Origin of the sequence: Bilifractor sp. LCP21S3_A7, from assembly GCF_052118825.1 — a bacterium.
Taxonomy (GTDB): domain Bacteria; phylum Bacillota; class Clostridia; order Lachnospirales; family Lachnospiraceae; genus Bilifractor.
Genome location: NZ_JBQKGL010000009.1, coordinates 1 through 57,671, shown reverse-complemented (window position 1 = coordinate 57,671; position 57,671 = coordinate 1). Strand labels below are relative to the sequence as shown.

General features: G+C 48.6%; 44 protein-coding genes and 1 tRNA gene (1 of these 45 running past the window's edge). 13 read left to right on the top strand and 32 right to left on the bottom strand.

What is annotated here, in order from left to right; all coding sequences use genetic code 11:
- From ACTQ1O_RS09460 to ACTQ1O_RS09440, 5 genes are all read right to left on the bottom strand, one after another.
- Window positions 1–796: the 5' portion of a hypothetical protein gene (locus ACTQ1O_RS09460; RefSeq protein WP_441487056.1), read on the bottom strand. It extends 62 nt beyond the left edge of the window; 796 of the gene's 858 nt are visible here — the first part of the coding sequence; its start codon is at window positions 794–796; the stop codon falls past the left edge of the window.
- Window positions 768–1,541, bottom strand: coding sequence for a hypothetical protein (locus ACTQ1O_RS09455; RefSeq protein ID WP_441487055.1), 774 nt, complete (start codon window positions 1,539–1,541; stop codon window positions 768–770). Before ACTQ1O_RS09455 ends, ACTQ1O_RS09460 begins: the two co-directional genes overlap by 29 nt.
- A gap of 21 nt (window positions 1,542–1,562) precedes the next feature.
- On the bottom strand, window positions 1,563–2,396 hold the full coding sequence (locus ACTQ1O_RS09450) for a hypothetical protein (protein WP_441101254.1): 834 nt from the start codon (window positions 2,394–2,396) through the stop codon (window positions 1,563–1,565).
- A 74-nt stretch (window positions 2,397–2,470) separates the two neighbouring features.
- The gene (locus ACTQ1O_RS09445) at window positions 2,471–3,361 is read right to left on the bottom strand and encodes a hypothetical protein (protein ID WP_279199013.1); all 891 of its coding nucleotides are present in this window, start codon (window positions 3,359–3,361) and stop codon (window positions 2,471–2,473) included.
- 9 nt (window positions 3,362–3,370) lie between these two features.
- A complete protein-coding gene (locus ACTQ1O_RS09440) occupies window positions 3,371–3,715 on the bottom strand; it encodes a DUF2712 domain-containing protein (RefSeq protein WP_441487054.1) in 345 nt (114 codons plus the stop codon).
- A gap of 564 nt (window positions 3,716–4,279) precedes the next feature.
- On the opposite strand from ACTQ1O_RS09440, the gene ACTQ1O_RS09435 reads away from it, so the two are divergent.
- Window positions 4,280–5,482 (top strand): hypothetical protein, encoded by a 1,203-nt coding sequence (locus tag ACTQ1O_RS09435; protein WP_330684135.1) that lies wholly within the window; start codon window positions 4,280–4,282, stop codon window positions 5,480–5,482.
- A complete protein-coding gene (locus ACTQ1O_RS09430; RefSeq protein ID WP_441487127.1) occupies window positions 5,398–5,946 on the top strand; it encodes an IS66 family transposase in 549 nt (182 codons plus the stop codon). The genes ACTQ1O_RS09435 and ACTQ1O_RS09430 overlap by 85 nt, the downstream gene beginning before the upstream one ends.
- A gap of 196 nt (window positions 5,947–6,142) precedes the next feature.
- Here the strand turns inward: ACTQ1O_RS09430 and ACTQ1O_RS09425 are convergent, their stop codons facing one another.
- The 3 genes from ACTQ1O_RS09425 to ACTQ1O_RS09415 all read right to left on the bottom strand — a co-directional run bounded on the left by ACTQ1O_RS09425 (window position 6,143) and on the right by ACTQ1O_RS09415 (window position 7,868).
- Window positions 6,143–6,577 carry a hypothetical protein gene (locus tag ACTQ1O_RS09425; RefSeq protein ID WP_279199012.1) on the bottom strand — a complete coding sequence of 145 codons (435 nt, stop codon included), beginning with the start codon at window positions 6,575–6,577 and terminating at the stop codon, window positions 6,143–6,145.
- Window positions 6,578–6,610: 33 nt separating this feature from the next.
- Window positions 6,611–7,246 carry a hypothetical protein gene (locus ACTQ1O_RS09420; RefSeq protein ID WP_441487053.1) on the bottom strand — a complete coding sequence of 212 codons (636 nt, stop codon included), beginning with the start codon at window positions 7,244–7,246 and terminating at the stop codon, window positions 6,611–6,613.
- A 406-nt stretch (window positions 7,247–7,652) separates the two neighbouring features.
- Window positions 7,653–7,868, bottom strand: a complete 216-nt coding sequence (locus ACTQ1O_RS09415) for a transposase (protein WP_441475034.1) — start codon at window positions 7,866–7,868, stop codon at window positions 7,653–7,655.
- A gap of 1,042 nt (window positions 7,869–8,910) precedes the next feature.
- Here ACTQ1O_RS09415 and ACTQ1O_RS09410 point away from each other — a divergent pair.
- From ACTQ1O_RS09410 to ACTQ1O_RS09380, 7 genes are all read left to right on the top strand, one after another.
- Window positions 8,911–9,228, top strand: a complete 318-nt coding sequence (locus ACTQ1O_RS09410) for a DUF3847 domain-containing protein (protein WP_279199010.1) — start codon at window positions 8,911–8,913, stop codon at window positions 9,226–9,228.
- A gap of 341 nt (window positions 9,229–9,569) precedes the next feature.
- The gene (locus tag ACTQ1O_RS09405; RefSeq protein ID WP_279199009.1) at window positions 9,570–9,935 is read left to right on the top strand and encodes a hypothetical protein; all 366 of its coding nucleotides are present in this window, start codon (window positions 9,570–9,572) and stop codon (window positions 9,933–9,935) included.
- Window positions 9,932–11,572: a MobQ family relaxase gene (gene mobQ / locus ACTQ1O_RS09400; RefSeq protein WP_279199008.1), complete on the top strand. Its 1,641-nt coding sequence runs from the start codon at window positions 9,932–9,934 to the stop codon at window positions 11,570–11,572. The genes ACTQ1O_RS09405 and mobQ overlap by 4 nt, the downstream gene beginning before the upstream one ends.
- A 167-nt stretch (window positions 11,573–11,739) precedes the next feature.
- Window positions 11,740–12,456 (top strand): CHC2 zinc finger domain-containing protein, encoded by a 717-nt coding sequence (locus tag ACTQ1O_RS09395; protein ID WP_441487052.1) that lies wholly within the window; start codon window positions 11,740–11,742, stop codon window positions 12,454–12,456.
- Window positions 12,389–13,735 (top strand): virulence-associated E family protein, encoded by a 1,347-nt coding sequence (locus ACTQ1O_RS09390; RefSeq protein WP_279199019.1) that lies wholly within the window; start codon window positions 12,389–12,391, stop codon window positions 13,733–13,735. The genes ACTQ1O_RS09395 and ACTQ1O_RS09390 overlap by 68 nt, the downstream gene beginning before the upstream one ends.
- Before the next feature lie 309 nt (window positions 13,736–14,044).
- Entirely contained in the window at window positions 14,045–14,323 is a 279-nt protein-coding gene (locus tag ACTQ1O_RS09385; protein ID WP_279199006.1) for a helix-turn-helix domain-containing protein, read from the top strand.
- Between the two features lie 42 nt (window positions 14,324–14,365).
- Window positions 14,366–15,625 carry a site-specific integrase gene (locus tag ACTQ1O_RS09380; RefSeq protein ID WP_441487051.1) on the top strand — a complete coding sequence of 420 codons (1,260 nt, stop codon included), beginning with the start codon at window positions 14,366–14,368 and terminating at the stop codon, window positions 15,623–15,625.
- A 135-nt stretch (window positions 15,626–15,760) separates the two neighbouring features.
- On the opposite strand, the gene ACTQ1O_RS09375 is transcribed toward ACTQ1O_RS09380, so the two are convergent.
- The 7 genes from ACTQ1O_RS09375 to ACTQ1O_RS09345 form a co-directional block, all read right to left on the bottom strand.
- Window positions 15,761–15,834 (bottom strand) — tRNA-Pro (locus ACTQ1O_RS09375).
- Between the two features lie 205 nt (window positions 15,835–16,039).
- Entirely contained in the window at window positions 16,040–17,587 is a 1,548-nt protein-coding gene (locus tag ACTQ1O_RS09370; RefSeq protein WP_441487050.1) for a nitrite/sulfite reductase, read from the bottom strand.
- A gap of 186 nt (window positions 17,588–17,773) precedes the next feature.
- Window positions 17,774–18,415: a hypothetical protein gene (locus tag ACTQ1O_RS09365; protein WP_441487049.1), complete on the bottom strand. Its 642-nt coding sequence runs from the start codon at window positions 18,413–18,415 to the stop codon at window positions 17,774–17,776.
- A gap of 61 nt (window positions 18,416–18,476) precedes the next feature.
- Window positions 18,477–19,136, bottom strand: a complete 660-nt coding sequence (locus ACTQ1O_RS09360) for an ABC transporter ATP-binding protein (protein ID WP_441487048.1) — start codon at window positions 19,134–19,136, stop codon at window positions 18,477–18,479.
- A gap of 200 nt (window positions 19,137–19,336) precedes the next feature.
- Entirely contained in the window at window positions 19,337–20,179 is an 843-nt protein-coding gene (locus tag ACTQ1O_RS09355) for a hypothetical protein (RefSeq protein ID WP_441487047.1), read from the bottom strand.
- The gene (locus ACTQ1O_RS09350; protein ID WP_441487046.1) at window positions 20,176–20,904 is read right to left on the bottom strand and encodes a hypothetical protein; all 729 of its coding nucleotides are present in this window, start codon (window positions 20,902–20,904) and stop codon (window positions 20,176–20,178) included. Before ACTQ1O_RS09350 ends, ACTQ1O_RS09355 begins: the two co-directional genes overlap by 4 nt.
- The gene (locus ACTQ1O_RS09345) at window positions 20,901–21,734 is read right to left on the bottom strand and encodes a hypothetical protein (protein WP_441487045.1); all 834 of its coding nucleotides are present in this window, start codon (window positions 21,732–21,734) and stop codon (window positions 20,901–20,903) included. The genes ACTQ1O_RS09350 and ACTQ1O_RS09345 overlap by 4 nt, the downstream gene beginning before the upstream one ends.
- A 355-nt stretch (window positions 21,735–22,089) precedes the next feature.
- Between ACTQ1O_RS09345 and ACTQ1O_RS09340 the strand changes: the two genes are divergently transcribed.
- Entirely contained in the window at window positions 22,090–22,461 is a 372-nt protein-coding gene (locus tag ACTQ1O_RS09340) for a BlaI/MecI/CopY family transcriptional regulator (RefSeq protein WP_441487126.1), read from the top strand.
- A gap of 443 nt (window positions 22,462–22,904) precedes the next feature.
- Here ACTQ1O_RS09340 and ACTQ1O_RS09335 read toward each other — a convergent pair whose 3' ends face one another.
- Window positions 22,905–24,743, bottom strand: coding sequence for an L-fucose isomerase (locus ACTQ1O_RS09335; RefSeq protein WP_441101354.1), 1,839 nt, complete (start codon window positions 24,741–24,743; stop codon window positions 22,905–22,907).
- 286 nt (window positions 24,744–25,029) lie between these two features.
- On the opposite strand from ACTQ1O_RS09335, the gene ACTQ1O_RS09330 reads away from it, so the two are divergent.
- Complete coding sequence (locus ACTQ1O_RS09330) at window positions 25,030–25,881, top strand: AraC family transcriptional regulator (RefSeq protein ID WP_441487044.1); 852 nt, start codon at window positions 25,030–25,032, stop codon at window positions 25,879–25,881.
- A gap of 28 nt (window positions 25,882–25,909) precedes the next feature.
- On the opposite strand, the gene ACTQ1O_RS09325 is transcribed toward ACTQ1O_RS09330, so the two are convergent.
- The 7 genes from ACTQ1O_RS09325 to ACTQ1O_RS09295 form a co-directional block, all read right to left on the bottom strand.
- Window positions 25,910–27,508, bottom strand: coding sequence for an AI-2E family transporter (locus ACTQ1O_RS09325; RefSeq protein ID WP_441487043.1), 1,599 nt, complete (start codon window positions 27,506–27,508; stop codon window positions 25,910–25,912).
- A 184-nt stretch (window positions 27,509–27,692) separates the two neighbouring features.
- Complete coding sequence (gene asnS, locus ACTQ1O_RS09320; protein ID WP_441487042.1) at window positions 27,693–29,087, bottom strand: asparagine--tRNA ligase; 1,395 nt, start codon at window positions 29,085–29,087, stop codon at window positions 27,693–27,695.
- A 153-nt stretch (window positions 29,088–29,240) separates the two neighbouring features.
- Entirely contained in the window at window positions 29,241–29,561 is a 321-nt protein-coding gene (locus tag ACTQ1O_RS09315; protein ID WP_441487041.1) for an ArsR/SmtB family transcription factor, read from the bottom strand.
- Between the two features lie 172 nt (window positions 29,562–29,733).
- The gene (locus ACTQ1O_RS09310) at window positions 29,734–31,623 is read right to left on the bottom strand and encodes a heavy metal translocating P-type ATPase (protein WP_441487125.1); all 1,890 of its coding nucleotides are present in this window, start codon (window positions 31,621–31,623) and stop codon (window positions 29,734–29,736) included.
- 704 nt (window positions 31,624–32,327) lie between these two features.
- The gene (locus ACTQ1O_RS09305) at window positions 32,328–34,139 is read right to left on the bottom strand and encodes an alpha-amylase family glycosyl hydrolase (RefSeq protein ID WP_441487040.1); all 1,812 of its coding nucleotides are present in this window, start codon (window positions 34,137–34,139) and stop codon (window positions 32,328–32,330) included.
- A gap of 444 nt (window positions 34,140–34,583) precedes the next feature.
- The gene (locus tag ACTQ1O_RS09300) at window positions 34,584–34,733 is read right to left on the bottom strand and encodes a hypothetical protein (protein ID WP_441474902.1); all 150 of its coding nucleotides are present in this window, start codon (window positions 34,731–34,733) and stop codon (window positions 34,584–34,586) included.
- Window positions 34,733–34,918, bottom strand: a complete 186-nt coding sequence (locus ACTQ1O_RS09295; RefSeq protein ID WP_441474901.1) for a hypothetical protein — start codon at window positions 34,916–34,918, stop codon at window positions 34,733–34,735. The genes ACTQ1O_RS09300 and ACTQ1O_RS09295 overlap by 1 nt, the downstream gene beginning before the upstream one ends.
- Window positions 34,919–35,191: 273 nt before the next feature.
- Between ACTQ1O_RS09295 and ACTQ1O_RS09290 the strand changes: the two genes are divergently transcribed.
- The gene (locus tag ACTQ1O_RS09290; protein ID WP_441474900.1) at window positions 35,192–36,265 is read left to right on the top strand and encodes an AraC family transcriptional regulator; all 1,074 of its coding nucleotides are present in this window, start codon (window positions 35,192–35,194) and stop codon (window positions 36,263–36,265) included.
- Window positions 36,266–36,498: 233 nt separating this feature from the next.
- On the opposite strand, the gene ACTQ1O_RS09285 is transcribed toward ACTQ1O_RS09290, so the two are convergent.
- The 9 genes from ACTQ1O_RS09285 to ACTQ1O_RS09245 form a co-directional block, all read right to left on the bottom strand.
- The gene (locus ACTQ1O_RS09285; protein WP_441474899.1) at window positions 36,499–38,199 is read right to left on the bottom strand and encodes a [FeFe] hydrogenase, group A; all 1,701 of its coding nucleotides are present in this window, start codon (window positions 38,197–38,199) and stop codon (window positions 36,499–36,501) included.
- 10 nt (window positions 38,200–38,209) lie between these two features.
- On the bottom strand, window positions 38,210–40,090 hold the full coding sequence (locus ACTQ1O_RS09280) for an NADH-ubiquinone oxidoreductase-F iron-sulfur binding region domain-containing protein (protein WP_441487039.1): 1,881 nt from the start codon (window positions 40,088–40,090) through the stop codon (window positions 38,210–38,212).
- Window positions 40,083–40,565, bottom strand: a complete 483-nt coding sequence (locus tag ACTQ1O_RS09275) for a complex I 24 kDa subunit family protein (protein WP_441101439.1) — start codon at window positions 40,563–40,565, stop codon at window positions 40,083–40,085. The genes ACTQ1O_RS09280 and ACTQ1O_RS09275 overlap by 8 nt, the downstream gene beginning before the upstream one ends.
- Window positions 40,566–41,062: 497 nt before the next feature.
- Window positions 41,063–42,853 (bottom strand): peptide ABC transporter substrate-binding protein, encoded by a 1,791-nt coding sequence (locus ACTQ1O_RS09270; protein WP_441487038.1) that lies wholly within the window; start codon window positions 42,851–42,853, stop codon window positions 41,063–41,065.
- 220 nt (window positions 42,854–43,073) lie between these two features.
- Window positions 43,074–44,120 (bottom strand): ABC transporter ATP-binding protein, encoded by a 1,047-nt coding sequence (locus ACTQ1O_RS09265; protein WP_441487037.1) that lies wholly within the window; start codon window positions 44,118–44,120, stop codon window positions 43,074–43,076.
- Window positions 44,117–45,124 carry an ABC transporter ATP-binding protein gene (locus tag ACTQ1O_RS09260; protein WP_441101436.1) on the bottom strand — a complete coding sequence of 336 codons (1,008 nt, stop codon included), beginning with the start codon at window positions 45,122–45,124 and terminating at the stop codon, window positions 44,117–44,119. The genes ACTQ1O_RS09265 and ACTQ1O_RS09260 overlap by 4 nt, the downstream gene beginning before the upstream one ends.
- 252 nt (window positions 45,125–45,376) lie before the next feature.
- Window positions 45,377–46,468 carry an ABC transporter permease gene (locus ACTQ1O_RS09255; RefSeq protein ID WP_441101435.1) on the bottom strand — a complete coding sequence of 364 codons (1,092 nt, stop codon included), beginning with the start codon at window positions 46,466–46,468 and terminating at the stop codon, window positions 45,377–45,379.
- Between the two features lie 21 nt (window positions 46,469–46,489).
- A complete protein-coding gene (locus tag ACTQ1O_RS09250) occupies window positions 46,490–47,398 on the bottom strand; it encodes an ABC transporter permease (protein ID WP_441101434.1) in 909 nt (302 codons plus the stop codon).
- Window positions 47,399–47,770: 372 nt separating this feature from the next.
- Complete coding sequence (locus ACTQ1O_RS09245) at window positions 47,771–55,660, bottom strand: MBG domain-containing protein (RefSeq protein ID WP_441487036.1); 7,890 nt, start codon at window positions 55,658–55,660, stop codon at window positions 47,771–47,773.
- Between the two features lie 735 nt (window positions 55,661–56,395).
- Here ACTQ1O_RS09245 and ACTQ1O_RS09240 point away from each other — a divergent pair.
- Window positions 56,396–57,208: a LytTR family transcriptional regulator DNA-binding domain-containing protein gene (locus ACTQ1O_RS09240; RefSeq protein WP_441487035.1), complete on the top strand. Its 813-nt coding sequence runs from the start codon at window positions 56,396–56,398 to the stop codon at window positions 57,206–57,208.
- Window positions 57,209–57,671 lie beyond the last annotated feature (463 nt).

The following is a 57,671-nucleotide window of genomic DNA, read 5'->3' as shown; positions in this document are numbered from 1 at the left end:
AGGCAGCTGCGGAAGCAGCAATACCTGATATCCCCAGACGCACGTGTCCGTCAAGTCCTGGCTGTAAACGTGTCCACATCGTGGCGTTCAGGAAAAGGACGTCATTCATCCAGGCAACAGTCAAGACCAATAAGATAACCAGACTGATGAAACCATACAGGCATCCGGAAATTTCAGAAACCAGGAACTGGATCATGCCGGCTGCAATCAGAGAAATAAGAAGCATCCAGCAAAACCCGGGAAAACAGCTGCGGAAAATCTGCTGCGAAATATCTGTCTGTGTCAGGGCACCCTGTACTTCCTCATGGACCTGTAATCCGGCGTTTCCCGAACCGGCACAGCCTGCCAGATATAAAGCCAGTATTGCAGCTATCGCATAAACAAACGCATCCAGCAGTATCCAGCAGATGATCCTTCCACTCCACGCCAGCCTGGAAGGATACCGGATGATTCTGCCCTTCATAGCCAGTCTGAATTCCTCCGATAAGCGAAGGCATAAAATCAGGACAAACCCAAGGTAATATGCGAACCAGAATATCGGTACATTAAAGGGCGGGCCGTCCTGCACAAGATATGACGGCAGGTTTCCCTTGAAGAAAAACAGCATCAGGTCTCCTGCCGACCAGGCGATCCGGCTCTGTCTGTACTGTTCTATGTTCGAAAGATTTGTCCGGAACAGAAGGAAAGCAAACAGGACAAGCCCGAAAGCTGTCAGCAGCAGACACAGCTCATGCTTCGTCCACGTTACAACCCTGATATGCTTTTTCCTATTTCTGGAAATAATCCCTGTGTTCAAAGAAAGACCTTCCTGCCTGTATCATGATAAAGGCACCAATAGAGCATAACGCCACTGTCAGAAGATACCATTGTGCATTCTTAACAAAACCATACCGGATATTGATCAGGTCAAAAAATACAGGAACCTGGCATCTGGATTCGACCACCCCGATACCTATAAATAAAAGCATGCACCAGACACTGCCAAGCCTGTTCCACGAACAGATATCCTGCAGGATGAAAATCAGCAGGTATTTCATGAACAGACAATAGCATGCAAAAAGGAAAACCCACCCGGTTTCAATATGCACTACGGAAAATGTCTCCGCATAAAAAAAGCTGGAATCCGAAAACCAGTTATTTGCCGGAATTGAAAAAATCCCCGCTATAAGAAACGTTCCTGCAATCTGGATCACAGCCAGGTAGACCGCAAACAAGGCAGAGGACTTCATCATATTATCAAAAATCTCTTTCCTTGTTCTCAAACGGACAATGGACTGCGCATGATATGTCTTTACATGAATCGCCCAGTTGGCAAGTGCAGCCGCAGGAACGATAACAATGCCCATGGAAACACTGTCCTGGAATTTACGCATAAGGTCCAGAAAACATATATCAAGCCGGTAAAAATCACACAACCTCCGAAACACAAGAAAAACACCCAAAATTGCGATCAGAATCCAGATGGCAGGCAGTCCAAGGACCAGAATGCCTCTGCAACATTTCTTATGTTTATAGGCATCGCTTTTTCCCATATCAGACATTCACTTCTATCCTCAGAACAATTACTGTACGTCCTCTTTCATGCCCTTCTTTATGAAAATGAAAAAAAACAAAACAAGAGCCGCTGCTATGGCCAGTCCGGCATAAAGAGGGTGTACCGTTGATCCATACCCCGCCATGGAAAAATAAATTGGTGAAAAATCATACATACCCGTCACACTGCAAAGGATATGCCAGATCAGCTGTAAAAAGAACGGAATAATAATCACTACAACCAGATAATCTGAAAGAAAACAGCACAGCAGTGCTATTCCGGCATAAAATCCGCCAATCAATCCATCAAACAGAATAAATAGCAATAAGTAAACGGTCGGATGAGAGAAATACAGCTGATAACCCGGGGTTGTTATTGAGATGCCATTTCCAAATATTGAACTCGGCAATAAATTTGGAAGCAGGACAAGTGAAAACAGGTAATTCATCAATAATGGCAGCATCGTAATAATTGCCCCGGCTATGATACTGCCGCAAAATTTGGTTTGAAGATATTTTCTTCTGTCAACCCTGACCAGTATTGATTTGAGGTACCCTGCATGCAGATCCTCAAAAAAAGTGATCGCATAGGGCATGGAAGCAATAATCGGTAATAACATAAAGAACAAAAACGCTTCTACCGAAGTGCCACTTCCGATCATGCACTTTACCGATGCTGTGTTGGGCTGCAGAGAACGCAATTTTTCATAAAAAAGCGTATGATTCGCAAGAGATGCAGGGACCTGCTCCCTGAAAATCTGCGTCAACGCAATGCAGGCGCCAGTCAGAAGGCCTACCCAAGTCCCGCTGTTCTTCATACTTCTTTTTATACCGATAAGAAATAAACTTTCTGACTGGTACACCCTGCACGCTCCTCTCTCATAAAGGCATTTTCATATAGCACGCTTATCATTCGTTCAGAACTGATGATAAATACTCAGTTTAAAACAACATAGCCATTTAAATCACGACTGCCTCCCACAGTACCGGAAGGATTAATTTCCAGCCAGAGCAGATGGTTATTCACACACTCATCCGGAGGAAGGAATACAATCTTCTTTTCAATCGTTTCTCCTGAAGGGATACTTTCCTGAAAGTATGATTTTGAAAAACCTCTGTCATCCGATACTGCAATCACTTCACCTGTGTAATTCGAACTCATTCCAACTCTAAGCCACAAATCCCCCCAGAGAAGGCCATCGTAATCTTTCTTGGAATCATTGGTCACACTGATATCGACGATAAGACATGAATATCCATTTAAGATATTTCCCTGATCATCTACTTCTGCAATACCATAATTTGCAATTTTTTCACGTGCATTTGCTGAAAGTGTGTCCGGCAGTTTTTTCTGGACCTCAAACGCGGGATTAACATTAAAAGTCAGGGGTTCAGAATAAGCATTATAGTAATCCTCTTCCGTATTCACTGCTATGGTATCAGCAAAATCGAACTTTACAGTTATATCTTCTCCTGCGCTTACACAACTATTCGGATTGATCTTTCTTCCCCTTGCATGCAGATAATTAATCAGGCCTTCCTTTCCCGTATATATCTCGGTACTGGAAGATATCTCCCCATCAGATGAGGATTTCTGATCCGGATTCTCAGCACTCGCAGAGGCTCCTGAAGAGGATACCTGATCACTATTCTGATCGTTTTCATCAACCGACACACTTACGGATGTTTGATTTTCTGCAGCATATGGGTCTGCATCAGCTCCATTGCCGCTATAAACAGGACGGCTCAAATTAAAATACCGGAAAACCAGAAGTCCTGAAATAATGGCAATGGCGGCGATAATAACAGATAACAGTTTGTGTTTCATACTTGATCCTCAGACACTATCAGGACTCCATTTTCCTGAAACAGTAGCAGACGGCACTGAAGTAATGTATAGATAGCAATCTCGTTTTCCACTTTCATAAACATAATTCGGCAAGTATCTGCTGGTTCCAGGGGCAACATAATAAGAGCTCCCATTTGCAGTATAGTTAATGCCCTGACTTCGCACCTGAACATTCACCCCCACAGGGCCATAGTGATAAATGTATGCAGACGTTGCGTCTGTTTTATCCCGTGTATGAGTTGCAAAACCATAAGATCCAGTATATCCACTATAATCCCTGTCCTCGCAGTTATTTGCAAAAACAGTCTTACCGCATAAAACAACAAACAACATTGTTAAAACAATACAAACAATTATTTTTGATCATTTTGATAATTTGAAAATCTGTTCGCTTCTCATATAGTTCTCCTTAAAAAAATACCGGTTACATGGGGTAAGTAGAGAGATAACATGTTTTCAAAGATATCAAAACCAACGGATTCACCTCCTTCCGTTCTGATAATAGCCGCATCAAACCGTTGTATTGATTTAATCCTTTGCTTTTAATATACTATTTATTTTTATTATGGTATATGACACACTTCTTTGTAATATATTTCTATTGACCAACAATATTGTTACTGTTCACGTTACTGTTCACACTCTATTATTTTTCATTGTGAAATGTGCTGAAATTTATTTTTTTAATTGTTGATAACTTCCAAGAGCAGAAGAGGTAATGTTGATAACTTCTCTGCTCTATTTTTATCCGTGTCTTTTATCCCCTATATCAGCTGTTTTTCCTTGAAAAACTCTTCCTGCGGAACATCTGAAATTGTTTTTTTCGCACTTTTCCACACTTCCGGACAGTTATCAACATGGCATTTTGACAGTACACTCACCACCCCAGAGCGTTTGATGATAGACGCATCTTTTGATCACAACTTCTCTCTTAAGCTTCAGCTGATAGCTGCCAGGAAGCGTATCGCTGCACTTGAATCAGGCGATATGTTCCGGAGGATGGTTGAATCTTATGAAAAACAGCTGTATCTGCATAGAAAGCTGATTAAAAAGCTGCGTAAAGAGCTGACTGATGCCCACCTGGAAACCATTCGTGTCCGTAATATCTGGTGGGACGCCCTGATCGAAGCGCAGAAAGGCTATGAAAAAAGTCTTTCTGATATAGAAAAAAAAGAAGAAAGTCAGAAATGGGATGCTCTTCGTGAAAGAGATAAGGCCCTTGAGGGTGAGAAGGAATGGCGGCGGAAATTCTATGAGGCAGCCTCAGAGCTGGAAGAAGAAAAGGGGAAAAACCTCAAGCTCCGAGCACAGATCAACAGGGATTACAATTCCTCTATCCCGTCTTCAAAATCAAAGAACCACAAAAAGATCTCCAACGGTCGTGAGCATACTGGAAGAAAACCAGGTGCACAGCCTGGACATCCAGGCCATAAACGCAAGAAGCAGACCCCGACGCAGGCAAGAATCGTCCTTCCTCCACCAGAGCAGGTAATGCAGAACCCAGACTTCAAGAAAACCAGACGTTCAATCGTAAAACAGATGATCGGCATACGTCTGCTGCTTGATGTACAGGAATACCAGGCAGATATTTACTATAATTCCAAGACGGGAGAAAGGGTTCATGCGGCTTTTCCTGAAGGTGTCGTTAATGATGTGAATTACGACGGAAGCATTAAGGCCTTTCTGTTTCTTCTGAATAACGAGTGCTGTGTATCGATTGATAAATGGAGACAGTTCCTCTCAGAGCTCACCAGCGGCAGGCTGAATATTTCCAAGGGGATGATTAATTCCCTGAGCAAAACATTTGCAGAGAAATCTGAAGCAGAGCTCCAGAAAGCGTTTAATGATATGTTACTTTCCCCGGTTATGCACGTGGACTGTACCAATGCCAGAGCGAATGGGGAGAGTGCATACGTGTTTGTATGCGCGACGCCGGATGGGAAAACACTCTATTTTGGACGCAATAAAAAAGCCACAGTGGTGTCACCGGCACTGTTGCTGAAGATTATCAGGGCATCCTTGTCCATAATCATGAATCAACTTTTTATAATTATGGTTCCGATCATCAGGAATGCCTTGCACACGTTCTCCGTTATTTAAAAGACGGAATGGACAATGAACCGGAACGCTCCTGGAATAAAGAAATGCGGGAGCTGATTCAGGAAATGATCCATTATCGGAACGGTCTTCCGGAAAGTGAAGTTCCGGACGAAAAGAAAGTATCCGAATATGAAAAGAAATATGACCGGATACTTGAGGATGCTATGAAAGAGTATAAAGACATCCCTCCAAGTCCTTACTACCGCGATGGATACAACCTGGCGAAAAGAATGCAGGAGAAAAAAGAGAATCACCTGCTGTTCCTGCATAACATTCTTGTACCGACAACCAATAATGCTGTAGAAAGAGCATTGCGAAAGTACAAGAGGAAGCAGGTACAGGCTGTATCGTTCCGGAGTAATGAGACAATCGAGTATCTCTGTGAATGCATGAGCATGCTTGCATTGATGCGCCAGGAAGACGGATCGAATGTATTCAGCAGAGTATCCGAAGCATTTGGATAAAAAGATAAGGCCCGATAGCCTACGACTGGTATCAGTCTAAGCTATGGGGCCTGGTGGTGCAGGCATACGTCTGAACAGTAACAGGGTGTCAGCCCAGCTTGGATAACTTTTAGTGGAAATTTTTTGAGAAGTTCACATTCATTCAAAATCTTTCAATGCTGTTCATTTTTTTGCAAAATAAACTAAGATGTAATTGCTACCTCCTAAATCCATTCTGTTCATCCGTTCTGTTTAGATGCCTCCGTCTGCCTGCGTAAATTAAAGTAATTATTCCGTAGCCAAGCATCACAAAAATAAGAGGGTGGACATATATTTCCACTAGACTAAATGTACAATATCCCACACCTAAAATCATGATATTGATGGAGATCACCAAAATACCACTCATGAACTCTCTTTTCATTGTATCCTCGCCTCTATTTCTTGTTGCAAGAAACAGAAACACACCTGTCAAAAGCCCCGGAAAAACGGTATACAGCAACAAAAGAAACGGCAGAATTGAGGTGGGATTTGACCTTATTAAAAAATTAAGGGGCTCCCTACAAAACAGATCTATTAGTACCATTCCCTGTGCCAATAGAGTGAATCCCAAAATGGAGATATGGCGAGAGGCCTTTTTATTTTTATCCATGAAGATGTCTCCTTTGTGCATAAATCATACGAGTTAAAAAGCGAAGCATTGAAGATTTAAGGTCCAGCTTCGACTTGATCCCTGTGATAATCTCAAAGAAAAGTAGGCACCTAAAGATCCATTTGTTGAGTATATAGAATTATTAAATCCAGTATATAGAGAAGTCCCACTTTTTATATCGCCTTCTTTTATTTGCGTTTTCCATTGATTTGTATGTCCAGCGCCAGAGCAATTGGCTTTTATATGTGCAGCATTGCTTACAGAAGTTCCATCATTAGGATTTGGATCCCTCCAGATCCCTGATACACGAGTCAATAAATATTCTGAAGGAGCATATGCATTGTTCTCTGTATAATAAATAGTTACTGTTGCTGATATATAACCCGTCGAATCGCTTCCTGATACACTATGATTATGAGAGAAAGTTGACATTGGAACCAAATATTTATAAGTTACAGTTTGCTCATTATCATTATTTGCCAACGAACGAAGTTTAGTATCCTTATACCCTGTAATATATATGATGTCACCATTATCACTTATCAATTGACCTTGTACCGTATCTGAGAAAGCTCTATCTTTGTTGTTATTAGTACCAGCATATACAGGTGTGATGGCCATAACTAGTCCTAGAACAGCTGATGTAACAATTGCTAAAAATTTCTTCATAAGAACCCCCCCGATCTTAAAAAATTCGCCGTATTTACCAATTACGCCCGACATTAATGATTATTAGCTTCAGTAATATCTTTTATTACTGGTTTTTCTTAATGTCATAAACCGACAAGGCGATGATAATACAATCGGATATTATGGTTAATAGGTGGTGCTATAACATTCTTTTATATATCCGTTCACTGATCAAAGATGTACTATGATAAATTAGAGAGAAAAATTTAAAGAAAAGATTTTCAATACAATGGAACAACCTCGTTTTGTCATAAAAATATAACAATTAATTGATATTAACTGATATTAACTGATATTATCATAGCATATCAATTACATTATTTCAATAGCAAAAAAAGGCTCTTCGGGCATCCCTGTGGGTGAGAAATGCCATTTTATCCAGTAATTACACTGCTTCCGACACTATAGTAGGTTTTCGATTTTGAAGTGGAACGGCGATATCAGAGCATACAAGATATACGATATCCATTATATTCTGTATATTGCGAAACCCATAAGCTTTGCGGATAATCAATTTGATTTTATTGTTGGTTGCCTCAATCCTGGCATTGCTCAATCCAAGCCGGATCGTGTTAAGGATGTGATCCTTATGACGCTTAATCTTCTCATATAACCTGAATCCGTGAAACCCGCACCATATAATTTTTCAAAAGCGCAAGTTTCAATATTTGCACTTGCTTTTTGTTTTAGTTTATCTCTGAGTAAAGGTGTCAGGAACGGATTAAAAAAAGAATATAAAGTCGTTTATGTAAATTTAATCGGAACCTGACACCAGACATTCCTCCTTTGAATGATTGTGTGAGAACTACCATTCTACCAGAGAATGCCCGCTATGGACATTTTTATTGCTGCCACACCGCCTTGGGAGCGGGAATGGAGTCAGGGGATCGTGGAATAAACCGAAGCACCGTTTTCTGGTGCGAGGATTTATGCCGCGAAAGCCCTTGACGGAATGACACGGAGTACCCTTTATCCGCAGGAAGCAGGAAAACTGCTTCCCTGCCTACCCGGCGAGGGGCGGGTCCGGGCAGAGCCCGGGAGGTGACTCAAGTGTCCAACTTCATTTTACAATCGGCGAAAAAATTTATTTTTTTCAAAAATACCCCACCAAATGACCCCTTTCTGTCCATGTACTTATGAAGGGGTTTTTAAAAGATCTCTTCACCGGACCTTGACAACTGAAGAGATCTTTTATCAGGTACTTCATTTCTGTGTCTGTGCTTTGAAAGGTGCGAGCCGTTTTTCTCTGGTACGCGATGATCCGATTCGGGGAGCGAACAATACCACGAAAAAAGATCTGCGGACTGCTTCCGCGGATCAGGCGATGACAGGACGTAGAATGATACTTCCGCCTGCAGCAGGCATGACAATCCTGCAACTGGCAGGGCATTCGGACCCGGGCAGATTCCCGGGCAGGACAAATTCACTTGGACCCGTGGTGATGATCAGCAGTCATCCGCCTGATAAAATCCCTCACGCGGTCATGCTGCCGCTTCCCGGGGCAGGAGATAAATACAGGAAAAATCAGCAAACATCCAGTAACCGTAAACCATCAGTTACACAGAACCATCGCAACTGTCTCCGCACGATCTTTGTGCCTGATAGTCAGGGCTGATTCAGAAAAGCATTCATTTACCCAGGAGGTGATAAAGATAAACAACAAGAGAACACCCGAACAGCTACAGCAGGAATTAGACCAGACAAAACACCTGAAGAAATATTACGAGAATGAAATCAAGATCAGAAAGGCACAGCTCAGCCATCTGAACCGCAGAGAACGGACACACCGGCTTTGCAGCCATGGCGGCATGCTGGAGAAGTTTATTGAACGTCCGGACATGCTCTCCGACGAGCAGATTATGCAGCTTCTCTCCTTTGCCTTTCATAAAAATGATGTACAGGCACTGCTAAGACAGATGATAAAGGACGCAGAAGAAAAGAGCTATGGACAGTCCCTCTGATAAGAGGGCGCAATTATACACCCTGGCGGTTGCAATTGCGTCAAATGCCGTCCAGGTGCCGCCGACAGATCCATGCTGCAGAGCAGGTCACGCTGCCGTCCACCCGGCCGAACATCCGGTACGGCAGATGGTGCCTGCTCTGCTGATCCAGTGGGAACCATGTTCCCCCTGCGCCGTCTTCAGACGGCTACCCTCTCTTGTACATACGCATAGAGCATATAAACGAAAAACATCTGCCAACCTGCAGCCTGCTAAAAACAGAATAACCACAAACCTATACATAAGACCGACGGTTCTTTCCAATAAGAACGTTGGTCTTTTTCAGCCGAGGAGGAAATTTATTGAACAGAGAAAATATTAATCATGCGCAGCAGATGCTGCTCAAATACTGCCAGCAGCGAAAAATGACAGACATCAAAATCACAGGCATTGCCAAAGTGTCCGCCACTAATGCAGAAGGAAAGCCATTACATCTTACCGTTAATCTGTATGGCGACATCATGGACGCTGAAATAAACAGGACCATCGCAGATGGGAACACATCCCACAATATCATGCGGATCAGTGAATACCCGACGAAATGGACAGACAGGAAAGAATCAGTCCTTACAGCATGCAGAAAAGCACGAAATGCAAAAACAGAATCAAAGAATCGAGCGGACAGCAACTCTTTGTCCAGCAGGAAAAGAGATGATGCCGCGAGGTGACCTGCCCGCATTTTTCTATTTCTATCAGGTCCCGTTACAACAAGAAGACCGGATCAAAGGGATCCGCCGTAGCAGGCGCAGCCTACCAGAGTGCCCAGCGGCTGTTCTGCGAATACGACGGCCAGGCCAAGAACTATGCCTACAAAAAACCAGAGCTCGTCTACTCAGAAGTCATGCTTCCGGCAAATGCCCCGCCGGAATACGCTGACCGTTCCAGGCTCTGGAATTCCGTTGAAGCATCGGAATCAAGGTTTGATGCCCAGCTTGCGCGGAGCATTATTGCGGCACTTCCAAGAGAGCTTCCTATGGAACAGTCGATTGAAATGGTCAGGGAATTCTGCAGAAAAAACTTTGTGGACAACGGCATGTGCTGTGATATTGCCATCCATGACCCGTCCCCGCCCGGCCACAATCCGCATGTCCACATCATGCTGACGCTTCGGGGAATCGATGAGAATGGCCTCTGGCTTCCCAAATCCAGGAAGGAGTACATCCTGGACAAAGAAGGAAACAGGATCCGGCTGAAAAGCGGCGCATGGAAAAGCCGGAAGGTCGATACCGTTGACTGGAACCGGAAAGAGAATGCAGAGATCTGGAGAGGCAGCTGGGAGAAGATCCAGAACCGGTACCTGGAGAAAAACAAATGTCCGGCACGGGTAAGCCTGCAGTCTTATGCAAATCAGGGAATCGATCAGATTCCGACAGAACATATGGGACCGGCCGCAACCGCCATGGAGAAGAAGGGCATCAAGACAGACGTTGGAAATCTTAACCGCGAGATCTGGGAAGCCAACTGCCTGCTTCAGTCCATCCGTGACATGATCCGGATGCTGGCAGAATGGATCTATGCGTTTTATCAAGCTGCCCAGGAGGCGAAGGCCGGCAAGACAGCACAAGCAAAGGAGAAGGCAAAGGCAGAAGCACAGGCGGAACCTGAACCGATTTATCTGCGGGAACTGATAAAGGCAAAGCTGGATATTCGAGCGAAGGAAAGGGCCCTGTGGAGCCACCACGCACAGACAAACGGGGCCCTCCGTGATTGTTCAAACGTTATGTTTTTCCTTGAATATATGGACAATCACGGAATCCGTACGGTGAATGATTTAAACGAACGCCTCTCCGAAACGTACGAGAAAATTACCTCGATCCGCAGATCTGTGAAAGCAGCACAACGGAGGATCCAGACCATTTCCAATATCAGAAAAGCCTTGAAAGATCTCCGTGAAACCAGAGCAGTCCACGACAAATATATGCAGATCGGATGGAAAACCCGGAAAGAAAAGTTCCGCGCAGAGCATGCTGACGACCTGAACCGGTACGAATCCGCCAGCCGCTTTCTCCACAAAAATGTAACAGATGACAAGATCAGCTTTGCTGCACTTGCCAGAGAAACCAGAAAGCTGGAGAAAGATATCGCCTCGTATACCGAGGAGCTTGCCGATATACAACGCAATCTGAAGATGCTAAAGGATATCCGATATTTCGTCCGGGACCTTCTTCCGGAACTCTCTCCGGAGGAGAAGCATAAAGTGAAGGAAAAGCGTTCCGTCCGTGAACAGCTCGAGGCAAACAGACAGATACTGTCAGCAGAAGCCTGGAACAACAGATCCGGCATAAGAAAGGAGAAGAGCCGGTGAAAATTAAAATACATGAGATAATCGGCAATCTGGAGATTTAACTGAATTCTAATTGAACAGGCACAAAACCTGATCCTGGTACACCAATACATAAAGCTCTTGTCCATCTCATACGAGATGGACAAGAGCCTTTGTTATTGCCAAAGGCCACAACAGAAAGGAGGAACATGGGATTATTTCAAGATGTAAAAAATTACGTCACAGCGCGGCAGGCTGCCGAGGCTTACGGCATTGCTGTCAACCGGAACGGAATGGCAAGATGCCCTTTCCACCCCGACAGGACACCCAGTATGAAGCTTGACCGCCGGTTTCACTGCTTCGGATGCGGAGCAGACGGAGATGCCATTGACCTGACTGCCAGATTATTTGATCTGGATCCCCTGCAGGCAGCTAAAAAGCTCGTATCCGATTTCAATCTCCCTTTAAATACAGGATACAGAGATCCTGGCAAAAACAGACCGAGCCAATCGCATCAATTCACTTATTACGAAAGAAAGTCTGAAGAGAAACCCTACAGAAACTGGCTCTATGAAAACACAAGGCAGTTTCTTGAATATGAGGAGATCCTGAAGGACTGGATGCATTCGAAGGCGCCGCAGTCCCCGGATGATACATGGAATGACCAGTTCACAGAAGCCGGGCATCAGCTCCCCTACATTAAATATCTTCTGGACCAGCTGATGCTTGGGGATGAAAAGACGAGACACGAATACTACGAAAAAGCAAAAGAGGAGGTAGAACGACATGCAAAACGGGCAGAAGAGATCCGATCCGAATCAGCTGCAGAAGCAGTCGGTATCGGAAGTGATCAGAAGGATGGAGATATCGGAGAAGGGGACTCCAAAACAGAATATCGAGAACATGGTCATAGCGTTGGAATATGATCCTGTTCTTGCTGGTTCCATCCGGAAGAACGAGCTTACAGACCGGATCGACATTGTAAAACCGATGTGGTGGAAAAGAGAAGAATCAGCTCTTACTGACACAGATGAGGATTACCTCATGATGTACCTTGAAAAGATGTATGGCTTAAACAATGAGAAGAAAATACGGAAAGCACTGGCAATTACAGCCAACAATCACTGGTATCACCCCATCCAGGACAGGCTGAATGCCCTGAAGTGGGACGGCACCGAGCGGATCCGATATGTGCTGCACCATTTTCTCGGCGCTGATACTTCCGATCTGACTTATGCATGTATGAAATTATTCTTACTTGGCGGCATCAGCCGGATTTTTCATAAAGGCTGCAAGTTTGAAACCATGCTCTGTCTTGTCGGGGCGCAGGGCGCCGGAAAATCGACCTTTGCAAGGTTACTTGCCCTTCAGGATGAATGGTTCTCCGATGATCTGAAGAACCTCAACGATGAAAACGTATACCGGAAGATGGCCGGACACTTCATCATCGAATTCTCTGAGATGCTCGCCACCATGAATGCCAGAAGCGCCGAGGAAATCAAGTCCTTTCTCAGCCGTCAGAAAGAGACCTACAAGGTCCCCTACGAAACACATCCCAAGGACAGACCGAGGCAGTGCGTATTTATCGGGACCACCAACAAGAAAAAGTTCCTGCCCTTTGACCGGACCGGCGCAAGACGCTTTATGGTGGTCCAGTGCAATGCAGAGAGGGCTGAAGCAGATATCAATGAGGATGAAGCCGCTTCCAGGGTCTATATCGACCAGGTATGGGCTGAGGCTATGGAAATCTACAGGCACGGGAAATTCCGCCTTGCCCTGCCAAAGGAGATGGAAAGAAAGCTCCAGGTGTATATCAGGGAATTCATGCCGGACGATACCCGTGAAGGTGTAATACAGGGCTTCCTTGATGATTATACCGGCAAGTATGTATGCACCAGGCTTCTGTATGCAGAAGCCTTTAACCATCTGTATGACGAGCCCCGGGAGTTTGAACTGCGGGACATCTCTGAAATCATGAACACCTCTATCAAAGGCTGGAGGAAATGCAAACAGCACCGCTACAGAAAATACGGTGTGCAGTGGAGCTGGGAAAGAGACCCTGCCGCGCAGGACGTCACAGACAGTTCCAAAAACACAGGCGGGTTTTCGCCGGTTCCCCGGCAGGTGGAGATCCCTTTTGATACCCCTGACAAAAAAACAGCTTCCTGCACGAAGGAAAGTGATACTCCGGTGACGGGCAGTTGACGCCCTCCTGCCCTGTGTTTACAGGGCTTTTTGTCTATTTCCTATATATGTCACTCTACTATTATAAAAAAAAATAAATATTAAGAAAGACAGTAGATGTGTAAAGGATGGAGAAGTTTCCCGGATGAGTGACTACATTTAGTGACGCTCCGCCTTGAAGGGTGCTTTTAAAAACATCCCCCGCACAAACGCAGCACACATCCGGACATCATCGACAGAGCCGGGCCTGATCAACGCCACAAATGACTGGCCCGGTGAACCATTCCGTAAACAAAAGTATTCCATACATTTCTCAGGAGGAATCATAACATGCTTGAAAACTACCCCGAAATTCTCACACTGGAAGACGTCTGTAAAATCATGCGGATCAGCAAGCCCACCGCATCCTCTCTGATCCGCAGCCACAAGCTGGACGCACGCATGGTAGGCAGAGCCTACAGGATCAGCAAGTCATCTCTCATCCGTTTCTTTGAGGGAAACGGGGAAAATAAAGAAACAGTGGGGAATAAAGAAAATACAGAAGATATCACACAGACAGAAAAAGAAAAAACTACAAGCAGACGCAGAGAAAATGATATACTGTTATAAATAACGATTCTCAGTCTGCCGGTCACATAAGGAGGTAAAAAATTGACTGGCACATTTACTACAAAAACACATTCATCAGGAAGAACCTATTACTATATCGCACTGCGCTACAAGGACCCCAAAACAGGATTGTGGCGAGGGAAGCTTGTCAGCACACATATCCAAGTAACGGAAGCTAAAAAGAAAAAGGCACATCCCCGCCCGGTCAACGCAGACAAGCTGATGGCCAAGGCTTATAATGACTACGCCTATCTGGAAGAAGACATATCAGAGCTGTCAGCCGGTCTTGATCCCATGATCACTCTCGGAGCTTACCTGGATGTCCTTCTGCAACGCAAAAAGAACGATATCCGTACTTCAACCTACGACAAGTATACCTACCAGATCAACCGGCTTAAAAGAGACTTTGAGATCTCCAGAAAGCCCGTCAGGTCCATTACCACACCGCAGGTGAAGGCCTTTCTTGAAACGGCAAGACTCACCGGAAAAATAAACCAGAAAACCGGCGAACGTGAACCCCTCTCTGTCCGCACAGTCAGAGAGTACAAGGCTCTTCTGGTTGAGGCATTTACCTGTGCCAGAATCGATGGCTTGATAAAGTATGATCCAACTGCAGGGTTGAAGGTAAGTAATAAGTCCAACAAAAAATTCTCTGAAGACTATCTCTTCCTCAAGGAGGATGAGATCCAGGACATGTTGGAATACCTCTCCAAAAACGATGCCCCGCTTCTTCCCATTGCCTTTATGGGTGTCTACATGGGTCTGCGCAGATCAGAAATCCTCGGTCTGAAATGGTCAGCCATTGACTGGGACCATAAGATCGTACACATCCGGCACACAGTAGTGCGGGAGAGGACGGTCTATGCCGAAGATCAGACCAAATCTCTGGAGAGCAGAAGAGACCTGCATCTCTTTCCCACTGTAGAAATCTGCCTGAAAAAGATTCTTGCACAACAGATCCTGGATAAAAAGTTCTTCAAGGACGAATACCAGAACAAAGACGGCTATGTCTTCTGCTGGCCTGATGGGCACAGTTATGATCCAAACTGGGTATCACGGCGCTTCAAGACCGATATGCAGCGCTTCGGACGTCCGGAGATCACGCTTCATAAGCTCCGTCACACCTGCGCTTCCCTGCTGCTGGACAAGAACTGGAATATCAAGAAAGTACAGTACTGGCTGGGACATGAGGATCCAGACACCACACTCCGTATTTACACACATTATATGAAGCATCAGTCCAACATGGACTCCGGTATCATTGAAGATCTGAGCGCACCTGCGAGAACTTTATTCGCATAATCGGTTTTGTTATATTTTTTGTTATATCACGAAGATTCATGCAGATTTCCGGATAAAAAGGTGAAAACCCGTGAAAACAAAAAGATACCGCAACCCCCCATTCTTTAAGGATTTGCGGCATCTCCAAAACTATTATCGAGGTTACTGGATTCGAACCAGCGGCCTCTACGTCCCGAACGTAGCGCTCTACCAAACTGAGCCAAACCTCGACAGCCTCTTGATTGATGCGTTGATCAATCAGCGAGTCTTATCATACTAAATTCATTCATGAATGTCAACCCCTGTTTTTAATTTTTTTGTTTTCTTTTTCCACTCATTTTTTCACAATGAAAATGCATCGCTTGCATCAAAGAGAACAATTGTAAAAGGAGTCAGAAATTAAAACAGCATCCCTCTCAGGATTTTTTTCGCACATCAGACAGCGTACTGTTTTACCAGCTCAAGGAGTGTTTCCTCGTTTCCTTCCAGCCACTTTGCGAACGGAACCTGTTCTTTTTCGACAATTCTTCCCAGCGCGACCAGGAAGTCAGGGATATCCTTTGCCAGCAGGACGATTTTACTTTCTGCCAGCTTTTCCTTCCCCGGAATGCTGCTGCCTCCGTACGAGAAGAAGAACGCATCCACGCGGTTTCCATCCTGGTCTTTGCGGATGGCACCTCTCCACCCGATCAACCCGATCTGCTGCGCTGCGCAGGAAGAAATGCAGCCGGAGATCCGCATCCGCGGCAGCGTATGTGGGGAGAAATGCTCTTTCCGGACCGCCTCCAGGCAGTTCTGCAGCAGTTTCTGAGAATCCGCCGGACCGATGTCGCACCTTGCGTGCCCGACACAGGAGATTGACTGCTCAAAATCGCTCAAGCAGCCGTCTTTTGTAAGCTCCAGCATGCTTCGGGCCTCATCCCCAGTGCAGTTGACGATGTAAAGGCCGCCCGTCGTCGTCAGACGCAGTTCCGTCTCTCTCCAATTACGGGCCAGATCCATGATCTCCCGGAGTCTTCCCAGAGACAAATACCCTCCCTGCGGATGGTAGGCAACCGCGCAGAGCCCCTTCTGCTTCTGCGGGATAATTCTCGGATCCTCCGGCAGAGAATCTTCTCCCGTCTTCGTCACCTGCTCTTCCACGACGGACAGATCCAGATTTCCCTCCGCTTTTACTTCCTGCAGATGCAGGGCAAAGGTGCTTTTAAACCCGTCGACGCCCATGGTCTCCTGGAGAAAACGGCTCCGCGCCTTGTTCCGATTGTTGTAATTGCCATTCTCCATGTAGACATCCAGCATGGTCCTGAGGTAATAGAGAATCTCGGACGGATCCACATGCGAGCCGACCAGAACGCCAATTCTTGGCTTGATACCAAGCCCACCGGCAGCAAATACATCAAAGGTATGATCCGGATTTGCCAGAAATCCGATATCCTTCATCGTGATATGCATCTCCCCGGAAGGAAAAGAAGCGAATCCGATCTTGAACTTTCTCGGGAGCGGACGCACGCCGATGTAGCGCAGGAGATAGTCATCCGCCGCTTTCGCATAGGGCTGAACGTCAAAGTACTCTTCTGTTGCCAGACCGGACAACGGTGTAGCCGTAATGTTGTTCGGGTTGTCTCCGCCGCTTCCTCTGGTCACAATTCCTTTGTCCAGAAGACGCAGCACCAGCCTGCGGCCCGCGTGCGGATTGAGATCATGCAGCTGCAGTGCCTGCCCGGTACTGATCTTCAACGTATCCACGCCATAATAGGTGCAGGCATCCAGAATCGCCGACGCCATGCCGGCAGTCATCCGTCCGCCCGGAATACGAATCCGAAGCATCTGGTGATTGTCTCTCTGCAGATAATCGCCAAATCCCTTGGAAATGCCCGTGTACTCCCCGGCGTCGATTTCACCCTTTTCGTATTTGTGAGAGGCATTTTCAAATGCATTAAAATCTTTATAAAAACGGTTGATTGCTGAATCTTTCTTATCCATGCTTCCATCCCTTTTCTATGTGATTTCTTCATTTTGCTGATAGTCTATCACATTTCATCCGACATTTTCCGTACCATTGGAAACATTTCTTAAAAATTCAGTAAAGAAACATCATACCCCCAAAAAGCAAAAAAAACACTTAAAAGCATTTTACGTGCCACGAGCCTTTCCGCGTTTTTGCAGCGCTTATATAGCAATCTTCATCTTTACAGATTTCGGATAAACCGACAACGACAACGCATAGCTGCGATTCTCCAGATGCTTCCACTGGTTCTTGCTGAAACCGGTAGAGCTGAGCAGGGCACTTCCCGTCACCGTTACTTCCTTGCCGGGATCGAGCGGGAATTTCTGAAACTCATCCTGCGAAAGTATAAATCCGTTGTGATATGCACCCGTCACAACATATCCAAGGAGAGCCTCAGATGACTGCGGCGACGAACCAGTGTTCTTCACGCGCAGAGATATATTCACGACACGACAATGTATCTCATCGGTCACGATTCCCATATCTTCCGCCCTTACCCTCTTCTCAGAATCCTCCTGAGACATCATGGACGCGTCTTCCACCGTCACTTCAAGATCGTCTATGCAATATGTATCGCCCATGGGGATATTCACTTCCTCTTCCTGTGGCCATTCTGTGTTGACTTTCCAGTATCTCCAGCCGAACACACCGATGAAAACCGCACAGCAGAGCAACACGATCCATTTTTTCATTTTCCCGCTCCCCTTCACCGATCCGCCACCTCCCATTTTTTCATTAACCAGACCAGTCTTCCCATTATCAGACAGCATCTCGCCTTTCCGGGCTTCGATCAGCGCAAGCATCCTCTACTCATGCCAAACGGATACGGAAACGATTTCAAGTGTCCGAAATGTCTATATCTCATCATGATTCGTTCTGAACCGATAACTCCCTCCGCTCTACAATCTTTCCGTTCTTCATGATCAGCATAATGTCGGATACATTTTCCAGATCCTCCGCCTCATGCCCTGCCAAAATGACCAGCGCTCCTCTTTCTTTTTCCTCCCGGATAATCTGGAACACCATGTTTCTTCCCTCTTCATCCAGCGCATTGCACGGCTCATCCAGAATGAGAAGAGACGGTTTTTCCATGATAGCCGCTGCAATCCCGAGCCGCTGCTTCATTCCCATCGAATACTTCCGGAACTTCTTACCCGCCGCCTCGTAGATCCCCGTCCGTTTCATAGCCTCTTCAATTTCCGGATCTCCGATACGCTTGCGTATTGAAGCCAGCTCACGCAGGTTCTGCCAGCCGGTATCCTGCGGGATCAGACCCGGGTGTTCGATCATCGCGCCCAGATCCGGCGGAAAGGAAATGTCCTTTCCGATTATCTTTCCGTCTACCGAAACCGTTCCCTCCGTCAGAAAAATCAGCCCGCAAATCGCCTTCATCAGCATGGATTTACCCGCGCCGTTCCCGCCCATCAGCGAGCACACCGTTCCCCTTTCCAGTGAAAATGTAATATCCTTCAGGACCTCATCGGGTCCGATCTTTTTTCCCGCATGATTCACTTCTAGATACATGATATCCCCGCTTTCCCATTATAATGTATGCTATCTATTCAGCATCCCGATCTCCAAAACCTGTGGATCGCTCGGTATGAAAAATCCGGCAGTTTTCGGCTCCGGAACCATTGTATGTGTGATTAACGCAATGTGAAGAATCCGGCAGCCTTCGACTCCGAGGCACATTCCATATATCACTAACCCACCCTCAGAAAGGTTCAGATAAGGAATAAAGTCCGGAAATCCATTTTGCGCACACGGACAAATATCAGAAAAACGCTGCCTGCCAGGATCAGACTCATTGTACAGACTCCCGGCAGCAGCTCGTCTGGCTTCATTCTCACAAACTGCAGGTATTCACCCGGAAGAAAAGGCGCATGCCAGAAGACCGAAGCAGCCAGCGCTGCCACAGAACATACAATTCCCATCATCGGTGATACCAGAAGGCAGATTACCGCCTGAAAAAACGCCATCGCCAGCATTGCGAGGACACTCAGCCACAGTGCGGCGCACAGATAAACAGGAGACCAAAGCTCTTCCGGAACACCGCTTATCAATAGAAAAACCCCTCTGTCTCCAGGCACCCACGTTCCGCCGAGACAGAACGCAAGAAGCACAACAGATCCCCAAATGCAGGCATACCACAACAGTACTCTTGCTGTAATTTTACAGCATATTCGTCCTGCCCATTTCGCCCGGCTTCCTTCTCGAAGGATCCGCTGATACGCAGCGCCGCGCATTTCTTCTACCGCCAGACCGATCATGAGAAAGAAACAGATCATGCAGAGCGCCCACAAGGCAGGGATCCTGAAAGGCTCTGTCGTCTCCTTAGATACTGTGTTGATCACAGGCTGCGTTCCCTGGAAAAGCGCCACCCACAGCGAAACTGCGGAAATCCTGCACGCTTTCCCGTGAAGAAGCCCGTACTCCCGGTAAAGAGCATTCTCTGAAAATGCGACCGCAGCAGCATCACACAGTGTTCCGGCCAGAAACAGAAAAGCCGTGTACAGATTTTCATTATTTGCAAATCCGGAAAAACGTCCGTCACGTCCTCCTCTCATTTGCGCACATCCCCCTTGCAGATTACCGCGTATAAAATCCCATATAAGGCGACACACACTGCCGACAAAAACAGATACTGCCAGAAGGCCGACACCCAGAAGGATCTCTCATACAGAATGTAAAACCAGTGACGCTCCGCGAGATACATCATGTAGCCTATTCCCGCGTTTACTCCTGCCGGGACCCACACAAGCGCCGTATACCGGGTTACACGGAAAAGAATTTCGTAGAAAAGCTCATACAACAGAAGCTTACTCACTCCGTTCCACACGCACAGAAGAGCAACAACCGGCACGATTCCCCCGGATGACAGTGTACTCCGGACCAGACCGGCGTAGACACTTCCGCTCTCCGACCAGTTCATGACCGGAAGATTCCGGAGTGCTCCGCCAATCCCAGCCGCAGCCGTCCATGCCACGGAACAAAATACTGCTCTGCACAGACTTCGTCTCAAAATATGCCCCGCAAGCCGCTTTCTCGAAGAGTACCGGAATACAAAAACATACGTCTGCCTGTTTTTCTCCTCAAGAACCAGAATAATCAGAAACGGTATGAACACACGAAGATCCGCGTATGCCGGCACCGTTGATATCATCAGATAGTCACTCATGCATACGTGCAGTCCGTTCTGCACGTAGAAGAAATCGATATACCCGGCCAGAAATACCACATTCAGGACACAGACGGCCGCGATCAGAATCAGACTTATCATTCGTCGCATCATAGAAATTCCTTCTTTTTGGCACAGAATCGGTATAGCACTCCGGGAACTGCCCCGAGAAGTACAATCCACAGCAACGTAACGGCCGGATATGCAATCCCCATTCCCGGACGCATCCAGTGCACTGCTGAATAATATATGGTATCTTGCGAGCTGTCACTTGCTGCGTTTATCAGAAGCTGAATCAGGAATCCCGCGCTCCAGATCACGAAAGCGTTCCGGATGAAGAAACTGAGAAACAGACCGAAGCACGCGTAAAGACCGCCCATCAGAAAATCAATTGCCAGATAGAGCAGCAGATAGAGTTCCGGCCGAATGAAATACACATTGGAAAACAGAATCTGCGCAGACAACGTGTTTGTCCCCATCGCCGCCGAAGGCATAATATTGGGAAGAATCATCAGAGCAAACAGGTAGTTCACCACAAGCGGGATCGCAACCGCTGCGCCTCCTGACAGGAAACAGGCCAGATATTTCGCGTTGAGATACTGACTCTGCGAGGTTCTCTGACAGACCTGCATCTTGTATCCGCTTCTCCGATCCAAGTAAAAAGAAGCACTGAACGGCATGGTGGCAATCACAGGAAGCAGCAGATAATACACGTATCCTTCAGGATTCATAAGATCCATCATGATATTGTAAAAGGAAGCATAATACGGTTCCAACAGCGGGTACAGCAAGAGTCCCAGCTTTGCCATATGATTCTCCCTCGCAAGCGGCACCTGCACAAGCACGATATGAGAAAAAGCAATCGCCAGTCCGGTAAGCACAGCAAGCTTAAAGCCCATTCCACCGAAAGCCCTGCGAAGTTCTTCTTTCTTTATTGAACGCATATCTAACTCCTTTTTATACCGGGATGCCAATCTCAATATTAAATTGACATCCCAGCAATTATTTTAGTTAAATATCTGAATACCAATCTCCATAAATTATGGTCCAATAACATTTCTGCATCCACAAAGTTACAAAAAATTGAAGATAATCACACTTCCTATTTCTAACTTTGTGGTGTTTCATTGTTTGAGTAATATTTTACATTATCATTATTTATTTATCTATTGAAAACAATGCCAGAAAACACATAGACATTTTGTATAAAAATACAGTAAATTATTATTGAATCGATAATTTATCGGGAAATATAATGAGGAACATCGCTATGACTAATGCAAAAAGGAAAAGAAAACCATTCATCTGACCGGAAAAGAACTCGATGTGATGGAAATATTATGGAAAAGTGACCGTCCTTTAACGGCGGCCGACATCCGACAGCTTGGCACGGTCAACCCGAATACCATCGCCGTATGTCTGCGGACTCTGCTGAAGAAAAATGCAATTAAAGTAGCGGATATCGTCTACAGCAACACGGTTCTCACCCGCTCCTACGTCCCCGTATTAGACCGGGACACATACTGGGCTGACTGCTATCGTCAATCCGCAGGAGACGGGAATACTATGCAACTTGTGAGACAGTTTGTGTCTGATTCAGAAGATATCCATGAAATCGAGCAGCTTGAGAAACTGATTGAAGCAAAGAAAAAAGAACTGGTGCAAAAGTAATATGCTTATGCAGCAGTTCGCTAAAGGCTCTTCCGGTTTGACCGGTATAGAGAATTACACGGAAAAGTTCTCAAGGGAAATATTGAAAAAAGGGAAATATTGAAAAAATGAGCCGTCAATAAGATATGAATATACCGCACGGACGAACCGGTCTCAAAATCGCTGTTAACCGGGATACGAAGAGATGGCGCAGAGCTTTATCACGATTAAGAGCTGCCGTTATACAAAATAATCCCCGCACACAGACCGAAGCGTCTGCCGACGGGGATATAGCAATATTTTCTGCAGGGTTCCAAATGATGTTCGTCTAAGTAAGTCTCCTGCAGAAAATATATGCTGTCATCATTGATCCGGCATTTGCCGAAGGCCTCCTGTGATCGTTGCTCTCCGATCACAGGATTGTCTTCGTACCGCCGATATTTGTAGTATTTGTGGTATCTGTATTATTTATATTTCTTGTACAGAGGTCCGAATGCAGCGCATGCTCTGTAGTCAGCCGCCTCTTTGTCCTTTGTGCCGAATGCGTTCCATGCAGCCGGACGATAGATCTTCTCATCCGGAATGTTGTGCATGGCAACCGGAATACGAAGCATGGAGGCGAAGGTGATCAGATCTGCTCCTACATGGCCGAATACGGTAGCGCCGTGGTTTGCGCCCCAGTTGCGCATGACATCGTATGCGGTGCAGAATGCACTTCCCGGAATGTGGTCAACACGCGGTGTGAACCATGTGCAGGGCCATGTGTAGTCGGTTCTCTTCCAGAGGGTATCGGTAACCTCATCCGGAAGTGCTACGGTCCATCCTTCTGCGATCTGCAGGAACGGTCCGAGGCCCTTTACCAGGTTCAGACGAACCATGGTTACCGGCATCTCTGTCTTTGTGAGGAATCTGGAGGAATATCCGCCTCCACGGAAGTATCCGTTGTCAGCCGGCGGCCACTCGGTAGCCTCACACATTGCCTTCTGATCGTCCTCGGTCAGCTCCCACCACGGCTTGATTGTCGGATTGCCGTCCGCGTCCTTGCAGACGCCGGAGAAATCAAGTGCAGATGCGCCGGAGTTGATCAGGTGCAGGAAACCATCGGCATCCTTTGCGTGACCCTCAATGTCATAGCCGGTTACTCTCTTTACAGATTCGCCGCTCCAATAGGTACGCACATCAGAGAACATTGCCGCGCGGCCGGTAAGCTGCTTCTCAAACAGCATGCACAGTCCGTTCAGGCAGTCATTCTCGGTAGCGAGAACATAGGGCTCACGTGCGCCGTCATAGTCGAAGGAAGTGGAAAGGAATGCTTCCGGATAGTCACAGTTCGGCCAGTGATCGGTCCACTGTCTCTGTCCCTGGAATCCGCCGACAATGGCGTTGTGTCCGAGTGCTTCCTCTTCGAACTTCTGTCCGCCTGCGGTGACCTTCTCGTCCGCCAGCTTTGCGTTGCCGCGCATCAGGTCCTTGATGATGATATACATCTTGACCGTGAACTCCCACTGCTCGTCCTTAACCTCACGGGACTTCTGGATCCACTCCGGGTTCTTGTCCCATGCTTCCTTACAGTTCTCTTTTGTCCACTTCAGAGCTCTCTCGAACTCTGCCTTGTCATAGATCCCCTCTTCCATACGGCGGAGCACTTCAACCTCATCCACAGACTCCACACGCATACCAAGATAGGACTCCAGGAAATCCTGATCCATAATGGATCCGCCAATTCCCATCGTAACGGAACCGATCTGCAGATAACTCATTCCGCGAAGAGATGCCGCTGCAACCGCTGCGCGTCCGAAACGAAGAAGCATCTCCGTTACGTCATCCGGAATCGTATCATCGTCCGCTTCCTGTACGTCGCGGCCGTACATTCCGAATGCCGGGATTCCCTTCTGAGCATGTGTCGCAAGAACGGATGCCAGATATACAGCGCCCGGTCTCTCTGTCGCATTCAGTCCCCACACGCCCTTGATTGTAGTGGGATCCATATCCATTGTCTCAGATCCGTAGCACCAGCACGGTGTAACGGTAAGGGTAATGTCAACGCCCTCTTTCTTGAACTGCTCCGCACAGAGCGCGCTCTCGCGCACACGTCCGATCGTAGTATTGGAAATAACGACCTTGACCGGTGTTCCATCTGCGTATCTCAGGTTGTCCTCATAGAGCTTCTTCGCTCTCTCGGCCATTCCCATTGTCTGCTCTTCCAGAGATCCTCTGACGTCCAGAGGGCCCTTGCGTCCGTCAATTACCGGACGAATTCCAATGACCGGATGTCCGCCGATCAGTTTTCTCTCGTCTGCCATATTTGCTTACCTCCCATATGATATTTAATACACAGATTGTCAGCGTAACGTTTCGCTGGTAATCCTGAAAAAAACAGGCGTTCCGCCCAACTCATGGCACAATTGTAGCACTTTTCCCAGTCAAAAGATAGTGTTATAATCGTTTCGTATGGTAATATATTCACATTTTTATATTTTTTGTATGATAATCACAAATGTTGCGTCTGTTTTTTATTCATTTTGTCTGATAAAACTTCACTTACAGAAGCCGCACGGATTCTGCCGGCGGCTCAGAAAGGAACCTTTCATGCAGTTTATGGATCTGAACGAGAAGCGCCGCCACGGCACCTCTGATTTTCCCTTCGCCTTCTATCATCTCGACGACCGTCACCCCCGGTATGTCATGAACTACCACTGGCATCAGGAATATGAACTGATCCGGGTTCTCTCCGGAAAACTGGAGATGACACTGGACGAGCGCACAACATCCGTAAAACCCGGAGACCTGGTCTTCGTTCATGGAGGCGTTCTCCATTCCGGCATGCCCGAAAACTGTGTCTATGAATGTCTGGTATTTGATCTGAATGTGTTTACGAGACACAACTCCAGCAGTGGAAGCTATATCCAGAAGATCCTCGACCGGTCCGCTCTCGTCTTCGATCATTTTGAAAGAGAAAAGTTCTCCTCCGTCATTCCGGTCACCGATCACATCTTCGAGGCCATGAAGAAACGCTATCCCGGATATGAGATGATGGTGATCGGCGAACTCTATCATTTCTTTTCGCTCGTCTTCCGTCATCACCTCTATCTGGAATCCGTGCCACAGACCCGGAAAGGCTACCGGAAGGTACTTCAGCTCCGCAAGGTGCTGGATTACATCGACAAAAATTACAGCCAGCCCATCACACTGGATGAGCTGGCTGCCGCCGCATCGATGTCCCCGAAGTATTTCTGCCGCTTTTTCAGCAGCATGACCCACCGAACACCGATGGATTATCTGAATTATCAGCGCATTGAGCACGCCTGCTACGAGCTGTCTACGACGGACAGCACTGTGACCGATGTAGCGTACGCCTGCGGTTTTGGAGATGTGAGCTATTTCATCAAGATTTTCCGCAAATACAAGGGCATGACTCCCGGCACATATTCCGGGAGATAAGAATTCCTCTGCTTGCCTCTGCTAATCTCTAATGACTCTTCTCCGCGTTTTTCTGCTCCTCCTGCTTCATGGCGGCCGTCCTCTTGCGGTTTGCCAGATATGCGATCAGTTTTTCGAAATACACCTTGAGCAGACCGCCGCAGGGAACCGCAATGATCATTCCCAGAAGGCCTCCGATTTTTCCTCCAATCAGCAGTGACACGATGACCAGAACCGGATGGATCCGGATGCTGTTCCCCAGAAGCTTCGGATTCACGACATTGCCGTCAATCGTCTGCAGGATAAACAGCACAGCCATCGCAACAACGAACCGTTTCATATTCCAGTTCAGCAGACACACCACAGCCGTGGAGCCATAGGCCACAAAGGGTCCGACGTACGGAATCAGGTTGCCGATGCCCGTAAGTACGCCGATAATGATCGAATATTTCACGCCGATAACCGAGAGAGTGATACTCACCGCCACAGACATGAACAGCGCGTCCATCAGCTGACCCCGGATGTATCCGGAGAATACCCGGTCTGCCTCTGACGCAAACTCTTCCAGGTATTTTCTTCCTTTCTTTCCCGCGATGGTACGGAACACGTGACCCCAGTACTTCTTCAGGCCTTCTCCGTCGACCATGAAGTAGATTCCGAAAATAATCGCGAACAGAAGCATCGAGAAAAAGGACGGAAGGTTCTTGATCCCGACGATCAGATTTGACGCAATTTTCTCGATGGATTCCGACAGGCTGTCTCCCGCCTGATTGATGAAGCTGTTGATCTGATCCGATGAGATATTCAGCCGGTGCAGCACCGATTCGATATTGCGCGCAAGTTCGTTCAGAGCATCAATAAACCCATTGAAAATCGTGTCAAAACTGTCCAGACTGATCACGCTCAGCTGGCTCGTAATGGTCGATACGATGAGCGAGAGGATGACGAACAGAATCACCGCGACGATCACGCAGGTGATCGCAACGGCCAGCCCCCTCGAAGACTTCCGTTTTTTTTCCGTCTTTCCCGGGTTCTCTGATTTTTCCCTTTTTCCCGGTTTTTCTGCTTTTCCTCGTTTTTCCGCATTTCCTGGTTTTTCCACCTTTGCGTTTGTACCGCCCGCGAATCTCCGATTGGAAAGCCGGTCTCTCAGAGCATCAATATGACGTTCAAAAAAGTTGACCATAGGATACAGCAGATAGGCGAATACGAGACCCAGGACCAGCGGGCGGATTATCACGCCCAGCCACCGGAAGCCTGAACCGATCGCTCCCGCGATATTTCCGACATGATCAAACATCCGGACCAGGAAATAGATGCTCATCACCGTAATCACAACATAGAACGAGATCCTGGTGTATTCGGGGCGGAAGTTGTCACGCATCCGCCTCTTTGACGGCTTCTTATCCTCGCCGCTCTCCGCATTTCCGCCGGAATTCTCCGGATTTTTCGCTGCATCGCCGGAATTTCCGGGGTTCTCTGCTTTGCCGCCGGGATTCTCCGGATTTCCCGCCGCATCGCCGGAATTTCCGGGGTTCTCTGCTTTGCCGCCGGGATTCTCCGGATTTCCCGCTGCGCCTTCCGGCGGCGAAGGGTTCCTTCCCTCTTTCTCTTCCGTTACTGATGCCTGCTTCTTTTTCTCTTCCATAATTCGTGCAATGATTCACCTCCGGGCATATCCTCAGACAGGTCCTCCGGTTTGCAGATCGCAGTGGTTGAATGTTTTCTCCGTCCTTCACACCGTGACCCCTCAATGTCCTCTCGGCCTTACAGGCTATGGTGCCTGAATAACTCCGGCTCTCAGGCCGCGGCATCAGACTGTCATATCGGGCTTACAGATCGCAGTGGTTGACTGTTCTCGGGAACGGAAGCACGTCGCGGATGTTGCCCATTCCAGTCAGATACATCACACATCTCTCAAATCCGAGACCAAACCCGGAATGACGGGTCGTTCCGTACTTTCGCAGATCCAGATAAAAATCATACTGACTCATGTCCATCTTCAGCTCTTCCATGCGTGCCTTCAGCTTGTCGTAATCTTCCTCTCTCTGGCTTCCGCCGATGATCTCTCCGATTCCCGGTACCAGGCAGTCCATGGCAGCAACCGTCTTCCCATCCGGGTTCAGCTTCATGTAAAATGCCTTGATATCCTTCGGATAATCCGTCACAAAGATCGGTTTCTTGAAGACCTTCTCGGTCAGATATCTCTCATGCTCGGTCTGAAGGTCGCATCCCCAGCTCACCTTGTAATCAAATTCATCGTTGTGCTTCTCCAGAATTTCGATGGCCTCGGTGTACGTTACGCGGCCAAAATCGGAATTCACGACATGATTCAGGCGATCAAGCAGTCCCTTGTCCACGAATTTGTTGAAAAATTCCATCTCCTCCGGTGCGTTTTCAAGGACATAACGGATGACATACTTCAGCATAGCCTCCGCGCATTCCATGTCGTCCTCCAGATCCGCAAAGGCAATCTCCGGCTCAATCATCCAGAACTCCGCGGCATGACGGGTGGTGTTGGAATTTTCTGCGCGGAAGGTCGGACCGAAGGTGTAGATCTTGCGGAACGCCTGCGCAAAGGTCTCGCCGTAGAGCTGACCGCTTACCGTGAGGTTGGTTGGCTTGTTGAAGAAATCCTGGGAGTAATCAACCGTTCCGTCCTCATTTTTCGGAACGTTCGCCAGATCCAGCGTAGTGACCTGGAACATCTCACCGGCTCCCTCCGCATCACTGGAAGTAATCAGAGGTGTATGCACATACACGAAGTCATTTTCCTGGAAGAACTTGTGAATCGCATAGGCAATAAGGGAACGCACACGGAAAGTAGCCTGGAAAATATTTGCGCGGGGACGAAGGTGTGAAATTGTCCGCAGATAATCCATCGTGTGCCGCTTCGGCTGAAGCGGGTAATCCGGCGTCGAAGCTCCCTCAAGCACGACGCTCTCCGCCTGAATCTCAAACGGCTGCTTCGCATTTGGTGTCGCCACCAGCGTACCCTCGACAATGATCGCCGCGCCGATATTCAGTGAGGAGATTTCCTTGAAATTATCCAGCTTGTCCGCGTATACAATCTGCAGGGTCTCGAAGAAGGTTCCGTCGTGCAGTACGATAAATCCAAAGGTCTTGGAATCCCGGATATTGCGAACCCATCCGCCGACCTTGATCTTCTGACCGATGTATTTCTCACGTTCCTTATAAATCTCTCTGACTGTAACCAAATGTTCCATGATATGCCTCTTTCTTCTATTTAATTACTGATAAAAACACTTAAACTGAATTATATATCACCTCTCTCGAAATAAGCAATATGCAATTCTGAGTACGGATGTGCCGCATCCGCTCACTCCTCAGGTCGTTTGCCCGATCCTCAGGTTATTCGCTCACTCCTCGATATGTTCTCTCCCGACCCGGATGATTGTGTGAACGTGTTCATCCGCCAGGGAGTAAAAAATCTGCTTTCCGTCTCTCCTGGCCTCTACGAGCTTGGACTGCCGCAGGATCTTCAGCTGATGCGATACCGCGGACTGTGTCATATTCAAAAGCTCAGCGATCTCTCCGACGCTCCGTTCCGAATCAAACAGGGCAAACAAAATCCTGATTCGCGTAGAGTCTCCGAAAACCTTAAACAGCTCGGCCAGATCGAACATCTCATTCTCATCCGGCATACAGCATGGTCTTTTCTGAACGGTATTTTCTTTCATTTCAAATCCTTCTCCCGCTCATCCGGCATACAACAGGTTCTTTTCTGGACGGTATTTTCTTTCATTTCAAATCCTTTTCTCTCCATATCACTTTCTGCATACTTATTTTTTTACGCTGCGCCGGTAGAGCGTTCGCTATTTGTCAAGACCCATTGATACACGGAAGGCAGCCTTATCCTTTCTTGTAAGTCAGCGTTCTCGTCGAGTTCAGAACACAGATCAGCAGTACACCAGTATCCCCGAACACCGCAAGCCACATCGGCGCAAGTCCGACAGCTGCCAGAAGCAGAATAGCCACTTTGATTACAATCGCCAGTACGATGTTCTGTCTCGCAACCCGTATGGTTTTTCTCGAAATCCGGATCGCCTTCTCAATCTTGGACGGCTTATCGTCCATCAGCACTACATCTGCCGCCTCTATCGCGGCATCCGATCCAAGCGCACCCATAGCAATTCCGACATCTGCCCGCGCGAGGACAGGTGCATCGTTGATTCCGTCACCTACAAATACAAGAGAGGTTCCGTCCGGTTTCTGATCAATCAGCTTCTCAACCTCGGATACCTTGTCCGCCGGGAAAAGCTCTGCTCTGTACTCGTCTAAGCCGAGGTCTGCAGCAACCTTTTCCGCAACCTTCTCCCGGTCTCCAGTCAGCATCACCGTCTTCCGGATACCGGCCGCCTTCAGCGACGCAATCGCCTGCGCCGCATCCGTTTTTTCAACATCATTGATATGGATATGGCCTGCGTACTTACCCTCGATCGCCACATGAATGATTGTGCCCGGCTCATCGCAAATCTTCCACTTTGCGCCGACATCCTCCATCATCTTCTGATTGCCGACACACACCGTCTTTCCGTTTACCGCAGCACGGATTCCCCGGCCGGCAATTTCCTCCACATTCTCAACCTCACAGCCATCATCCTCTTTACCGAATGCCTGCCGGAGCGAGACAGCAATCGGATGAGTAGAATACCTTTCTACATGCGCCGCCAGGTGAAGCAGTTCCTTCGCTTCGATGCACTCCGGATGAAGCGTCGTCACTTCAAAAACGCCCTTCGTCAGTGTTCCGGTCTTATCGAACACTACGGTATCCGCCCTGGAGAGAGCATCCATATATCCGGAGCCCTTGATCAGAACACCGATTTTGGACGCGGCGCCGATTCCGCCGAAAAACGCAAGCGGTACGGAAACCACCAGCGCGCACGGGCAGGATACGATCAGGAAGGTCAGGGCGCGGAGCAGCCATGTGGCAAAATTCCCGACAAAATCGCCCGAAATAAGCGGCGGAAGAAAAGCCACCGCCACCGCTGCAAGCACGACAATCGGCGTGTAAACCCTGGCGAATTTTGAAATAAATTTCTCGCTCCTTGACTTCCTGCTCCCGGCATTCTCTACAAGTTTCAGGATCTTCGCGGCAGTTGACTCCCCGAATTCCTTTTCCACCTTCATCCGGAGAAGCCCGTTCTGATTCACGCATCCGGAAAGAATCACGTCTCCGGTTCTGACATCGCGCGGCACGCTCTCGCCGGTCAGCGCCACTGTGTCAAGACTTGAACTTCCCTCCACAACGATTCCGTCCATCGGGACTTTTTCTCCCGGCTTTACCACAAGGATATCGCCGACCTTCACCTCCTCAGGATTTACCACCTTCACTTCTCCGCCGCACTCCAGGTTCGCGGTATCCGGACGAATGTCGAGCAGCTGGGATATCGCCCTTCTGCTGTTGCCCTCGGCAATCCCCTCAAACAGCTCTCCAACCTGGAAAAACAGCATCACGAACACTGCCTCCGGAAACATTTCTTTGCCTCCCGGTACAAAACCGATCAGCAGTGCCCCGATCGTTGCAATGGTCATCAGAAACGACTCGTCAAACACCTCGCCATGAGCGATTCCTTCGCCTGCCTCACGAAGGACATCGAATCCCGCTGCAACGTAGGGCACCAGATAGATCAGCAGACGCTGCCACATTTCCAGACCGGGAACAGCACGGTTAATCAGGTATGTGGCGATCAGAAGCCCTGTTGAAACGACAATCTGAATCAGCTTCTGCTTTGGCTCCATCTCATCTTCTTCATCATCGTCATTATCTTCATCGTCATTCTCGTCGTCAGCATCATCTTCGGTCTTTTCTTTCTTCACAGGCTTCTGCCCTGATTTCCGTTGCTCTGACTCCTGCTGTTCTGACTGCGGCTGTCCTGAATTCTCCGATCCAGACCGCTCCTGTTCGGGCCTGTCATGTTCAGGCCCATCCTCTTCGAACTGCTCCTGTTCAGACCGCTCCTGTTCTGACCGTCCTTGTTCAGCCCGCTCCTTTCCGGACCGCTCCTGCTCTGACCGTTCCTGTTCTGACCGTTCTTGTTCAACCCGCTCCTTTTCGGACCGCTCCTGCTCCCGTAACAGTTTCGCCGCGTCGAATTTCCTGGTCTCGGAATTCTTCAGCGCCTCCTCCCGCTCTTCCGCCAAGCGTTCCTCTTTCTCCTTCTGCTCTATCTCCGCAGCCTTCACTTCCTGTGACACTTTCTCCGCGTCACGAATCAGCTCCGTTCCTTTCTTCCTGATGTCATCCATGTCGCTCATAGGCACCCCCTGTCTGTTAAAATTTCTTCATGTGGCAACGATATTTTCTTTTGATTTATTAAACATATGCTCATTCGTTCATATGTAATTTAAAAATACACCTGCGTCTGGTCTTTGTCAATGCTATTATCGGCTTAATGAAATTGCAGCAAAGCCACCGGACCAGCCGGTGGCTTTGAATTCTGTTCTCATCGGAAGCTCTTTATCCAGTTCACCAGGGAATCATGCCAGATATTTTCCGCCACATCGCGCTTCATCTGATCTGTGACAGGTCCATTCGACGCAAGTTTTGCCAAAATAGCCTCCTGCAGTTCCTCGACTGTCATTTCCTCATACGATTTTCCAGCCGCTTCCTTGAGAAGTCTCCCGGTCTTCTTCTCTATGCTTTCCTCCGAAACCTGCTCTTCAGACTGACGCATTCCGGATTCCGTCTCCGCTGTCAACGTATCCTTCATTTCGGAGTCTGCCCCGCATGCCGCGCCATCCTTCACTTCGGATTCCGCCTCGCATGCCGCGCCATCCTTCATTTCGGATTCCACCTCACATGCCCGAGTATCCGCAATGTCGGTTTCCTCCTCACATGCCGGAGTATCTATGTTTCCTGATTCTGCCTTGCATACCGGTGTTTTCATGAAATCCGGGTTCTCCCCTTCCGCCGCCGGGATCCAGATCTCTCCGGAATTTGCCTTGATTGTGACGGTCAGCTGCCCGTTCTGCGCGGTCACCGACGTTCCGGCAAGTCCTCCGATAAAACGTTCCCCGCCCTCGGCAGATATCGTCATGGTAAAATCATTGTCGTCATTATTTACCGTGACCAGCACATTCTCCCCATTCCACTCCCTGGCAAACGCATACTGCCGGTTTGTCAGCAGAAGTTCTTTATACGCTCCATACGAAAGTGCCTTCACCGACTGCCGGATCCGTCCAAGCGCAGCGATTTCTCTCGTGATCGGATTTGTTCTTACCGCATCCCTGTAATCATCGAGGTTCAGCTCCGGCCGAAGCGATGCGTCACTTCCCCATTCCTTGCGTCCCTCGATGCCGAACTCCGAGCCATAATAGATCGACGGCACTCCCGGAAGGGAATAGAGCAGGACATGTACCGGGAACATATGTGCCTTATTGTTCAGCTTTGTGTAAATCCGCTCCACATCATGATTGTCCACGAAATTGTAGAGACCGAGTCCGTCCGGCCGGTTGCCGCCCATTTCGTACAGTCTTCGTACCGTGTGCGCAATCTCAAAATAATTGTGCTCATTGTGTCCGGAATAGAGTGCCTTGTGCAGACAGTAATTCGTGACAGCGTGGAGCATCTCCGGATTTGACCACCGGATATAGTCGCCGTGAATGACCTCGCCCATCAGCCAGAAGTCCTTCTTCACCTCATTGGCGGTTCTGCGCAGACACTTCATAAAATCAAAATCCAGCACATCTGCCGCGTCCAGGCGAATGCCGTCCACATCAAACTCCTTCACCCAGAACCGGATCGTATCACAGATGTAATTCTGAACCTCCGGGTTTCTCTGGTTCAGCTTGACCAGCAGATTGTATCCGCCCCAGTTCTCATAAGAAAATCCATCGTTGTACTCATTATTCCCGCCGAAATTTACATTGCAGTACCAGTCCCGATATGCAGAGCTCTCACGATTCTTCTGCAGATCCCGGAACGCGAAGAAGTCTCTTCCAGTATGGTTGAATACACCGTCAAAAATAACCCGGATTCCGGCCTTATGGCACCTTGACACGAACTCCTTCAGATCCTCGTTGTCTCCCAGTCTGCTGTCCAGTTTCCGGTAATCGGTGGTATCATATCCATGACTTGCCGATTCAAAAAGCGGTCCGATATACAGCGCGCTGCATCCGATCTCCTTCATATGATCAATCCATGGGATCAGCTTCTTCATGCGGTGCACAGGCTCACTGTAGTCATTCTGCTTCGGCGCGCCGGTAAGTCCCAAAGGATAAATATGATAAAAAACCGCTTCATCGTACCATGCCATAATGTATTTCTCCCTTCCTTATACAGTTCTCTCATTATATTCAGATCTACCTATTTCCGTTCACCAGATAATCAGACATACCTGTTTCGATTCGCCGCATATTCAGATCTGCCCATTTCTCTTCACCGGATAACCAGACATACCTGTTTAGGCTCGCCGCATAATCAGGTATACCTGTTTCTGTTCACAGTGCCCGTCAGGTCGCGAATTTTCTGCTCTGCTGTCATTCGCGGCCGCGCCGCGTCAAGCATCATTCTGTGAAATCATTGATTCATCAGCGTTAAGAAAACAAGAACGAATCCCTGGATATTGCAGATCATCCCGCTGAATACTCCGATCCATTATATAACATACAAAAAGAAAATGACAGAAAAGCAACACACAAAAAGAAAAGACAGAAAAGCAACACATAAAAAGAAAAAGACAGAAAAGCGGCAGTCTCAATCAAGAGATCCATCCGTTTTCTGTCCATTTTCCGATCTCCGGTTTTCTCCGGAGAAAAATATCTGTTCTGTTTGCATTGCTCAATAATCCTTCGCCGAAGCTCCGGCTCTTACCTTCCGGAGTCTCCGAATTGCGGTCTCCTTCTTTCATCAGAAGCCCATCGGATTACGATATCCGCTTCTTCTTGCGATATCACCGTAGAAATCAACAACCTCTCTCATATATGCATGGAAGCGATCCTTAAGAGATGTCTTTGTATTTCTTCCGTTATATACTCTTGCTGTGTTCTTTCCCATTACATTGTTGTTCTTTGTTGTTGCGTTTGTGTTCATCATAATCTATATCCTCTCTTTCGTAATGATCTGTCTGTTGTATAGGTTCTCAGGTGTTTCCAGGCTTTCCGAGTCTTCCCAGATCTTTTCAGGTCTTTCACGACCTTTTCAGATCTTTTCAAATCTTTCCCGGTTTCCTGATTTCCTTGTTTCCTTGTTTCCTTGTTTCTTATTGCTTTGTTTCTTCCTCGCTGCAATTGTAAAATACCGCATATTCTGATATACTTCGCTTCAAAAGGAATAAAAAACCAATCAAATCTTGCAAGGAGGACCGCCGTGATACCAATTTACGAAGAAAGCGCCGATCATCTGCAGATCGTGAAGCAGAATTCTATTCATATTCCTCCCCATCTGCACCAGTCAATCGAAATCATTCTTGTGACGAACGGTTCGATTGTAGCCGGAACCGGAACCGACCTGTTCGAGATGAAGCCGGGTGATCTCGGCGTCATCTTCCCGAATCTCATTCACCACTATCAGGTTTTTTCCCAGGGCACGAATCAGCACGTCACCCTTCTGGCATCTCCGGCCTATTTCGGAATCTATGCAGACTTTCTTCGAAACTACGAGCCGGAGAATCCGGTGATCCCGAAGGAGCAGGTTCCGCCGAATGTAATCTATGCGCTGAAGAACCTGATGAAAATCAATCGCGAACATCTGTATTCCTCGCCTGATTTTCTCAATCCTACCCACGGAAATAATAATGTTCCCGAGCTTCCGCCGCAGGATCTCTCTGATCTGGCAGAAACCGCGGACACGGCTGTGCCTTCCGATGCATCAGGTATCGTCGCGATACAGGACAATGAAAGCTGTTCCGTCACATCCGCGCCGAAGCACGCCTCCGACAGGACTGTCCCTCAAAGCACTGGTACAAAGTCTGGAAAGGTCTCCCGCTCCTCTCCCATGTCCGAGCAGCTGAATGCCGCCTGCATCAATACGCTGAACCACTCCTTCACACAGATCATTCTTGCCAGCAGTCTCCCTCTTCTGAAGCTGCAGAAAAGAACAGATCTGAAGGATCACGACATCGTATATCAGACAGCGGTGTACATATCCGCTCACTACCGGGAGGACATCTCTCTGACCACGATGTCGCAGGCGCTCGGAATCAGCCCTTTTGCACTCTCCCGGGTCTTTTCCGGTGTGTTTCACCAGAATTTCAACCATTATCTCAACGATGTCCGGCTTCAGCATGCGTCCGCGCTCCTTGCAGACAGCGACCGTTCTGTCACGGATATCTACCTCGACTGCGGTTTCCAGAGCCAGGCGACCTTCAACCGCGCGTTCCAGGCCAGATACCACATGGCGCCTAGGGACTACAGGAGGCAGGCATCCCTCACCTCACAGTAAGCAGACCGTTCCCGATCTACAAAATATATATTCAAACACATCCGTCCTGCTCTTCCCGCCTGGGCACCTGACCAGATCCGGTATACAAAATACATACTCAAACATATCCGTCCTGCTCTTCCCGCCCGGGCCACTAACCAGACCATTCCGGGTTGCAGGAGATATACAGCGGCACAGACAGAAAGCCCTGTCAATCATGACAGGGCTTTCCGTTATCCTTTTATTTTCTTAATTCATTCCGCGCAGAATCTCTCGTTATGAAGCAGTCTGTGCTCCTTCCCCTTGAGCATTCCGTCATAAAGTGACAGTATCGTCGGATTCTCGTTGCACTTGCGGATCACCGAGCTGTGGTCAGCCTTATAGATGCCGTCTCTTCTGGCAGCCTTCGTGCGGTCGCCGGCAAGACGAGGCTGTCCTCCGCCCATGATACATCCGCGGCGGCAGGCCATCACCTCGATGAGATCGAAATGCTTCTCGCCGCTTTTCACCTGTTCCATCACCTTTCCGGCGTCCGCCAGTCCGGATACGACGCAGATCTTCAGCTCTCTGTCCTTATAGGGAACAGCGAACTCGCGGATGAACTCATCTTCACGCACGCCGCAGGCTGCGATCCGATCCAGCGTCTCCTGGTCATGTCCTTCTGTAATCCTCCGCAGAACCGCCTCGGTCACACCGCCGGATACACCGAAGATAACACCGCCGCCGGATCCAAGACCGAATGGAACATCGGAAGCCTCCGGCTCCAGATCCGCGAAATCAATTCCCGAGGTACGGATCATATCGATCAGTTCGGTCGTTGTCAGAACATAGTCCGTATCCTGCTCTCCGTCTGTGAAGCTGTTCGGTCTCTTCGCCTCCATCTTCTTCGCCGTACACGGCATGATGGATACCATGACCGTTCTTCTGCCGTCCGTATTATTTGCCGGATCACGATAATACTCCTTTGTAACCGCGGAGAGCATTCCCTGCGGTGAACGGCACGTCGAAACATTCGGTATAAGATCGGGGTACTGATCGCCCACAAACTTTACCCACGCCGGACAGCAGCTCGTCAGAAGCGGCAATGCTCCCCCGTTTTCCACGCGGTCCACAAACTCCGAAGCCTCCTCCATAATGGTCAGATCCGCGCCGAACGTGGTATCATACACCTCGTCAAAGCCGATGCGGCGTAGTACGTTCGCAATCTTGCCCATCACACTCTTGCCCTTCGGAAGGCCGAAGGCAGCTCCCACCGCCACACGGACAGCCGGTGCTACCTGAGCGATCACGCGCACATCCGGATCTCCAAGAAGATTCCACACCTCTGTCCGGTTGTGGTGGATGCTGATCGCGCCTGTCGGACAGAATACACGGCACTGTCCGCAGTTTACGCAGTCGGTCTCTCCGATCGGCTTGTCAAACGCAGGCATAACCATGGCTTCCGCGCCGCGGTTTGCGAAATTGATCGCCTCGATTCCCTGCAGCTCACTGCATACGCGGACGCAGTTCCCGCAGAGGATGCATTTATTCGGATCCCGTACAATCGACGGGGAGCTGAAATCCAGCGGCATCTGCTCCTTGTAGTTCTGGAAGCGCACATGCATGATGCCGAAACGCTTTGCCAGTGTCTGAAGATTACAGTCACCGCTTTTTTCACAGGTCAGACAGTCTCTGCAGTGCGCCGCCAGAAGAAGCTCAATGATCAGCTTGCGGTACTTGCGAAGCCTTTCCGTATTGGTGCGGATCACCATTCCGTCCCGGGGCTCCTCGGAGCAGGAGGCAAACATTCTTCCCCGCTCATCCTCAACCATGCACAGTCTGCACGCGCCAAACGTAGACAGCTCCGAGTGATAGCAGAGGGTAGGGATATCGATGCCCGCTTTTCTGATGATTGTAAGAAGATTTTTCTCGTCGGTAAATTCGACTTTTCTGCCGTCAATCGTTATAACTCCCATCTCATCCCTCCTATGCCTCAATATAAATCGCGTCGAACGCACAGTTGTCCTTGCAGGTCGAGCACTTGATACAGATATCATTATCAATGTGATAGCACTCCTTGCGGACACCTGTGATCGCACCGACCGGACAGTTCTTCGCGCACTTTCCGCAGCCGCGGCAGAATTCCGGATTGATCACAAACCGGCGCAGCGCGGTGCAGACCTTGGCACGACATTTTTTGTCCACGATATGCTCGATATATTCATCCCGGAAGGTATTCAGGGTACTCAGAACCGGCAGCGGCGCACTTTTGCCAAGTCCGCACAGAGACATGTTCTTCACCATTGTCGCCAGTTCCTCCAGGCGGTCCAGGTCCTCCAGCTCGCCCTTGCCGCCGACAATCTTCTCCAGTATTTCCAGCATGCGCTTTGTGCCCTCACGACATGGAACGCACTTTCCGCAGGACTCTCTCTGCGTGAAGCTCATGAAGAATCGGGCAACCTCCACCATACAGGTGCTGTCATCCATGACAACCAGACCGCCGGATCCGACGATCGCTCCGTATTTCTTCACCGTCTCAAAATCAAGCGGCACATCCAGATGGTCCTTCGTCAGGCATCCGCCGGAGGGGCCGCCGATCTGAACCGCCTTAAAGGTTCCGCCGTCCTTCATTCCGCCTCCTATGTCAAAAATGATCTCGCGGAGCGTTGTTCCCATCGGGACCTCGATCAGACCGGTATTCTGAATCGAACCGGTCAGGGAGAAGGTCTTCGTGCCGGGTGAACTCTCGGTTCCGATGCTGCGGTACCAGTCTGCACCCTGAAGTACGATTTTCGGGACGTTCGCATAGGTCTCGACATTGTTCAGAACAGTCGGTTTCGCCCACAGGCCCTTCTCAACCGTTCTCGGCGGCTTAACTCTCGGCATGCCCCGGTTTCCTTCGATTGACGCGGTCAGAGCAGAGCCCTCACCGCAGACGAACGCGCCGGCGCCGCGGTTGATGTGCATATGGAAGTTGAAATCGGTTCCCAGGATGTGATCACCGAGCAGCCCCTTGTCCTCCAGCTCCGCGATCGCGTGGCGCAGTCTTGCAACGGACATCGGGTACTCCGCACGCACGTAGATGTATCCGTTTTCACTGCTCACCGCGTATCCGGCGATCATCATTCCTTCGATCAGCTTGTAGGGATCTCCCTCCATGACAGAGCCATCCATGAATGCTCCCGGGTCTCCCTCGTCACCATTGCAGACGACATAGCGCTCCTTCTCCTTCTGACGCGCCACCTGCTTCCATTTTCTTCCGGTAGGGAATCCACCGCCGCCTCTTCCTCTGAGTCCGGACCGGTCGACCTCATCGACGATTTCCTCCGGCTTCATCTCGAAAAGCGCCTTCTGGAATGCCTGAAATCCTCCGGACGCAAGGTACTCATCCAGCGACTCCGAATCGTACTTTCCGCAGTTTTCCAGAACAATCCGGGTCTGCTTCGCAATAAAAGGAATCTCATCCGGCGAAGTATACGTCACGCCCTTCTGTTTGTACAACAGGCTCTCAATGACATCATCGCCCATAACAGTGCGGTTGAAAATCTCCTGACAGTCGGACGGCTGTACCTTCGTATACTGCACAACCTTATCGCCCTTCTGAATTCTCACAAGCGGTCCGAGCTCACAGACGCCCTGGCAGCCGGTCTTCCGGACTCCCAGATGTGCCTCCGGACCATGGGATCCGAACTCCAGGGTCACTCCCGGCGTATCCCCGACGATACGCATGAATTCTTCATATACCTTCTCGGAACCGGACGCGATACAGCCGGTACCGGAACAGACGAGTATACGGCAGTCATAGGAAGCCATTACTTCATTGGCAAGCTCTGTTCTCTTCTTCAGATCCTCTCTCGTTCTAATCATTCCGGTCACCTCGCAGTTCATGAATCAGCTCCAGCGCCGATTCCGGCGTCATCTTCGGATGCACCTCCTCGTTAACCATGACCGTCGGAGCCAGTCCGCATGCTCCGAGGCACGAAACCGTTTCAACGGTAAAAAGCATGTCGTCCGTCGTGTGTTTCTTCGCGCTCAGCCCGAGCTCCTTCTGGAACGCCTCCAGAATCGGCGCGGATTTTCTGACATGACAGGCCGTGCCGTCACAGACCTTGATCACATACTTTCCCTTCTCCTCGAACGAAAAGTTCTCGTAGAATGTAGCCACGCTGTAAGCCTTGGACTCACTGATACCGATCTGCTTCGCCACGTAGGTCAGCAGCTCGCCCGGCAGGTATCGATATTCCGCCTGAATATCCTGCATAATCGGAATCAGCGATGATGGCTTTTTTCCATAGCCGGCAATAATTTCATCCGCCTTTTTGTAGTAGCATTCTTCCAGCATACCATCCCTCCTTATCCATGCGGCCCTTACGGGTCACTGTTTTTGGCCATGCTTCGATTATATCGCAAATAAGATGAAATATAAACAATATGTATGTAAATATTTCAATTATTTTGTATCTTATGATGGTTTTAAACCTCTATTTCAGAATTTTATATTGTAAAATTAGCCAAACTTAACTCTTAAAGAACAAGTGTATTCATTGCATTTGCATTACACCGTTTTACTCTGTGGCAGTTCCTGATGGTGACGTTTTCATGAATCACAGCCTATGAAACGTGCGCAGCCCCTATGGCAGACTCGCCGAAAACGAGATAAAACACGCTGCGCGAGTTTTATCTCACTATCGCGACGCTCGCCGCACACGAATACTTCGCATTCGGCTGCGGCTCACTGTTCGCGTAAATTGAAAACGAGACCGCCCGGGAATTTCCCGGACGGTCTCGTCCACAATCAGCATATGTGATTCATTTCATTCACACTGCGAACAGAAGCTGTTACTGCGCAGTCTTTGTTGCGTACATGAAGTACTTGTTGCCGGTCTTGGTCATGTATACGCCGGAAACGTTGGACTTCATCATGTAGATATCGTTGTAGAAGTAGAGCGGGATTACCGCGTTGGTATCCATCAGCATCTTCTCGGCCTTTACAAGGTCATCGGTACGTTTTGCGGTGTCTACCTCTGTGCGTGCTTCCTCAAGAAGCTTGTCATAGTCCGCCCAGTTCTGCGGTGCCGCAGAGGTCGGGTTCTTGCCGAACTGCATATCGTTGTTTCCGCTGCTGGTCTGGAATACCTCAAGCATGTTGGAAGGATCATCATAGTCTGCAACCCATCCGCCGCGGCACATCGTGTAATTTCCATTCTGACGGTCGGAAATAAATACCTTCCAGTCCTCAGTCTTGATGTTTACTTCGATTCCAAGCTTGCTCAGGTCGTCCTGAATCAGCTGAGCGGCCTTCTCATTGGTTGAACCGGAGTTCGTCAGGTACTCAATGGAAATCGGTGTAGACGGTGTATAGGTTCCATCACCATTATCGGTAAAGGTGTAGCCGGTAGCGCTCTCCAGAAGCTTTACAGCCTCCTCAACGTTGTCAGCTCCTGTGGTAGCAGCGTCATAATATGTCTGAGACCAGATGCCGCCGTTTCCGTCAGACATCGCGGACGGAACATAGGAACCTGCCGGCTCCTGACCGGTCTGACCTACGGTATCGGCAAGATACTGTCTGTCGATAACCAGAGAGCATGCCTTACGGAAATCACTTGCCTGCTGCTCGGTCATTCCGTCAAAGAGAGATGCATTGACATTGAAACCGGTGTATACAGTTCCAAGCATATCCGCGATATAGAAATCAGAGAAGTCCTTTACATTCGGAACCTCGTCGGTGGAAATATTATCGATAAAATCAAGATCTCCGCTGTTATATGCCGCAAAGGTAGCGGTGTCATCCGCGGAAAGCATGAAGTTCAGCTTATCAATGGTTACGTTGTCCGCATCATAGAAGTTCGGGTTCTTTGTATATTCCATGGATGCGTCATGATTCCATGCTGTGCAGGTGTAAGCGCCGTTGGATACAAAGCCTGCCTCTGCAGCCCAGTTTCCGGGATTGTCGCCGTTCGGGTCTGCCGCTTCAACGGATGCCTGCGGAACCGGATCAAATACCGGGAACGCAAGAAGCTGGTCGAAGTATGCACACGGATTGTTCAGTGTGATGGTCAGTGTGTAATCGTCCGGAGCTTCTACTTTAAGCGTTCCGTCATCATTTTTCGCGATAACGTCAAAAAGGTATCCGTAATCCGCCGCGGTGTCCGGATTTGCCGCACGGTTCCAGCTGTATACAAAATCCTTTGCCGTCAGGTCTGTGCCATCGGACCACTTTGTCTGCTTCAGCTTGATGGTCCACTGGGTTCCGTCATCGGAGATCTGCGGATCGCCGTCCGCGATCGCCGGCGTGAGCTTGTCATCCTTGTCATAAGTGTACAGACCTACGAAGGAGTTGACTGCCAGGCAGGCACCGTCAACGGCGTTGTTCAGAGCCGGATCCAGATGCTGCGGCTCAGACGCGAGGTTGATGTACAGTGTGCTTGCGTCAGAATTCAGCTTTGCGCTGGAAGGAGTCTTATCTCCGGCATTGCCGCCTGCCGCTTCACTTCCTGTGCTTGTTGCTGCAGCTGCATTCGAACCGGAAACAGCGTTGCCTCCCTCCTTGAGAGAACCGGCATTTCCACACGCGCCGAGGCCGACTGCCATGGCAGACGCCAGCACTAATGCGACTAACTTCTTTTTCATATTTCTTCCTCCTGATTTCTGCTATCTGTTGCCAGATAGATATTTATGTCAAACTCCCCTGCGGGAGATGTGACCTCAAAAAGCCATTGATATGCATATAATGGTTTATGTCAGACTCCCCTGCGGGAGATATGACTGTAAAAGATCAATACGGAATATTCCGCCTGTCAATTACTCACTCCAGCCGATTCCGCATATATTCTTGCTGATCCCGCATCATTTACCGGTTCCAGCACGCACACCTGTGCCCGTTTCCTCTGTCTGTCAGAGGCGGTCTTTCCTGCGTACACTTCTCTGTCGCATACTTGCAGCGCGTACGGAACGGACAGCCCGTCGGCATATGAAGAGGACTCGGCACATCGCCCTCCAGAATGATCCGATGGCTGTGTCTGGCCGTTTCCGGATCCGGAATCGGAATTGCGGAAAGCAGGGACAGCGTGTACGGATGAATCGGATGATTCATCAGCTCGTCCGCGTCCGCAATCTCCATCATGTGCCCCAGGTACATAACCGCAATACGGTCGGAGATATGCTGCACAACCAGAAGGTCATGCGCGATGAAGAGATACGCGATGCCCAGCTGATCCTGCAGATCCTCAAACATGTTCAGAACCTGCGCCTGAATCGATACATCCAGAGCAGATACCGCCTCATCGCAGACGATGAAGGATGGATTCACCGCCAGCGCACGGGCAATGCCGATTCGCTGTCTCTGTCCGCCGGAAAACTCATGTGCATAGCGCATCGCATGCTCGGCATTCAGTCCGACGGTCTCCAGGAGCTTTAAAATCTTCTCTCTCCGCTCCTGTCTGTTCTTGTACAGGTGATGAGTGTCCAGCGGCTCTCCGACGATGTCCTCAACGGTCATACGGGGATCCAGCGAAGAATACGGATCCTGGAATACCATCTGCATCTTCTTCCGGTAGGGAAGCATGTTTACCTCAACACGCTTTCCCCTCTTCGGTCTGCCGTTTGAATCGAGAACCGGATTTCCTTCCTCATCGTACACATCGCCGCTGTCGAAGAGCACCTGATCCTCGAAGGTGATCCGTCCTGCCGTCGGCTCATACAGCCGCAGAAGCGTGCGGCCGACCGTCGTCTTGCCGCATCCGGATTCTCCTACCAGCCCCAGGGTCTCACCCGGCATGATCTCAAAGCTGATATCATCTACTGCCTTCAGCGGGATCTTATGAAAGCCCTGAGATACCGGGAAATACTGCTTCAGATGCTCTACCTTAAGGAGCGGCTTTTTTTCCTTGTCACTCATGCCTTTACCTCCTCATTTTCATACAGGTCCATCACATTCATCCAGCAACTCGCCCGATGCTCAGGCCCTACCTGGTACTCGTCCGGAACCTTTTCCAGACAAATCTTCATGGCATTTTCACACCGCGGGCAGAAAGCGCAGCCCTTCGGCATGTTGAGGAGATTGATCGGCGTTCCTCCGATCGGAACCAGCCGTTCATTCATGTTTTCGGTCGTCGGAATGGAACGCAGCAGCCCCTTCGTATACTCATGCGCCGGATGATAAAAAATAGCATCCGCGGTGCCGCGCTCGCAGACACGTCCGCCGTACATAACGATGATCTCATCACACATGGACGCAATGACGCCCAGGTCATGCGTAACCATGATAATCGCCATACCCATCTTCTTCTGCAAATCCTGCATCAGCTCCAGAATCTGCGCCTGAATCGTCACATCCAGCGCTGTGGTCGGCTCATCCGCAATCAGAATGTCCGGCTCGCAGCAGAGCGCCATGGCTATCATGACACGCTGGCGCATGCCTCCCGAAAGCTCGTAGGGATACTGCTTCATACGGCTCTCCGGCTCGTTCACTCCAACGAGTGTCAGCATCTCAACCGCCCGCTTCCAGGCCTCGTCCTTATTCTTGTTCGTGTGAAGAAGAATCGCCTCCTTCAGCTGATAACCAATCGTAAACACCGGATTCAGGGAAGTCATCGGATCCTGGAAAATGATCGACACCTTCTCGCCGCGGTACTTCGACAGCTTCTTCTCATCCCACTTCGTGATATCCTCGCCCTTGTAGCGGATTTCTCCCTCCACCACCTTTCCGGTCTCGGCGAGAATCTGCATGATGGAATACGCGGTTACCGATTTTCCGGATCCCGACTCTCCCACGATTCCGAGAGTCTTGCCCTTCTCCAGATTAAATGTGACTCCGTTGACCGCCTTTACCTCACCGGCATCTGTAAAAAAGCTTGTATGGAGATTGTCAACCTCCAATAGTAAATTATTTTCTTCAGACATGATTTTCTCTGTCCTTTCATCCTTTCTGATTTTCCGGAAAAAATCAGGTAGCATTTTTCCGGTAAACACCGCACCTCTCAGGAAATTTTCCTGGAACCTACATCCGGCGCCGTCGATCAGCACCCGTTCTGGTATAAGACCTATAGGTCCTCCATACCGCAGCTTCTATCCGGCACCGTCGAGCAACGTCCCTGCCTGGCATACACCCGCCCAGAGGCTCGACATACCCCAGCTCCGGCAATGCCGGATCTGTCAGTTCAGCTTCGAGTCAAACGCATCCCGGAGCCCGTCGCCGATCAGGTTCAGCGCAAGAACGATGACTACGATAACCAGCGCGGGAACCAGCAGACGGTATGGTGCAGAGGTAATCGTGGCCCGGGCATCATTTGCCAGGGATCCGAGGGATGTCATCGGAAGATTGACACCAAGTCCGAGGAAGGAAAGGTAGCTTTCGGTGAAAATAGCACTCGGCACCTGAAGCGCCGTTGTAATGATAATAATGGAAAGTACATTCGGCACGACATGCTTTCTCATGATCTGACCATTCGGCGTTCCGATCGCTTTTGCCGCGAGGATGTACTCATTGTTCTTGATCGAAAGGATCTGTCCTCTGACCAGCCGGGCCATGCCGACCCAGTAAAGGAGGGCAAACACGATGAACATCGCCAGCATGTTGCCGCCGAGCTTTGCGAGCACGGTTCCCTTGATCAGAGGCGTCAGCCGCGCGTTCAGCACCACGGACAGAAGAATGATGATCAGCATATCCGGCAGAGAATAGATGATATCGACGATACGCATCATGATCAGGTCCACCTTGCCGCCGAAATATCCCGAGATTGTTCCGTAGAGAACACCGATGATCAGAACCATGACCGCTGATACGACACCGACAGACAGGCTGACTCTGGTGCCGTATACGACACGGATGAAGTAATCACGCCCCAGGGAATCGGTTCCAAGAATATGTGGAAAAAGTCTCACTCCGGTGCTCTGCATGTACTGCAGCTCCCGCTGCGAATAGTACATTGGCGGCAGATTGACCGCCGTACCGTCACGATGACCGTTCACGGTAATCATGTCACTGTAGCTGTACGGAACAATCATCGGGATCACGATGATCGCCACAATCAGAAGGATGAGCACAACGATGGAAGCCATCGCCATGTGATTTTTTCTCAGACGGCGGAGTCCGTCCTTCAGAAATGTAGAGGACTCCCCCATAACATCCTGCTGTTTCTTCTCCTCATCGGTTGCCTTTTCAAAATTCTTCTTATTAAATTTGCTCAGATCGATCTGCGCAGACAGAATCTGGCGTTTCTTGTATATATTCTCTGTTTCAGTCATTTCAAAGCTCCTTCTGTGCGATCATTCAAAATTGATTCTCGGATCGATCAGCTTGTATACAATATCGGTAATCAGGTTTGCAACGATCATCAGAACCGCGAGGAAGATCGTTGTCGCCATGATCACGGAGTAGTTCCGGTCGGTAATGGCTTTCACAAAATAGGTTCCAAGACCCGGAACAGTGAAGATTGTCTCCACGACCATCGATCCTGTGATGATATACGCAATCTGCGGTCCGAGATAGGTCACGACAGGAATCAGACCGTTCTTCAGTGCGTGCACAAAAATGATCTTTGACCGGCTGACGCCCTTCGCTCGCGCGGTGCGGATATAGTCCTGGCTCAGCGCGTCCAGCATCGATGTCTTCGTCAGACGCGTGATATACGCCGTCGGGTAGACAGCCAGAGAAATCACCGGGAGCACAAGGCTCGGATTTGAGCTGAATACCGGGAAAATCGCAAGCTGCACGCAGAACACCAGAAGCAGCAGAGTTGCCAGAATAAAAGAAGGCATCGCCGTACCCAGCGTTGTGAAGAAGATAATGATACGGTCCGGCACCTTATTCCGCTTCAGCGCAGCAATGGAGCCGAGAATCACGCCGAATACAACAGCGATGATCATGGCGATTCCGCCCAGCTTCGCGGAAACCGCGAACTTGGAGAAAAGATCCGGGCCGATCTCTCTTCCGTTCTTCATATCAATTCCCCAGTCGCCGTGCAGAAGATTTCTCATATAGAGAAGGTACTGCTCTCCCAGGGGCTTATCCAGATTATACCGCTTTGTCAGCGCGTCCATAACCGCCTGGCTCGGAGCCTTCTCCGCCGTGAAAGGCCCTCCCGGGATCAGGTTCATAACAAAGAATGTGATGAGTGTAACGATGATAATGGACGCAATCGCCAGCACCACACGTTTTACCATGTACTTAGTCAATTTTTCCTCCTCTTTCCTAAGCAGAGACTGCCTCGGTGCTGTGTAACCTCTGTCTTTCTTCTAAATTAACGCTTTACAGTAATAAAGAAAAAAAAAGTGTACAGATCGAGATCTGCACAGCTTGTACATCATGTCTGCTTATTTTATTCTACACTTATTCGAATGATAATAAATACTATATAAAAAACGGCGTCATTCGTCAACTGTAAAGTTGAGAATGTATTAATTTCTTTTTAATAATTCATTAATAAGGGGCATAAGAGGCAGCCCTCTCCGGCTGCGGTATTTCCCGCTGTAAGAGAGGGCTGCCCCATGTTTCTCAATTAGTTTTTGTCATCTGGCACAATACTTATCGATCCATGCCATATGCCGTTACTGTTTCTTCTCTTTTTTTCTCTTGCGAATGAGAACGCCGATTCCGGCTGCTGCTCCGAGCACGATAATCACGTTGACTCCAATCATTCCAGCGTCACCGGTCCGAACCGCTCCGGTATGAACGAGTTTTGTTCTCCGCTCCTGAATTGTATCCGGATTCTTCCGGATTGTATTCCCGGTATGAACGAGTTTTGTTCTCCGTTCCTGAATTGTATCCGGATTCTTCCGGATTGTATTCCCGGTATGGACTGGTCTGGTCGACGGCAGTTCCGTCGGAGGTACAGTCACCAGCGGAGTCGGGGTAACCGTCTCCTCCGGTTTCGTCGGTGGCGTCGGTTCTGGATTCTCCGGTTCCTCGGATTTCTCCACTTCCGTTGTTACGGTTGCGGTTCCTGGATCCGGTGTATTGAGGCCATCCGCCTGTCCCGCCACTATATTTGTCACACTTCCGTTTGCTGCGTCTGCCGCCGTCACGGTATAGGATGTCGTATAAGTCAGCGTATCACCTGCCATGAGGCTGTCCGCCGTCCATGTCGCATTGGTAAGATCGTCCGTAATCACAAGTCCCGTCAGGGCAACAGTTCCGTCGTTCGATACGGTAATCCGATACGTTACCATTTCTGCCGCCACATATTTGCTGCCGTTCTTCGGATTACTTGTAACCACCTTGCTGATCGTCATGTGTGCGAAGTCATCCTCTGTGTCAGCAGCCTCCCATGTCTTACCCGGCTCGTCGGGATTGCCGCCCGATTCATCCGGGTTGCCGCCCGGCTCACTGCCGCCGGCTTTCTCAAACACGGCTTTCACGGTGTTGCTGTACTCTCCGGCCTCGATATCCGCCGCAGTTACCACATGAACAGCCTTCGCAGTTCTTACTTCTCCCGGCTTTACATTCTCGAAGGTAACGGAATCCGTACCATCCTCAAAGGTAACGCCGTCCTGCTCCTGCAGGATGATGGTTCTTACATCGTCATAAATATTTGTTACGTTGATTGAAAATTCAATCGAATCTCCTATCTGATAGGTCTTGTCTTCATGTGTCTTTGTCACTACATTATCCGGCGTAACTTCGTTGTCCGTTACTTCCAGCTCTCCGAACTCGAGACTAATCTCGTAGTTCTCCGCGTAGTTCTTCGATACCTTATCGTCTTCCTCCTTCTGATCCGCCATCTTCAGTGCTTCCGCCAGACTCGGCTGAACCCTGGTCTGAGTTTTTCCGCTGACGATCGTGCAGTCAAACTCATTTTCACTTGATCCGATATAAGTCTGACTTCCAGTGAAATTGAAGGTAATCTGATCCTTTTCTGCAATTCCGAGTGCAAGTTTGTCCTTGTCTGCTATTGTCAGATCATTTTTATCTGCCAGCATCGTTAACGGAATGATATCATCGCCAAGTACAAGTGTGTGATTTGTCAATGGCTCCTTGTCATATTTCTTCGAAGCACTGCCACTCTTCAATGTTATTTGTTTTTTATTGATCGTAAGCACTCCATCTTTCACAGTCACCGTAACCTTCTTATAATTATCGGTGCCTGCGATGTCAAAGCTGCCTTCCGTCAAACCCATCAGATACTTGCCCGCATCTGTTCCCTCTGCTGCTGCTTTCACGTCTTCCTTCAGAGATACCGTGATCCCTGCAGGAAGATCGGTCGTCGTATACCCACTCACCGTCTTCTCTGTACCGTCGTAGGGCTGTGTCTCAGTATTTCCAGTGATCGTGATATGAGCCTCATCGGCTGCCGTTATCTCAAGCTGTCCATAGTTCTGCTCAATCTTGTAGTTATCGCTTTTGGTTCCTTTCGTTAGTGTGTAATCGAAGGTATTGTCCTTTGTTCCCTTTTCGGTAATCGTCGCGAAGTTGCTGTACGCTGCCCCATCGCTGCCGACAAATCCTTTCGCGGTTGCCATTTCAACACTGTGAGTGTTGCTATCATACGGCCAGCTTCCGCTTCCCGATGTGATGGTTACTGCCTTAGGGATTACCTTCAGCGTTACGGTTGTCTCTGCCGTTTCATAGTTTGCATTCTCTGCCTTGACATTAACTTTCTGCTCGCCGACATCCTTGATCCCAGGAGCTTCTGTCGTCCACTTACCATTTCCTACCTGATAGGAAATCGTTGTTCCTCCCGTTACGCTTGCACTTGCGGATGCGGCGTGTGCCTTTCCGTCATATTCGCCTTCGTATCCGGCTGCGGACAATGTCAATCCACCGGACTTGCTGATGGTAAAGGTTCCCGTGTTATACGTCACCGTATAGTTGCCTTGATTTGCTGCACCCGCCGGCGTGATTTTATAGGTGCCAACGTCTTCGCCTTCAGCGCGACTCAGCGTATAGCGAACTGTATCGTTATCCAGCGTGCCGCTTACTTGTGCAGTTAATTCAGGATCAGCAGCTCCATACGTCTTGCCCGTGTTCTCAGCCGTGACTGTTACTGCCTTCGGTGTTACCTTCAGCATTACGGTTGTCTCTGTCGTTTCATAGTTTGCATTCTCTGCCTTGACATTAACTTTCTGCTCGCCGACATCCTTGATCCCAGGAGCTTCTGTCGTCCACTCACCATTTCCTACCTGATAGGAAATCGTTGTTCCTTCGGTTACGCTTGCGCTTGCACTTGCAGCGTGAGACTTGCCATCGTATTCGCCTTCGTAACCGTTAGCGGTAAGTACCAATGAGCCAGACTTGCTGATGGTGAAGATTCCTGTCTCATAGCTCACCTTATAGTTGCCCTGGCTTTCCGCTCCGGCTGGCGTGATTTTATAGGTGCCAACGGCTTCGCCTTTTTCACGACTCAGCGTATAGCGAACTGTATCGTTATCCAGCGTGCCGCTTACTTGTGCAGTTAATTCAGGATCAGCAGCTCCATACGTCTTGCCCGTGTTCTCAGCCGTGACTGTTACTGCCTTCGGTGTTACCTTCAGCGTTACGGTTGTCTCTGCCGTTTCATAGTTTGCATTCTCGGCTTTGACATTAACTGTCTGCTCGCCGACATCCTTGATGCTTGGAGCTTCTGTCGTCCACTTACCATTTCCTACCTGATAGGAAATCGTTGTTCCTTCGGTTACGCTTGCGCTTGCACTTGCAGCGTGAGACTTGCCATCGTATTCGCCTTCGTAACCGTTAGCGGTAAGTACCAATGAACCAGACTTGCTGATGGTGAAGATTCCTGTCTCATAGCTCACCTTATAGTTGCCCTGGCTTTCCGCTCCGGCTGGCGTGATTTTATAGGTGCCAACGGCTTCGCCTTTTTCACGACTCAGCGTATAGCGAACTGTATCGTTATCCAGCGTGCCGCTTACTTGTGCAATTAATTCAGGATCAGCAGCTCCATACGTCTTGCCCGTGTTCTCAGCCGTGACTGTTACTGCCTTCGGTGTTACCTTCAGCGTTACGGTTGTCTCTGCCGTTTCATAGTTTGCATTCTCTGCTTTGACATTAACTGTCTGCTCGCCGACATCCTTGATGCTTGGAGCTTCTGTCATCCACTTACCATTTCCTACCTGATAGGAAATCGTTGTTCCTTCGGTTACGCTTGCGCTTGCACTTGCAGCGTGAGACTTGCCATCGTATTCGCCTTCGTAACCGTTAGCGGTAAGTACCAATGAGCCAGACTTACCAATGGTAAAGGTTCCCGCCTCATACGTAACCGTATAGTTGCCCTGGTTTTGTTCGCCGCTCGGCGTGATTGGATAGGTGCCAACAGCTTCGCCTTCAGCGCGGCTCAGCGTATAGCTGACTGTATCGCCATTCAGCGTTCCACTTACTGTTGCCGTAAGCTCCGGATCAGCGGCTCCATAGGTCTTGCCAATGCTGTTCGCTGTGACGGTTACTGCCTTCGGTGTTACCTTCAGCGTTACGGTTGTCTCTGTCGTTTCATAGTTTGCATTCTCGGCTTTGACATTAACTGTCTGCTCGCCGACATCCTTGATGCTTGGAGCTTCTGTCGTCCACTTACCATTTCCTACCTGATAGGAAATCGTTGTCCCTTCGGTTACGCTTGCGCTTGCACTTGCAGCGTGAGACTTGCCATCGTATTCGCCTTCGTAACCGTTAGCGGTAAGTACCAATGAGTCAGACTTGCTGATGGTAAAGATTCCTGTCTCATAGCTCACCTTATAGTTGCCCTGGCTTTCCGCTCCGGCTGGCGTGATCTTATAGGTGCCAACGGCTTCGCCTTTTTCACGACTCAGCGTATAGCGAACTGTATCGTTATCCAGCGTGCCGCTTACTTGTGCAGTTAATTCAGGATCAGCAGCTCCATATGTCTTGCCCTTGCTGTCCGCTGTGACGGTGACTGCCTTCGGCGTTATTTTCAAGGATCCGTTTTCTGTATTTACAGAGAATTGATAGGTAACATCAGTATCTCCATTCTTAACAACAATGGAATCGGTGTTCAGAATATTATTTGTATAAGTTCCCGCATTCTTTTCTTTTGGATTCTCTGTAGTAAAGCCGCTTACGGTATAAGTAACATTATCAATCGTAAACGTATTTGTCTTTACGCCGGAAACAGTGTGTTCAGTTCCGTCATAGGTAAATGTTCCGGAATTTGCCGTTAATGTGATCTCTTTCTTCTGTTCCCAGACCGCATAGAGATTATTCGCAGAACTATTGTCGATACCGATCTTTGTTCCAACATCATACCGTTTTCCAGAAGCATCCTTCCAGTATGCAAAGTAGTACTTATCCGGAGCATCAAAGCCTGCTTTTTCCAGCGCAATCGCTGTGTTATTCGCCTGGTTATCAATCTTTGTGGTCAATTCATCCAGTCCGGACCCTTTCGGGTAGTTGGAATGATACGTAATCGACGTTAATGCAGAAGTATTTCCATAGACAGCGTTCAGTTCAAGATCGCCTGTGATCTTTACCTTGTCTCCCGGATAATACTTATCCGTATCATGGCTCCAGTAAAGGAATGTCTTACCTTCCGGAGGAGTAACTCCTGATGCCGGCTGAATGTCTGCATACGTATTCTCGGCATACTGCTTGCTGTCAGTCGGAGCCGTTCCTGTACCTTCGCCAAGGCTATATGTAACCGTGTAATTTTTGCCGTTGATATAGTACGGGTACAGCGTTATGTCGCTATATACTTCTGTGCCGAAGTTATAGATGATGTAATCATTGCCGGACTTTGTTGCCCATCCTGCCCATGTATGTCCTTCAGGGACAGTAACAGTATTGGAACTGCTGCCTTCCTGAATGATATTTCCGTCAGAATCCTTTACGGTCGGCATATCATTTTCATTGATCTTGCTGCCGTAACTGATGGTGAGCTGCATCTGGGTGCCGGTGCCGTCAATCGTCGTATGGACGGTTCCTGTGTATGTCGGAGCAGCCCACTTTGCATATAGAGTAATATTGTGGGCAGGCATTGTTCCTGTCAGCGTTACAGGATCACCTACACCAAGCTCATTATCAAACCATCCTGCAAATACATAACCAGAAGGTATTCCCGCAGGGCGCTCAGGAGCTGCCGTTAAATCAACTTTGCTGACATCCGCTCCATACTTGAACGTTTCTGATGTTGTTGAGTCTCTGTTAACAAATTTTATAGAGTAACTATTTCTGCTGTATTCGAAAGACACTTTATAAACATTCCGATTTACTCTTTCGAAGCTACTTCCATCTTTTACATTATTTGTATAAGTAAAGCCCTCAATATCATAATGATCTTCTTTAGTTGTTGACCACTCGTTATTGTCGGATTTAAAGCTATCCGTATGGTGCAAGGAATACGTTCCATCCAGGCCTTCCAAATTATAATGCAGGTTCATCGTATATCTGCCAGATTGTTCAACATAGTAGAACGAAGCGCCGCCCAACGGCATTGTGGAAATACCGCTTTGATATGGCGCTGTCCCTTGGCCATTGTTTCCTTGTTTGGTGCCCCAGATTTTGGAAGTGTTGGTTGGCCAGCGGTCGGAAATGTTTGCTCCGTATTTGGCGGAAATGCTCAGACCCGTCATTTCGTCCCAAGAATAAGATCCTCTGAACCAACTTCCTTTCCATTCTCCTTTAAAGAACTTAATCTCGTAGGTGTTTCGAGAATAGTAGACATTCACGATCGTCGATCCATCACCGGCAATCACTGCATCCGCATTTGCAGCGTTTGTCTTTTCAGTATTCAGAGTAAAGCCATCATATCTTCTGCTTATCCCGGTCAGATCAATCTTGTTTCCGGTTGTCCCGGTTTCAACGCTGTTCTCGTGGTAGGAATAATTATCGTCATTTGCATTCTCCCACCAGTAAATCACAGTATAATTGGTCACATTGGCCTCCCATACTGCATAAAGCGTAGTTTCTTTTGAAATAGTGCTTCCGAATGTATATTTAGAACCGCCTTCAGAAGCAGACCAATATTTAAAGGTATATCCAGGTCTCGTCGGTGCTTCAGGTGCCTCTGCTGCTTTTCCTGCCGCAACGAATACCGGTTTCACATAGTTTGCACCTTCGCCGCTGACAAAGCACAGGTAATACCCTTTCTCTACCTTCGGGTAGAGCATCACATTGTGATCTGTAAGCTTAATAGATTCTACTTTACTTGCAACGGTCAATTCCGGATCCGTGTACCATCCGGTAACAGAGTGCTCAGAATCCAGCGGAATTGTAACATCCGCAACTTCAATGTTGTCTCCGCTGACGCCTTCCTTCGTGGTGCTTACTCTTCCCTGTCCATCCAGGAAGAACACATAGTAAGCCTGCTGGAATACCGGGTACAGCTTCACATCATTGGTTGTGCTGACAGATGCAGTGATTTGTGCGAAGTTCCCGGGATCTCCCGTCTTAAGCTCAGCTGCATCCTGCGTATAGGACCAGCCAAGGAATTTGCTGCCGGCCTTTTCCGGTGTAGTCGGCGCATAAACCTTCTCACCGTTTTTGACTTTCTGCTCAGAAATGATCTTTCCATCTGCATCATAGAAATAATAGGTTGCGATTGCAGGCTCCTTTTCACTTGTGATGACATAAATGGAAAACTCGCCTGATTCAAATACGGCTCCTTCTGCGGTTGCGTTTTCAGTTACCTTCTGTACATTTCCGTCGTCCGATTGATGAACGACTGAGAAGTTGTCTCCGTCAAGGCTGCTTGCCGTGTCAACGGTCATGCTTACCTGTACGTTCTTTCCGTCCTTCGGTTCAATTTCATTTCCCGATGCACCCCGGAAGGAGATGTCAACGCCGATGGCGTCTACAACCTCCGCCTCTGCATCCGATGCTGCATTTGCGATTGCCCTGGCCGTCTGTGCCGATACCGCTGTGGTCACCATCGCCGTGCCTTCAGGGAAAATTCCCTCCGCCGCTGTAACGTTCACAGTGATGTTGTTGGCGTGACCTGTGAAGGTCTGCGCCGGCCAGGACACTTCGGTTTCTTCAAAATCCTGTTTTTGTTCTGTCTTCTGCTCTTCGTCCGCCGCGGGGGCTTCCGTGTTCTCCGTGCCCTGCGTTCCGTCGGCGCTTACCTCTGTCTCCCCCTCAGCTGCCTGAGACCCGGACGCTATCTCTGCAAGATTCGCAGATTCCGGCACTGCCGGATCCGACCGATCTGTTCCGGTACCGGTCTGCTCTGTTCCGGCACCGACCTGCTCCGCTGCGGGAGCTGCCGCTTCCTCCGGAAGCGCACCCGTGTCCGCAGTTTGCGTATCCGCTGCGGTCATTGTCTCCTGGTTCTGCGTGACCGATACAATATCTGTCTCCGTATCTGCCGCCGCAGCCTGAATCTGATCTGCAGCCGCACCGCCCGTCAGGGCGCTCTCCGCCTGCTGCGTCTCCTCTGTAAGGTTTACATCTGTAGAATCTGCCGATGTGCTCAGCGGCATCATCATGCCGGCGGACGCAATCATGCAAAGCACCAGCATGAGACTTAGAAATCTCCGTCTTCTCCTTTTCTTCATAGTTGCTCCCTCCATTTAGTTGTTGCATCAGCCTGTACTCCGAAACAGAAACCGGTTATTCTTTCAAAGCCGGCAGTATATATAGACCAATGATTTACCTCAAGCTCCACCCTTTTACCTTTTGCTGAAAATGCATAAAATCCTGCGCATTCTGGCTATGCAGATCTGCTATACTCATGTGTCCGGCTTTTCAGATGCTGCTTTCTTCCATCTGACATCTGCCGATTTTGCTCATTACAAGTATAATGAGCATCTCCTAAAAAACCATCTTCATCCCCTCCATTTTTCTAATATTTTATTAATTCATCTGATATATTTTGTCTATTTATTGCAAATACATATTTACACTGATATCATTATATTAAATCCGTTTTTTAAAAACAACAAAACGGAGTGAATGACCAAAAACTGGGTGTGAATTTCTATCAAATTTGTTTTCTTCCGCACGCTGTAAATTTATCACTTCAGAGTGATAAATTGCAAAGTCCCTGTTTCTTTTACTGCTCATCGTATGGCATCACTGTGAAAAACGCCCTGAAGCAGGTTATTTTTTTATAATGGCAAGTGATTTTGCATGATTTTATTCAAAATCAGTTAAAGCCTCGCTATAATTTCGAATAACAGCAGGCGCAGCCAATAACCTTTTCTGTTTTTTCAGCCTGCATTGCCGCCAAAGTTGAATGACCGGTATATCGATATCGTATTGTCAGGTTCTTAGTAATGGGGGAAATTGCTATGAAGAAACGATATACAGATGAAGCGTTGCGATTGACTATAGCCTTCATGGAAGAGTTTTACAGAAAGAATCCGGAACCGGTTTTCGCCGTATGTGATCCGGAGATGAGCTGGATCGGTGCTCAGGAGGGTCAGATTATCCTCGGATTTGAGAATTTTAAGGCAGAGATTGAACGTATCGTGAAAGAGATGATACCATGCGTACTGATGAACCAGGCCTATTATCTGGCGCAGAATACCGGCCCTGTCTGCACGATCATCGGAAAATACGTTCTCGTAACAAATAAGGGATCCAGCTTTATCCGTCTGGCTGAGCAGCGTCTCGTCGCGGTATGGAGACAGGACGTCGAAAGGCTCTGGCTGATGCACCTGTCCAACACCAATCCCATCAGCGAATGGAAGGTGACCGAAAACGAGCATTTTCCTGTAAAGCTGAATTCCTATCTAATGAAATACGTTGACCGGGAGATACAGAGAAAAAAAGGAAGCGAACGGATGGTCATTACAGATTGTGATCGGACAATCCATTACATAGATCAGGGTGAAATCGTATATCTCAGATCAGACAACAAATACACCGAAATATTCCTCGAATCCATTATGATTCGCACCCGCACCATGCTGAAGGAATTCACGGAAAAGCTTGGCGATCAGTTCCTGAAGATCAGCCGGATCAATATCGTGAACATGGCCATGGTCGCCCGCATTCAGGATCAGTCGGTGATTCTGATCGACGGAAGAGAGCTCCCGATACCGTTCAAAAAAGTGGCCGAGGTAAAAGAACGCATCACGGGATATTTTACGAGCACCTGATCCGGCTGCGTACTGCGAAAGTTCGGAATGAGTTTCAGTAATATCGCGCGATATATTTGAATCATTATATTCTGAAATAAGACATGATGAAAAATAAATAAAAAAAGCACACAGGATGTCCCGATACAGTCACGGCAAACTCTCCTGTATGCTTTTTATCTGAAATTTCAACAGGGCAGACTGTCCGAAAACTAGCGGATTGAGTACCTGATGAATTGGTTGTTACGGATTCCACCATGAACCCGTTTCACATATACATTTGCACCGTGAAAACTGAATAAAGTACGCATTATTCCTGGGTCTGAAATACGAAATATAGTATAATTGTTATAGAACATATACGATATTTTATGATTTCAGGAGTCAAGAATGCCATACGTTAAAACCTGTGACAGAAATCAAATGATGTTTTGCTCGATGGATTCGTTTGTTGATCCCGAGAGTACAGCACGTCTCATAGATG

Coding starts and splice junctions, on each gene's coding strand:
- ACTQ1O_RS09455 (WP_441487055.1), bottom strand. CDS start 1,541: ATGTCTGATATGGGAAAAAGCGATGCCTATAAACATAAGAAATGTTGC.
- ACTQ1O_RS09425 (WP_279199012.1), bottom strand. CDS start 6,577: ATGGATAAAAATAAAAAGGCCTCTCGCCATATCTCCATTTTGGGATTC.
- ACTQ1O_RS09390 (WP_279199019.1), top strand. CDS start 12,389: ATGGAGATATCGGAGAAGGGGACTCCAAAACAGAATATCGAGAACATG.
- ACTQ1O_RS09280 (WP_441487039.1), bottom strand. CDS start 40,090: ATGATTAGAACGAGAGAGGATCTGAAGAAGAGAACAGAGCTTGCCAAT.
- ACTQ1O_RS09445 (WP_279199013.1), bottom strand. CDS start 3,361: ATGAAACACAAACTGTTATCTGTTATTATCGCCGCCATTGCCATTATT.
- ACTQ1O_RS09245 (WP_441487036.1), bottom strand. CDS start 55,660: ATGAAGAAAAGGAGAAGACGGAGATTTCTAAGTCTCATGCTGGTGCTT.
- ACTQ1O_RS09345 (WP_441487045.1), bottom strand. CDS start 21,734: ATGCGTTCAATAAAGAAAGAAGAACTTCGCAGGGCTTTCGGTGGAATG.
- ACTQ1O_RS09240 (WP_441487035.1), top strand. CDS start 56,396: ATGAAGAAACGATATACAGATGAAGCGTTGCGATTGACTATAGCCTTC.
- ACTQ1O_RS09300 (WP_441474902.1), bottom strand. CDS start 34,733: ATGAAAGAAGGAGACCGCAATTCGGAGACTCCGGAAGGTAAGAGCCGG.
- ACTQ1O_RS09335 (WP_441101354.1), bottom strand. CDS start 24,743: ATGGCAGACGAGAGAAAACTGATCGGCGGACATCCGGTCATTGGAATT.
- ACTQ1O_RS09350 (WP_441487046.1), bottom strand. CDS start 20,904: ATGATGCGACGAATGATAAGTCTGATTCTGATCGCGGCCGTCTGTGTC.
- ACTQ1O_RS09395 (WP_441487052.1), top strand. CDS start 11,740: ATGGGATTATTTCAAGATGTAAAAAATTACGTCACAGCGCGGCAGGCT.
- ACTQ1O_RS09330 (WP_441487044.1), top strand. CDS start 25,030: ATGCAGTTTATGGATCTGAACGAGAAGCGCCGCCACGGCACCTCTGAT.
- ACTQ1O_RS09440 (WP_441487054.1), bottom strand. CDS start 3,715: ATGTTGTTTGTTGTTTTATGCGGTAAGACTGTTTTTGCAAATAACTGC.
- ACTQ1O_RS09260 (WP_441101436.1), bottom strand. CDS start 45,124: ATGTCTGAAGAAAATAATTTACTATTGGAGGTTGACAATCTCCATACA.
- ACTQ1O_RS09275 (WP_441101439.1), bottom strand. CDS start 40,565: ATGCTGGAAGAATGCTACTACAAAAAGGCGGATGAAATTATTGCCGGC.
- ACTQ1O_RS09310 (WP_441487125.1), bottom strand. CDS start 31,623: ATGGAGCCAAAGCAGAAGCTGATTCAGATTGTCGTTTCAACAGGGCTT.
- ACTQ1O_RS09270 (WP_441487038.1), bottom strand. CDS start 42,853: ATGAAAAAGAAGTTAGTCGCATTAGTGCTGGCGTCTGCCATGGCAGTC.
- asnS (WP_441487042.1), bottom strand. CDS start 29,087: ATGGAACATTTGGTTACAGTCAGAGAGATTTATAAGGAACGTGAGAAA.
- ACTQ1O_RS09360 (WP_441487048.1), bottom strand. CDS start 19,136: ATGTATCTAGAAGTGAATCATGCGGGAAAAAAGATCGGACCCGATGAG.
- ACTQ1O_RS09285 (WP_441474899.1), bottom strand. CDS start 38,199: ATGGGAGTTATAACGATTGACGGCAGAAAAGTCGAATTTACCGACGAG.
- ACTQ1O_RS09315 (WP_441487041.1), bottom strand. CDS start 29,561: ATGAAAGAAAATACCGTTCAGAAAAGACCATGCTGTATGCCGGATGAG.
- ACTQ1O_RS09255 (WP_441101435.1), bottom strand. CDS start 46,468: ATGACTGAAACAGAGAATATATACAAGAAACGCCAGATTCTGTCTGCG.
- ACTQ1O_RS09265 (WP_441487037.1), bottom strand. CDS start 44,120: ATGAGTGACAAGGAAAAAAAGCCGCTCCTTAAGGTAGAGCATCTGAAG.
- ACTQ1O_RS09385 (WP_279199006.1), top strand. CDS start 14,045: ATGCTTGAAAACTACCCCGAAATTCTCACACTGGAAGACGTCTGTAAA.
- ACTQ1O_RS09295 (WP_441474901.1), bottom strand. CDS start 34,918: ATGATGAACACAAACGCAACAACAAAGAACAACAATGTAATGGGAAAG.
- ACTQ1O_RS09325 (WP_441487043.1), bottom strand. CDS start 27,508: ATGGAAGAGAAAAAGAAGCAGGCATCAGTAACGGAAGAGAAAGAGGGA.
- ACTQ1O_RS09420 (WP_441487053.1), bottom strand. CDS start 7,246: ATGAAGAAATTTTTAGCAATTGTTACATCAGCTGTTCTAGGACTAGTT.
- ACTQ1O_RS09370 (WP_441487050.1), bottom strand. CDS start 17,587: ATGGATAAGAAAGATTCAGCAATCAACCGTTTTTATAAAGATTTTAAT.
- ACTQ1O_RS09435 (WP_330684135.1), top strand. CDS start 4,280: ATGATAGACGCATCTTTTGATCACAACTTCTCTCTTAAGCTTCAGCTG.
- ACTQ1O_RS09305 (WP_441487040.1), bottom strand. CDS start 34,139: ATGGCATGGTACGATGAAGCGGTTTTTTATCATATTTATCCTTTGGGA.
- ACTQ1O_RS09355 (WP_441487047.1), bottom strand. CDS start 20,179: ATGAGAGGAGGACGTGACGGACGTTTTTCCGGATTTGCAAATAATGAA.
- ACTQ1O_RS09365 (WP_441487049.1), bottom strand. CDS start 18,415: ATGCTTGCGCTGATCGAAGCCCGGAAAGGCGAGATGCTGTCTGATAAT.